Annotated in this window: 62 protein-coding genes (1 of these 62 running past the window's edge); 22 read left to right on the top strand and 40 right to left on the bottom strand. The window is 71.0% G+C overall.

Annotated features, from left to right (window positions below; genetic code table 11):
* Positions 1 to 189: 189 nt before the first annotated feature.
* The 21 genes from KF708C_RS02725 to nifH all read right to left on the bottom strand — a co-directional run bounded on the left by KF708C_RS02725 (position 190) and on the right by nifH (position 19888).
* The gene (locus tag KF708C_RS02725; RefSeq protein ID WP_020202071.1) at positions 190 to 1395 is read right to left on the bottom strand and encodes a CaiB/BaiF CoA transferase family protein; all 1206 of its coding nucleotides are present in this window, start codon (positions 1393 to 1395) and stop codon (positions 190 to 192) included.
* Positions 1396 to 1403: 8 nt separating this feature from the next.
* Entirely contained in the window at positions 1404 to 1841 is a 438-nt protein-coding gene (locus tag KF708C_RS02720; protein WP_059410672.1) for a MaoC family dehydratase, read from the bottom strand.
* Positions 1842 to 1875: 34 nt separating this feature from the next.
* The gene (locus KF708C_RS02715; RefSeq protein ID WP_231586364.1) at positions 1876 to 3051 is read right to left on the bottom strand and encodes a CaiB/BaiF CoA transferase family protein; all 1176 of its coding nucleotides are present in this window, start codon (positions 3049 to 3051) and stop codon (positions 1876 to 1878) included.
* On the bottom strand, positions 3048 to 3821 hold the full coding sequence (locus KF708C_RS02710) for an enoyl-CoA hydratase/isomerase family protein (protein WP_020202074.1): 774 nt from the start codon (positions 3819 to 3821) through the stop codon (positions 3048 to 3050). The genes KF708C_RS02715 and KF708C_RS02710 overlap by 4 nt, the downstream gene beginning before the upstream one ends.
* A gap of 61 nt (positions 3822 to 3882) precedes the next feature.
* Positions 3883 to 4878 (bottom strand): Bug family tripartite tricarboxylate transporter substrate binding protein, encoded by a 996-nt coding sequence (locus KF708C_RS02705; RefSeq protein ID WP_059410670.1) that lies wholly within the window; start codon positions 4876 to 4878, stop codon positions 3883 to 3885.
* Positions 4879 to 4933: 55 nt separating this feature from the next.
* A complete protein-coding gene (locus KF708C_RS02700; protein WP_059410669.1) occupies positions 4934 to 6595 on the bottom strand; it encodes an FAD-binding protein in 1662 nt (553 codons plus the stop codon).
* A 204-nt stretch (positions 6596 to 6799) separates the two neighbouring features.
* The gene (locus KF708C_RS02695) at positions 6800 to 7840 is read right to left on the bottom strand and encodes an alpha/beta fold hydrolase (protein WP_059410668.1); all 1041 of its coding nucleotides are present in this window, start codon (positions 7838 to 7840) and stop codon (positions 6800 to 6802) included.
* Between the two features lie 238 nt (positions 7841 to 8078).
* A complete protein-coding gene (locus tag KF708C_RS36355; protein WP_020202078.1) occupies positions 8079 to 8648 on the bottom strand; it encodes a hypothetical protein in 570 nt (189 codons plus the stop codon).
* Between the two features lie 283 nt (positions 8649 to 8931).
* Positions 8932 to 9501, bottom strand: coding sequence for a nitrogen fixation protein NifQ (locus KF708C_RS02685; RefSeq protein ID WP_059410667.1), 570 nt, complete (start codon positions 9499 to 9501; stop codon positions 8932 to 8934).
* Between the two features lie 14 nt (positions 9502 to 9515).
* The gene (gene fdxB / locus KF708C_RS02680; RefSeq protein WP_059410666.1) at positions 9516 to 9824 is read right to left on the bottom strand and encodes a ferredoxin III, nif-specific; all 309 of its coding nucleotides are present in this window, start codon (positions 9822 to 9824) and stop codon (positions 9516 to 9518) included.
* A 35-nt stretch (positions 9825 to 9859) separates the two neighbouring features.
* Positions 9860 to 10051, bottom strand: coding sequence for a CCE_0567 family metalloprotein (locus KF708C_RS02675; protein WP_059410665.1), 192 nt, complete (start codon positions 10049 to 10051; stop codon positions 9860 to 9862).
* A 45-nt stretch (positions 10052 to 10096) separates the two neighbouring features.
* A complete protein-coding gene (locus tag KF708C_RS02670; RefSeq protein ID WP_059410664.1) occupies positions 10097 to 10597 on the bottom strand; it encodes a NifX-associated nitrogen fixation protein in 501 nt (166 codons plus the stop codon).
* Entirely contained in the window at positions 10590 to 11003 is a 414-nt protein-coding gene (gene nifX / locus KF708C_RS02665; RefSeq protein WP_059410663.1) for a nitrogen fixation protein NifX, read from the bottom strand. The genes KF708C_RS02670 and nifX overlap by 8 nt, the downstream gene beginning before the upstream one ends.
* Positions 11004 to 11061: 58 nt before the next feature.
* Positions 11062 to 12453, bottom strand: a complete 1392-nt coding sequence (gene nifN / locus KF708C_RS02660) for a nitrogenase iron-molybdenum cofactor biosynthesis protein NifN (protein ID WP_059410662.1) — start codon at positions 12451 to 12453, stop codon at positions 11062 to 11064.
* Positions 12454 to 12482: 29 nt separating this feature from the next.
* The gene (nifE, locus tag KF708C_RS02655) at positions 12483 to 13958 is read right to left on the bottom strand and encodes a nitrogenase iron-molybdenum cofactor biosynthesis protein NifE (protein ID WP_059410661.1); all 1476 of its coding nucleotides are present in this window, start codon (positions 13956 to 13958) and stop codon (positions 12483 to 12485) included.
* Positions 13959 to 14137: 179 nt separating this feature from the next.
* Entirely contained in the window at positions 14138 to 14989 is an 852-nt protein-coding gene (locus KF708C_RS02650) for a hypothetical protein (protein ID WP_020202086.1), read from the bottom strand.
* Between the two features lie 9 nt (positions 14990 to 14998).
* Complete coding sequence (locus tag KF708C_RS02645; RefSeq protein WP_059410660.1) at positions 14999 to 15478, bottom strand: hypothetical protein; 480 nt, start codon at positions 15476 to 15478, stop codon at positions 14999 to 15001.
* 34 nt (positions 15479 to 15512) lie between these two features.
* The gene (locus KF708C_RS02640; RefSeq protein WP_059410659.1) at positions 15513 to 15833 is read right to left on the bottom strand and encodes a hypothetical protein; all 321 of its coding nucleotides are present in this window, start codon (positions 15831 to 15833) and stop codon (positions 15513 to 15515) included.
* A 15-nt stretch (positions 15834 to 15848) separates the two neighbouring features.
* Positions 15849 to 17408 (bottom strand): nitrogenase molybdenum-iron protein subunit beta, encoded by a 1560-nt coding sequence (gene nifK, locus KF708C_RS02635; protein WP_020202089.1) that lies wholly within the window; start codon positions 17406 to 17408, stop codon positions 15849 to 15851.
* Between the two features lie 68 nt (positions 17409 to 17476).
* Positions 17477 to 18940, bottom strand: coding sequence for a nitrogenase molybdenum-iron protein alpha chain (gene nifD, locus KF708C_RS02630; protein ID WP_020202090.1), 1464 nt, complete (start codon positions 18938 to 18940; stop codon positions 17477 to 17479).
* A gap of 66 nt (positions 18941 to 19006) precedes the next feature.
* On the bottom strand, positions 19007 to 19888 hold the full coding sequence (gene nifH, locus KF708C_RS02625; protein ID WP_020202091.1) for a nitrogenase iron protein: 882 nt from the start codon (positions 19886 to 19888) through the stop codon (positions 19007 to 19009).
* A gap of 394 nt (positions 19889 to 20282) precedes the next feature.
* Here nifH and KF708C_RS02620 point away from each other — a divergent pair, with 394 nt between their 5' ends.
* The 5 genes from KF708C_RS02620 (at position 20283) to KF708C_RS02600 (ending at position 22791) form a co-directional block, all read left to right on the top strand.
* Positions 20283 to 20756 (top strand): group II truncated hemoglobin, encoded by a 474-nt coding sequence (locus tag KF708C_RS02620; RefSeq protein ID WP_059410658.1) that lies wholly within the window; start codon positions 20283 to 20285, stop codon positions 20754 to 20756.
* Between the two features lie 56 nt (positions 20757 to 20812).
* Positions 20813 to 21421, top strand: a complete 609-nt coding sequence (locus tag KF708C_RS02615) for a hypothetical protein (protein ID WP_020202093.1) — start codon at positions 20813 to 20815, stop codon at positions 21419 to 21421.
* Between the two features lie 70 nt (positions 21422 to 21491).
* The gene (locus tag KF708C_RS02610) at positions 21492 to 22052 is read left to right on the top strand and encodes an ankyrin repeat domain-containing protein (RefSeq protein WP_059410657.1); all 561 of its coding nucleotides are present in this window, start codon (positions 21492 to 21494) and stop codon (positions 22050 to 22052) included.
* Between the two features lie 12 nt (positions 22053 to 22064).
* On the top strand, positions 22065 to 22514 hold the full coding sequence (locus tag KF708C_RS02605) for an ArsC/Spx/MgsR family protein (RefSeq protein WP_059410656.1): 450 nt from the start codon (positions 22065 to 22067) through the stop codon (positions 22512 to 22514).
* Positions 22515 to 22554: 40 nt separating this feature from the next.
* Positions 22555 to 22791 carry an FmdB family zinc ribbon protein gene (locus tag KF708C_RS02600; RefSeq protein ID WP_020202096.1) on the top strand — a complete coding sequence of 79 codons (237 nt, stop codon included), beginning with the start codon at positions 22555 to 22557 and terminating at the stop codon, positions 22789 to 22791.
* On the opposite strand, the gene KF708C_RS02595 is transcribed toward KF708C_RS02600, so the two are convergent.
* From KF708C_RS02595 to nifA, 15 genes are all read right to left on the bottom strand, one after another.
* Positions 22788 to 24467 carry a flavin monoamine oxidase family protein gene (locus KF708C_RS02595; RefSeq protein WP_059410655.1) on the bottom strand — a complete coding sequence of 560 codons (1680 nt, stop codon included), beginning with the start codon at positions 24465 to 24467 and terminating at the stop codon, positions 22788 to 22790. The genes KF708C_RS02600 and KF708C_RS02595 overlap by 4 nt on opposite strands.
* Positions 24468 to 24475: 8 nt before the next feature.
* Positions 24476 to 24772: a 2Fe-2S iron-sulfur cluster-binding protein gene (locus KF708C_RS02590; protein ID WP_020202098.1), complete on the bottom strand. Its 297-nt coding sequence runs from the start codon at positions 24770 to 24772 to the stop codon at positions 24476 to 24478.
* A 52-nt stretch (positions 24773 to 24824) separates the two neighbouring features.
* Positions 24825 to 25718: an SIR2 family NAD-dependent protein deacylase gene (locus tag KF708C_RS02585; protein ID WP_059410654.1), complete on the bottom strand. Its 894-nt coding sequence runs from the start codon at positions 25716 to 25718 to the stop codon at positions 24825 to 24827.
* Positions 25719 to 25727: 9 nt separating this feature from the next.
* Complete coding sequence (locus KF708C_RS02580; RefSeq protein WP_059410653.1) at positions 25728 to 26891, bottom strand: DegT/DnrJ/EryC1/StrS family aminotransferase; 1164 nt, start codon at positions 26889 to 26891, stop codon at positions 25728 to 25730.
* Positions 26892 to 26898: 7 nt separating this feature from the next.
* Entirely contained in the window at positions 26899 to 27159 is a 261-nt protein-coding gene (locus KF708C_RS02575) for a hypothetical protein (protein ID WP_059410652.1), read from the bottom strand.
* A 1-nt stretch (position 27160) separates the two neighbouring features.
* Positions 27161 to 27379, bottom strand: coding sequence for a putative nitrogen fixation protein NifT (nifT, locus tag KF708C_RS02570; RefSeq protein ID WP_020202102.1), 219 nt, complete (start codon positions 27377 to 27379; stop codon positions 27161 to 27163).
* A gap of 2 nt (positions 27380 to 27381) precedes the next feature.
* Positions 27382 to 28563: a cysteine desulfurase family protein gene (locus KF708C_RS02565; protein WP_059410651.1), complete on the bottom strand. Its 1182-nt coding sequence runs from the start codon at positions 28561 to 28563 to the stop codon at positions 27382 to 27384.
* 91 nt (positions 28564 to 28654) lie between these two features.
* Positions 28655 to 29050: a DUF3024 domain-containing protein gene (locus KF708C_RS02560; RefSeq protein WP_059410650.1), complete on the bottom strand. Its 396-nt coding sequence runs from the start codon at positions 29048 to 29050 to the stop codon at positions 28655 to 28657.
* A complete protein-coding gene (locus KF708C_RS02555; RefSeq protein WP_020423720.1) occupies positions 29047 to 29322 on the bottom strand; it encodes a nitrogen fixation protein NifZ in 276 nt (91 codons plus the stop codon). The genes KF708C_RS02560 and KF708C_RS02555 overlap by 4 nt, the downstream gene beginning before the upstream one ends.
* Positions 29319 to 29693 carry a nitrogen fixation protein NifZ gene (locus KF708C_RS02550; protein ID WP_059410649.1) on the bottom strand — a complete coding sequence of 125 codons (375 nt, stop codon included), beginning with the start codon at positions 29691 to 29693 and terminating at the stop codon, positions 29319 to 29321. The genes KF708C_RS02555 and KF708C_RS02550 overlap by 4 nt, the downstream gene beginning before the upstream one ends.
* Positions 29686 to 30525 carry a 4Fe4S-binding leucine-rich repeat protein gene (locus KF708C_RS02545; RefSeq protein WP_059410648.1) on the bottom strand — a complete coding sequence of 280 codons (840 nt, stop codon included), beginning with the start codon at positions 30523 to 30525 and terminating at the stop codon, positions 29686 to 29688. Before KF708C_RS02545 ends, KF708C_RS02550 begins: the two co-directional genes overlap by 8 nt.
* 15 nt (positions 30526 to 30540) lie before the next feature.
* On the bottom strand, positions 30541 to 30945 hold the full coding sequence (locus KF708C_RS02540) for a HesB/IscA family protein (protein ID WP_059410647.1): 405 nt from the start codon (positions 30943 to 30945) through the stop codon (positions 30541 to 30543).
* Positions 30946 to 30982: 37 nt separating this feature from the next.
* The gene (locus KF708C_RS02535; RefSeq protein WP_020202109.1) at positions 30983 to 31177 is read right to left on the bottom strand and encodes a 4Fe-4S binding protein; all 195 of its coding nucleotides are present in this window, start codon (positions 31175 to 31177) and stop codon (positions 30983 to 30985) included.
* 48 nt (positions 31178 to 31225) lie between these two features.
* On the bottom strand, positions 31226 to 32824 hold the full coding sequence (gene nifB, locus KF708C_RS02530) for a nitrogenase cofactor biosynthesis protein NifB (RefSeq protein ID WP_059410646.1): 1599 nt from the start codon (positions 32822 to 32824) through the stop codon (positions 31226 to 31228).
* Positions 32825 to 33132: 308 nt separating this feature from the next.
* Entirely contained in the window at positions 33133 to 34824 is a 1692-nt protein-coding gene (gene nifA / locus KF708C_RS02525; protein WP_059410645.1) for a nif-specific transcriptional activator NifA, read from the bottom strand.
* Positions 34825 to 35145: 321 nt separating this feature from the next.
* Here nifA and KF708C_RS02520 point away from each other — a divergent pair, with 321 nt between their 5' ends.
* The 15 genes from KF708C_RS02520 to KF708C_RS02450 all read left to right on the top strand — a co-directional run bounded on the left by KF708C_RS02520 (position 35146) and on the right by KF708C_RS02450 (position 47482).
* The gene (locus tag KF708C_RS02520) at positions 35146 to 36390 is read left to right on the top strand and encodes an IscS subfamily cysteine desulfurase (protein WP_059410644.1); all 1245 of its coding nucleotides are present in this window, start codon (positions 35146 to 35148) and stop codon (positions 36388 to 36390) included.
* A 53-nt stretch (positions 36391 to 36443) separates the two neighbouring features.
* Complete coding sequence (iscU, locus tag KF708C_RS02515; protein ID WP_020202113.1) at positions 36444 to 36839, top strand: Fe-S cluster assembly scaffold IscU; 396 nt, start codon at positions 36444 to 36446, stop codon at positions 36837 to 36839.
* Between the two features lie 97 nt (positions 36840 to 36936).
* Entirely contained in the window at positions 36937 to 37326 is a 390-nt protein-coding gene (gene erpA / locus KF708C_RS02510; RefSeq protein ID WP_059410741.1) for an iron-sulfur cluster insertion protein ErpA, read from the top strand.
* Between the two features lie 7 nt (positions 37327 to 37333).
* Entirely contained in the window at positions 37334 to 37657 is a 324-nt protein-coding gene (iscA, locus tag KF708C_RS02505; RefSeq protein WP_020202115.1) for an iron-sulfur cluster assembly protein IscA, read from the top strand.
* 43 nt (positions 37658 to 37700) lie between these two features.
* On the top strand, positions 37701 to 39563 hold the full coding sequence (hscA, locus tag KF708C_RS02500; RefSeq protein ID WP_059410643.1) for a Fe-S protein assembly chaperone HscA: 1863 nt from the start codon (positions 37701 to 37703) through the stop codon (positions 39561 to 39563).
* A gap of 13 nt (positions 39564 to 39576) precedes the next feature.
* On the top strand, positions 39577 to 39912 hold the full coding sequence (locus KF708C_RS02495; protein WP_020202117.1) for a 2Fe-2S iron-sulfur cluster-binding protein: 336 nt from the start codon (positions 39577 to 39579) through the stop codon (positions 39910 to 39912).
* A 279-nt stretch (positions 39913 to 40191) separates the two neighbouring features.
* A complete protein-coding gene (gene nifV / locus KF708C_RS02490) occupies positions 40192 to 41328 on the top strand; it encodes a homocitrate synthase (protein WP_020202118.1) in 1137 nt (378 codons plus the stop codon).
* Positions 41325 to 42110: a serine O-acetyltransferase gene (gene cysE, locus KF708C_RS02485; protein ID WP_020202119.1), complete on the top strand. Its 786-nt coding sequence runs from the start codon at positions 41325 to 41327 to the stop codon at positions 42108 to 42110. The genes nifV and cysE overlap by 4 nt, the downstream gene beginning before the upstream one ends.
* An 11-nt stretch (positions 42111 to 42121) precedes the next feature.
* Complete coding sequence (gene nifW / locus KF708C_RS02480; protein WP_059410740.1) at positions 42122 to 42460, top strand: nitrogenase stabilizing/protective protein NifW; 339 nt, start codon at positions 42122 to 42124, stop codon at positions 42458 to 42460.
* A gap of 17 nt (positions 42461 to 42477) precedes the next feature.
* Positions 42478 to 43326: an electron transfer flavoprotein subunit beta/FixA family protein gene (locus KF708C_RS02475; RefSeq protein WP_020202121.1), complete on the top strand. Its 849-nt coding sequence runs from the start codon at positions 42478 to 42480 to the stop codon at positions 43324 to 43326.
* Positions 43323 to 44456, top strand: coding sequence for an electron transfer flavoprotein subunit alpha/FixB family protein (locus tag KF708C_RS02470; RefSeq protein ID WP_029043403.1), 1134 nt, complete (start codon positions 43323 to 43325; stop codon positions 44454 to 44456). The genes KF708C_RS02475 and KF708C_RS02470 overlap by 4 nt, the downstream gene beginning before the upstream one ends.
* 11 nt (positions 44457 to 44467) lie before the next feature.
* A complete protein-coding gene (locus KF708C_RS02465) occupies positions 44468 to 45778 on the top strand; it encodes an FAD-dependent monooxygenase (RefSeq protein WP_020202123.1) in 1311 nt (436 codons plus the stop codon).
* A complete protein-coding gene (locus KF708C_RS02460; RefSeq protein WP_059410642.1) occupies positions 45775 to 46074 on the top strand; it encodes a ferredoxin family protein in 300 nt (99 codons plus the stop codon). Before KF708C_RS02465 ends, KF708C_RS02460 begins: the two co-directional genes overlap by 4 nt.
* A 13-nt stretch (positions 46075 to 46087) precedes the next feature.
* Positions 46088 to 46873 carry an IclR family transcriptional regulator gene (locus tag KF708C_RS02455; protein ID WP_059410641.1) on the top strand — a complete coding sequence of 262 codons (786 nt, stop codon included), beginning with the start codon at positions 46088 to 46090 and terminating at the stop codon, positions 46871 to 46873.
* Positions 46874 to 46951: 78 nt separating this feature from the next.
* Positions 46952 to 47482 carry an isochorismatase family protein gene (locus KF708C_RS02450; RefSeq protein ID WP_059410640.1) on the top strand — a complete coding sequence of 177 codons (531 nt, stop codon included), beginning with the start codon at positions 46952 to 46954 and terminating at the stop codon, positions 47480 to 47482.
* Positions 47483 to 47545: 63 nt separating this feature from the next.
* On the opposite strand, the gene KF708C_RS02445 is transcribed toward KF708C_RS02450, so the two are convergent.
* The gene (locus KF708C_RS02445; protein WP_370552785.1) at positions 47546 to 48202 is read right to left on the bottom strand and encodes a hypothetical protein; all 657 of its coding nucleotides are present in this window, start codon (positions 48200 to 48202) and stop codon (positions 47546 to 47548) included.
* Positions 48203 to 48216: 14 nt separating this feature from the next.
* Positions 48217 to 49812, bottom strand: a complete 1596-nt coding sequence (locus KF708C_RS02440; protein WP_370552784.1) for a sigma-54 interaction domain-containing protein — start codon at positions 49810 to 49812, stop codon at positions 48217 to 48219.
* A gap of 298 nt (positions 49813 to 50110) precedes the next feature.
* On the opposite strand from KF708C_RS02440, the gene KF708C_RS02435 reads away from it, so the two are divergent.
* Positions 50111 to 51502 (top strand): GntP family permease, encoded by a 1392-nt coding sequence (locus KF708C_RS02435; RefSeq protein ID WP_029043404.1) that lies wholly within the window; start codon positions 50111 to 50113, stop codon positions 51500 to 51502.
* A 69-nt stretch (positions 51503 to 51571) separates the two neighbouring features.
* Positions 51572 to 52348: a 3-hydroxybutyrate dehydrogenase gene (locus tag KF708C_RS02430; protein WP_020202130.1), complete on the top strand. Its 777-nt coding sequence runs from the start codon at positions 51572 to 51574 to the stop codon at positions 52346 to 52348.
* Between the two features lie 189 nt (positions 52349 to 52537).
* On the opposite strand, the gene sodB is transcribed toward KF708C_RS02430, so the two are convergent.
* Together sodB and xseA are read right to left on the bottom strand one after the other, a co-directional pair.
* Positions 52538 to 53119 (bottom strand): superoxide dismutase [Fe], encoded by a 582-nt coding sequence (gene sodB, locus KF708C_RS02425; RefSeq protein WP_020202131.1) that lies wholly within the window; start codon positions 53117 to 53119, stop codon positions 52538 to 52540.
* Between the two features lie 168 nt (positions 53120 to 53287).
* Positions 53288 to 53517, bottom strand: the end of a protein-coding gene (xseA, locus tag KF708C_RS02420; RefSeq protein ID WP_059410638.1) for an exodeoxyribonuclease VII large subunit. Its footprint extends 1156 nt past the window's final position; the window shows 230 of its 1386 coding nt (coding positions 1157–1386); its start codon lies beyond the right edge, outside the window; its stop codon occupies positions 53288 to 53290.

The raw sequence follows: 53517 nt of genomic DNA, 5'->3' as shown, positions 1-53517 counted from the left end.
CCCTCAGTTCCTCCATGTCATCCGGTGCGGCACCGCGTGGCACTCCGGTCCTCCCCCCCAATGCGGGGCTGCCTTCACGACGACGCCAGCTCCGCCCGCGGCGCCGCGAAGGCTCGCATCCGCCGGGTCGGGCGCTGGGCCCCGGCGGGCTTCCGGATCATAGCATCGCGGGTAGCGCCGCCGGCCGGCTCATATGACGCCGCGCCGGCGCAGGCCCGCGATGTCGTCCGCGGACAGGGCCAGCCATTCGGCCAGCACGTCGGCGCTGTGCTGCCCGACCGCCGGCGGCGCGGTCCAGCCGGCGCCGACGTCGAAGGCCGAATAGGTGACTGCCGATGCGATCTGCGGCGTCACGCCGCCCGCGGGGCCCGCCGAGCCGGCCACCATGTCCCGGCGGGTGTCGCGGCAGTGCGCCAGCGCCTCCTCGATGCTGTGCACCAGCGCGTGCGGCACGCCGGCCTCGCGCAGCCCGATGGCCAGCGCCGCGAAGTCGAACTCCGCGATGCGCGCATCGAGCAAGGCATAGAGCTCCGCCTGGCGGGCGACGCGCGCCGCGGCCGACGAGAAGCGCGGGTCGCGTTGCAGGCTGGGCCGGCCGATGGCCGACACGAGCGCCATGAAGTGGTCCTCGCGCGCGGCGTCGATCACCAGCCACCGGTCGTCGCGCGTGCGAAACGCCTTGCGCGGCGCGGCGCGCGTGCTGGCCGCGCCCCGGCGCCCGGGCACCTGCCCGGTATGGAAATGATCCACGGCGGTGTCGAGCAGGAGCGCCACCTGGCTTTCCAGCAGGCTGGTCTCCACGCGCTGGCCCATGCCGGTCGCCAGCCGCTGCAGCAGCGCCGCCGCGATCGCGGCCTGGCAGTGCATGCCGGCGGCGAGGTCGATCGCCGAGGTGCCGAGCTTGATCGGGCCGGCATCCTCGTCGCCGGTCAGGCTCATGTAGCCGCCCAGTGCCTGGATGGTCAGGTCGAAGGCGCCGCTGCGGCTGTCCGGCCCCTCCGAGCCGTATCCCGAAATGGAGGCGTGGATCAGCCGCGGCGCGGCGCCCGACAGGCTCTCGTAGTCGAGCCCCAGGCGCGCCATCACGCCGGGCCGGAAGTTCTCGACCAGCACGTCCGCCTGGCCGGCGAGGCGGCGCGCCAGGGCGACGCCTTCGGCCGACTTCAGGTCCAGCGTGAGCGAGCGCTTGTTGCGGTTGCACGCCAGGAACGTCAGGCCATTGCCCGCGTGGAAAGGCGGGCCTTGGAGACGCAGCGGATCGCCGGTGCCGGGCAGCTCGACCTTGACCACGTCCGCACCGAGGTCGCCCAGCAGCATGGTGCAGTAGGGTCCGGCGAGCACGCGGGTGAAGTCGAGCACCTTCAGCCCGGCATAGGGCTTGGGCTTGTCATGCATCGGGCGACTCAATCGACGAAGGCCTTGATGTGGGTCGCCACGGCCACGACCTTGCCATGCTGGTTCAGGCATTCCACCTTGGCGGTGATGCGGCGGCTGGCCGGGTCCACGCTGTCCACGACATAGCGCGTGGTGACGGTGTCGCCGAACCTGACGCCGTCCAGGAAGCGCACCTTGTCGTAGCCGAGCGACACGGTGCGCCCTATGCGCAGCCTGGCCGACGCGGTCGACATGAAGCCCATGAGCAGCGTGCCGTGGGCGATGCGCGTGCCATACCCGCCCTTGCGCATGTATTCCTCGTCCACGTGGTTGGGCGAGAAGTCGCCGGTGATGCCCGCGTACAGATAGACGTCGGACTCGGACACGGTCTTGGTGAAGACGACGGTGGTTCCGACGACGACGTCTTCGATCTTGCCCGACGGCGATTGAAAGTATTCGAGTTCCATGAAGAAGGTCTCCGGGGTTGGCATGGTTCAGGGTTTAGGGAACTAGGGGTGCAACCTGGTCCGCGGGCGCGAGCCAGTCCTGCAATACGCTCTCGGTGTGCTCGCCGGCCACGGGCGGCGCCATCCAGTCCTCGGCGACGGCAAAGGCGGAATACCTGGCGGGAGGGCCGAGCACGGCGCGCGCGCCGGGCCGCCCGCCCGGCAGGTCGACGCGCATGCCGCGATGGCGCACCTGCCGGTGCGCAAAGACCTGCGCCAGGTCGTTGACCGGCGCGCACGGCACGCCCGAGCGCTCCAGCCGGCGCAGGAGGTCGCCGGTGCCGTGGCGCGCCGTTTCCGCATCCAGGGCGGCATATAGCGCGGCGCGGTTCTGCACCCGCCCGGACATGGTGGCGAAGCGGGCATCGGCAGCGAGGTCCGGACGGCCGAGCTCCTGCACGAACGCCGCGTACAGGTTCTGGAAGCCGGCCGCCACGACGATCCACCCGTCAGCCGTGCGAAAGGCCTTGTAGGGGACCTGCTGCGCGTGCTCCGACCCCCAGCGCGCGGGCTGCGGCCCGCCCAGCAGGCATTCCACGGCGGCGTTGGCCAGAAAGGCGATTTCCGATTCGAGCACGCTCGTCGAGACATGCTGGCCCAGCCCCGTCGCGGCGCGCTGGAACAGCGCGGCAAGGATGGCCGACTGGCAGTTGACGCCGGCCAGGGCCTCCAGGGCCGAGGTGCCAAGGCGGCTGGGCGCGCCGTCCCGCCCGCCGGTGATGCCCATGTAGCCCCCGGCGGCTTCGGCCAGCAGATCGGCGGCGTCCTGCGGCGCGGGGCCAGCGGGCATCACCGCCGGCACCACGCGCGCGTACACCAGCCGCGGCGCGGCGCGCGACAGCTCGGGCCAGCCAAGGCCCAGCCCGTCGAGCGTGGCCGCGGGCAGCGCGTCGATCAGCACGTCGGCGCGGCTGCACAGACGGCGCAGCAGTTCGCGCCCCTCGCCGGTGTGCGGGTCCGCCGACAGCGATCGCTTGTTGCGGTTGAAGGCCGCGTGGCAGGCCGCGCCCGCCGTCCACGCGCCGTCCACGCGGACCACGTCGGCGCCCAGGTCGCCCAGGCACTGCCCGCCATACTGGCCGGCGACCGAACCGGCGGAGAACTCGAGCACCCGCAGGCCCCGCAGCGCCTTGCCGGCGCCCGGCGAAGAAGAATCGGGAAGGGACATCATCTGCCTCGAAACACCGGGCGCCGTTTCTCGAAGTGCGCGCGCATGCCTTCTTCGTTGTCCTGCGTGGCATCCAGCGGGCGGCGCAGGCGCTGGTCCAGCGCCCCCGCTTCGCGCAGCGACAGGCTGGCCCCTTCGTTCAGCGAACGCTTGAGCGCCGCCAGCGCCAGGGGCGCGGTCGCCTCCATCTCCCGCGCCCAGTTCAGCGCCTCGTCGAGCAGGTGTTCCGCCGGCACGACGCGATCGACCATGCCGAACCGGTGCGCGTCCTCGGCGCCGAACCGGCGCGCGGTAAACAGCAGGTCCTTGGCGCGGGTCACGCCGACGATGCGGCTGAGCGTCACCGGCCCGCCGCTGCCGGGATAGGCGCCCAGCGTCATCTCGGGAAAGCCGAACGTGGCATTGTCCGCCGCCACGCGCAGGTCGCACGCCAGCGCCAGCTCGGCGCCGCCGCCCAGGCACCAGCCGCCGACGGCGGCAATCACCGGCATGGGCAAGTCCCAGAGCTCTTCGGAAAGCGTCAGCAGAAGCTGGCTCTGGGCCGCCTTCTGCTCACGGGACAGCGTCTGGCGCTGCTTGAGATCGGTGCCGGCGGAAAAGGCGCGCCCGGCGCCGGTCAGGATGACCGTGCGCGCCTCGGGCATGGACGTGGCGCGGCCCACCGCGTCGCGCAGCGCCTGCACCAGTTCCGACGACAGCGCGTTGAGCGCCTCCGGCCGGTTCAGCGTGAGTACCAGCGATGCGCCGCGCATCTCTTCGATCAGAATGCTCACGAGCCTTGTCTCCTTTTCTGGTTTTGCGCCGCGCCGCCGGGGCGGACCCGGCGCGGCATGGTCAGTCGCTCTTGATGTGCGTGTCGCGCACCACCTTGAGCCACAGCGCGGACTCCTTCTTTATCAGTTCGTCATACGCCGGCGCGGTGCTCGGCGCCGCTTCGGCACCCTGCGCGGCGAGCTTCTTGATCAGCTCGGGATCGGCCAGCGCCCGGTTGAGCGCCTTGTTCAGGACCGCGATCACGCTCGCCGGGGTCCCCGCGGGCGCGACCAGGCCGAACTTGCCCGACACGTCGAAGCCCGGATAGCCCGACTCCGCCACCGTCGGCAGCGCGGGAAACAGCGCCGTCCGCTTCGGACCGGTGATCGCCACGCCCCGCAGCGTGCCGGGCGTGACGAACGGCACCAGCGCCGCCACGTTCTCGAAGGTGGCCTGCACCTGGCCGGCCATCAGGTCGGTCAGCGACTGGCCGCCGCCCTTGTACGGGACATGCGTGATCGACGCCTTCGTCACCGACTTGAAGAGTTCCGCCGCCAGATGCGTGGCGCTGCCGTTGCCGGCAGAGCCATAGTTGATGGCTCCCGGCTTGGCGTTCGCCAGGTCGACGAACTCCTTGACGGTATGCACCGGCAGCTTCGGATTCACCGCCAGCATGTAGGAGACCGTGGCGATTTCGCCGATCGACACGAAGCTCTTGATGGGATCATAAGGCAGCGAGGGATACAGCCCGGCGGCCGAGGTGTGCGGCAGGGTATTGATGATCAGGATCGTGTAGCCGTCCGGCGTCGCCTGCGCGGCGTAGGTGGTGCCGATCGTGCCGCCGGCGCCGCCGCGGTTGTCGATGTAGACCTGCTGCTTCAGTTCCTCCGCCAGCTTGGGCGCGACGATGCGGGCCAGCACGTCGTTGCCGCCGCCGGGCGGATACGGCACGACCAGCCGCACCGGCCGGCTCGGAAAGGCATCGGCCGCCTGCGCCGCCGGCACCACGATGGCGAGCGATAGCGCGCACAGGAGCGAGGCTCCCGCGTGCCGCGAGTGTGTGGTTCCGAATCTCATGTTGTCTCCGTTCTATTTATGGAATGCAAAAGCCCTGCTGGCAAGCCCGCGCCGGCTAGTGGATGGGTTCGAGGCTCTGGACCAGTTCGTCGCTGCCGCCGCGGGTGAAGGCGATGTGCTGCAGCCAGCGGGTGTTGTCGGTGGCGGGAAAGTCGGTGCGCTGGTGCGCTCCGCGGCTTTCCGTCCGGCCCAGCGCCGCCTGCAGGACGGTGGTGCCGACTGCCGCCATGCGCCGCGCCTCGCGCAGCTCCACCGCGGCCTCGCGGCTGCCCGCGCGCATCCGGAAGATGTTCTCGTGCAGCGCGCCAAACGCGGCCAGGCCCGCCGTGAGGCCAGGCCCGTTGCGCCAGATGCCGGCCGCCTCCGAGAGAACCTTGCGCATGTCTTCCTTGGCCTGGCGCACGTCCTCGGCGCAAGCGCCGCCGTCGGCGTGCGCCAGGCGGGCGATGGCGCTGGCTTCGATGGCGGGCCAGTCGCGCGCCGTCGCGGGCAGCATGCCGCGCGCCGCGCCGCCGCCGGCGATGGCGCCGAAGACGAGCGTGTCGCTGCAGCCATTGCCGGCGATGCGGCTGGCGCCGTGCACGCCGCCCGCGGCTTCGCCGCCGACGTACAGGCCCGGCACGCCGGACCAGCAATCGCCGTCGACCGCCACGCCGCCCATCATGCTGTGGGCCGCGGGCGCGACGATCGGCGGGGTGGTGGCCGGATCGACTCCCGCGGCGCGCAGCCTGCGGCAATGCGATACGTAGCTTTCGCGCTGCTGCTCGCTGAGCACGGTGGCGTCGAACGCCACGCCGCCCTCGGGAAACCCGCGCCCCTCGTCGATCTCGCGCTGGATGAACAAAGCCAGGCGCGCCTTCTCGATGCCGCGTTCGCCCAGCGGCGGGTTGTAGCCGAGCATGAAGCGCTCCCCGCGGTTGTTCAGCAGGTGCGCGCCGTCGCCAAGCATCGAGGTCGGCATTTCCATGCCCCGGCATTCCTGCGGCCAGACCGTCACGACCGGCTCGAACTGGACGAACTCCATGTCGATCAGGCGCGCGCCGGCATCGAGCGCCATGCCGAGGCCGTCCGCGCCCACGTCGACCGGATAGGTGCTGTCGGCGTAGAGGCGGCCGATCCCGCCCATCGCGATGACGACGGCGCGCGCATGCACCACGGTGATCTGGTCCGAATGGGGCTTCCACAGGACGGCGCCCACCACGTCGGCGCCATCGCGCAGCAGCTCGACCGCCTTTTGCCCCGCGATCTGGTGGATGCCGAGGGAGCGCGCCCGGTTCGCCATCACCTGCAGGATGGCGCCGCCCGTGCTCTCGGGCACGAACACCGACCTGGGATAGCGGTTCCCGCTCAGGTGGCGCTGCAATACCTGGCCACCGCCGTCGGCGGAATCGGCGGCGTGGGCAAAAGGCACGCCCCAGGCGACGAGCTCGTGGAACGCATCGACCGATTTCTCCGCCAGCAGGCGCACCAGCCGCCGGTCGTTGAGAAAGTAGCCGCCCTTGAGCATGTCCTCATAGAACACGTCGGGGCTGTCCATCGGGTCCACGCTGCCGATCGGCGCATTGAAGCCGATGACGTAGGGGGACGCGCCCCGGGCACGGTAGGCCAACGTGACGTCCGCTCCCTGGGCCTGGGCCGCAAGGGCGGCGCGAAAGCCGGCCATGCCGCCTCCCAGGACCAGCACATCCGTCGATACCACCTCCACTTTCCACTGCATCCAGCCTCTCCTTGACATGCCCGCAACCAGGTTGGGGTATGGCAAGGATTCTGAATGCGCCACCGGGGAAGAGAAAGCGACGATTCCTTTCGGTTTGATGAGTAAAACGCACCAACCGGCGCCACCGCGCCGGCGCCGGCGCCGCGGCCCGCGCGCGGTGGCCGACGCGCTACGCCGCCCGGCGCGCGCCGGCGGCGGCCGGCCTCAGCGGTTCGCCGGCGGCGACGGCAGCGCGGCGAGGCCGTCGAGCAGCGCCTTGTGGAAGGCCTGCGGGTCCTGCATCTGCGGCGCGTGGCCCATCTCGGGGAATTCCACCAGCTTCGCGTTGGGCAGCGCCGCGAGCGTCTGCCGGGCCAGCTCGGGGTAGTTGCCGACCCTGGCGCGCACGTCGGGCGGCGCGGCGTCCTTGGCGATGGCGGTGGTGTCCTTGTCGCCGATCAGCAGCAGCGTCGGCGTCTTCAGCGCGCCCAGCTCGTAGACCACCGGCTGGGTGAAGATCATGTCGTAGATCAGCGCCGAATTCCACGCCACCTGCTGCTTGCCCGGACCGCGGTTCAGGCCGGCCAGCATCTGCACCCACGGCTCGTAGTCCTGGCGCCACGTGCCCGAGTAATAGGTGGCCTGCTCGTAGCTGCGGATCTTGTCGGCGCTGGTGGCCAGCTCGCGCGCGTACCACTGGTCGACCGACAGCGAGGGCACGCCCTTGGCCTTCCAGTCTTCCAGCCCGATCGGGTTGACCAGCGCGAGCTGCGCGGTCTGCTGCGGATACATCAGCGCGTAGCGTATCGCCAGCATGCCGCCGGTGGAGTGTCCGATCACCACCGCCTCCTTGACGCCGATCGATTCCAGCAGCGCGTGCGTGTTGCGCGCCAGCTGCTGGAACGTGTACTGGTAGCGCGCCGGCTTGCTGGACTTGCAGAAGCCGATCTGGTCCGGCGCCACCACGCGGTAGCCCGCGGCGCCGAGCGCCTTGATGCTGCCCTCCCAGGTCGCCGCGCAGAAGTTCTTGCCGTGCAGCAGCACCGCGGTGCGCCCGTTGGGATGCGCCGGCCGGATGTCCATGTAGGCCATGTGCATGGCCTCGCCCTGCGAGGTGAAGTCGTATTGCCGGACCGGCGCGGGGTAGTCGAAGCCCTGCAGCTCGGGGCCGTAGGCCGGGCCTTCGTCGGCGGCGAGCGCGGGCGCGGCGGCGGCGATGGCCGCCGTGCCCAGCAGGGGAAGCAGGAATTGGCGTGACAGACACATGACAGGAAATCCTGGCGAAGATAGGGGAAGAAAACGGGCAGGCAGCGGACGGGCGGTGCGGCCACCGGATCGGGCCGCGCCGCCGCGGCAACGGCATCGTAGCGGAAAGCCGCCGCGGCTGCAGCGCGGCCGGTGGCGGCTCCGCCACCTTGGAGCCGCTACCGCCCGCGGGGTTCCCCGCCGCCCGCGCGCGCGCGCATGGCGCGGCATTCCCCGCTGCGGTGCTTCGCGGCGGCCGTCAGCCGCGCCCGGGACGGGCCTCGCCGCGCGCGTCGGGCGGCGGCGCCGGGAACCAGCTGCGCACGGTGTCGTAGGGATAGCGCGTGAGGCCGGCGTGGCGCGCCTGCGGCGCCAGCAGGTGCACCGACAGCGGCTCGGCCCAGCCCCAGAAATCGGCGCGCAGCGCGGGCGGGAAACCGGCATCGTCGAAGGCGTGCCAGAGCTGCACCAGCCACAGCTCGCGCCCTTCCTCGTCGAGCAGCAGCGGCAGGCCGGCGCCGGCCTGCAGGTGCGCGTGGTGCTGGCTGTAGTACAGCGGCCCGCCGCACGACTCGACCACGAAGTCGGCCACGCGCGAGGCCACGCACTCGAAGCAGTTGCCGGCGCGCGCGAACAGCGGCGTGAGCCGCAGCCGCCGCATGTGATGCATCACCAGCTCGCGCAGGCCGCTTTCCTCGCAGATCGCCAGCAGGCGGTGCGGCGGCTGCGGCAGGACCGGCAGGCAGCCCGCCGGCGCCTCGCGCCGGCCCGGCTGCGCCTCGGAGACCGGCCAGTGCAGCGTCAGGTAGCAGGCCCGCGTGCACGGCACCCAGCGGGCGCCGGACGGCGATGATGTCGATGACGGCAATGTCGGCGATGTCGGGGAAGGCGATGCGGGCGCGGCGCGGTGGTGCGGATCCATGAGCGTGTCGGGATTGTGGTCCGGTTTGTCGGCTATGGTGCTGGCTCTTGTGTCGGTTATGGCTGGTTATATATTGCCGTATATAACGGTAGACGTGCCAATGCAATTTCCATGCCGTGGCCAGAAAAACGACGGCCTGCGCGCGCAAGCGTCGCCATCGCGGCGTGACAGGTCGGGTGAGCCGCGTCCGCTACTCGGCTCCGAAGCACATGGCGTAATCGGAACACACGCCGCAGCTCGGCGCCTTGCACAGGAAGATCTCCTCCTGCTCGCACAACTGCTTGTAGAAGAACTTCTTCCACTTCATGTCGTGCGTGTTCTTCGCCGCGAGCCGCGGGAACCAGCGGCCGATCAGCGCGGACAGCTCGCGCCGCGACGGCAGCAGCAGGTCCTGCCACAGGTGGTTGTCGCCGAGGCTGGCGCAGGCCAGCGCATGGGCCACCTGGTTGGCTTCCTCGGCGGGCTCGGCGGCGGGATCGGCATGCGCGTTGAGCAGCGCCACCAGGTCGTCGAACTCGTCCAGGCGCGCCCCGGCGCGGCTGGCGCCGGCCAGCGCGTCCCAGGCCAGCCCCAGCGCCAGGTCCGCGCCCGGAAACCAGCGCGCCAGCAGCCGGCGCGTCTGGCCGGCATCGAGCCCCGGCAGCGGCAGCAGGCCGGTGCCGCCGCGCGCGAAGCCGGCCGACAGCACGCCGGCCAGCGCCAGCGCGGTGGGATCGTCCCGGTCCGCCGCGCATGCCATCAACACCGCCCGATAGTCCATGACCGGCTCCTCGCTCACAACGCGGCGGCGGCGTGCGTGTAGCACTTCTTCGGGCAGATCTTCGCGCACGCCGTGCAGCCGATGCACAGCTCCTTGTGCGCGATGGTCATGACCTTCTTCTCGTACTCGTCGTCCTCGTCGTCGTCGCCGGCCAGCGCGATGTGCTCGCCGTCCTCGTCCAGGCCGACCAGCTCGAGCACGCCGCGCGGGCAGACCCGGAAGCAGCGGCCGCAGCCGATGCATTTCTCCTCGTCGAGCGCGGCGACGAAGGTCGGCGTCCAGATGGCGCCGCTGGGCAGGGTGACGCTGAACATGTCGCTCATGGCGGTTCTCCGTTCTCCGTGGGCGGGCGCGTGGCTCAGGCCGCCGCGGCCTTGCGCGCCGCCATCAGCGCGGCGTGGGCGTCGTGGCAGCGCTGCGCCACGGCGAGGATCTGCTCCCAGTTGGTGGGCAGCTCCTCGGACAGGTCGTGCAGGTCCATCTTGGCCTGCGTGGCCTGCGCGTTGAGTTTCTTCAGGCGCGCCTTGCGTTCGTCGGCTTCGGTGCTCATGGTGGTCTCGTTCCTCTCGTTCCTCTCGTTCCTTTCGTTCCGCCTTCAGGCGCCGTAGCGGGCCACGGCCGGATAGGCCTCGATCATGCCGATCGCCTCGTCGAGGAACCTGCCGCCGGCGTCGGCCAGCTTCTCCAGCGACGGGAAACCGAAGCGGTGCACGTCGCGCAACTGCTTGTTGACCACCACCAGCCGGCCGGCCAGCAGCACCAGGCGGCCGAAGCCCTCGTGGCTCATCTTCATCATCGGCGAGACCATCTGGCCGGTCTGGCGCTCGATGGCCACGGCGATGGCGCTGTAGAAGATTTCCAGCCGCCACAGCGTCTCGGGGTCGGGGTCGCCCATCAGCGGGATCGCGCGGCGCTCCTCGGGGGTCAGGATGTAGGGCCTGAGCAACTGCATGTCGCTCTTGCCGTCCCACGCGCCGTGGGTGTCCTGCGCGCGCAGCTGCTTGACCAGCTGCTGCACGAACGGCGTGGCGAGCAGCGCCGCGTCGTCGGTGGCGGCAGGATTGGCGGTGGGCGCTTCGATGCTGGCGTCAGCCATGAGATACCTCGTCGTCTTCGAAATCTTGGGCACGCTCGCCGTCCTTGGCCAGCGCCTTGCGCAGCCACGGCGGCGGCGTGCCCTTGAGCACCTGCTGCAGCCGGCCGAGGATGTCCTCGATGCCCTCGGGCTGCGGCACCTTGATCGGGTGGATCTTCAGCGCCACCACGCGCGCCGCGCCGGAGCCGCCGATGGCGGCCACGTAGAGGATGGCGCAGTCCTTGATGGCGTCCAGCTTGGGCGCGAGCTTGTCCTCGTCGCCGTCTTCCTCCAGCTTGCCGCCGAAGTCGAACGACTCGACGAAGCGGTAGCCGTGCGGCGTGACGTCGTAGGTGACGATGCTCTTGGCCCAGCCGAAGTGCGCATCGACGTACTGCTTGTCCTGGGTGGCGAACGCTATCTTCATGCTCAGTGCTCCTTGGTGTGGATCGGGTAGCCGTTCAGGGATCCGCTCGGGTATCCACTCACGCGCCGGCGGCGACGACCGGAATGTCCACCGCGCGCGCCGGGTCGCGCGCGGCGAGGTCGAGCGCCGCCCGCGGCAGCGGCCAGTCGCCCGGGTGATGGTGCGCGATCTGCTCGATCATCAGGTTGGCGACCTCGAAGATCAGGTTCATGGTGCCGCGGTAGCCGACCTGGCGGCGATGCGCGTTGCCGACGCGGTCGAACAGCGGAAAGCCCGCGCGCAGCAGCGGCTTGCCCAGGCGCGCGGCCATCTGCCGGCCGTGCGAATGCGTGATGAGCAGGTCGCAGCCGGCGGCGGCGCGCTCCATGTCCTCCAGGTCGCCGAGCACCACCTGCTGCGCCGGCAGCAGCGCGTGCGCCGCCGACTGCGTGGTGCTGACGCAGCAGCACAGCTCGGCGCCCATCTCGTGCAGCAGGCCGCCGAGCGCCAGCAGCAGGTCGGGCTCGGCGCCGATGGCGACCTTGATGCCGCCGGTGTAGAAATGGCCGTCGAGCATGGCGTCGAGCAACTGGCTGCGCTGGCGCCGGTACCTGGCCGGCACCGGCCGCCCCGAGAGTTGCGCGAGCCGCTCCAGCAGGCGGTCGTTGGCCTCCAGCCCGGTCAGCCGCGGGAAGATCTCGAACCCGGTGCCCGCGATCGATTGCAGCGCCTCGGCCGCCTCGCGGGTCTGCTCGCCCACGCCGATGGTGAAGGCCGAGGCGCCAGCCGCGCGGATCTGCGCGAGCGTGGTGCCGCCCAGCGTGGTGCCGCGCCAGTCGGGCGCGATGTGCCCGTCCAGCGAGCCGGAGATGTCGGGCAGCACGATGGCCTCCAGGCCGAACGCCTCGACGATCTCGCGCAGCTCGTCGATGTCGCCCGGCGACAAATGGCTGCCCGGCAGCAGCGTGACCTGCCCGGCCGCCACCGGCAGCGGCCTGACCAGCGCGCGCACCACCGCGGTGACGGCGTGCTTGTAGCCGTCCTCGAACGCGCCCACGTAGTCGGGCGTGGAGACGTAGACGATCTCGGTGTCGGCCAGCTCCGGCTTGCGCTGGCGCGCCGTGACCAGGTAGCCCTCCACGTCGTCGCCCTTGGTCTCGGTCAGGCCCGTGGAGCAGATGGCGATGATGCGCGGCGCGGCGCGCTTGCGGATGTTGAGCAGCGCCGCCTCGATGTTCTCGTAGCCGCCCAGGATGGTGGTGACTTCGTTCATCGCCGTGGTCTGCAGCGGGATCGCCTCCTTGAAATGGCGCACCAGCAGCACCAGCCCGAACGAGGTGCAGCCCTGCGAGCCGTGCATCACCGGCATGCAGGCGTCGAGCCCGAGGAAGGCGAAGCTCGCCCCGAGCGGCTGGCTCATCTTGAGCGGATTGACCGCGCAGGCTTTGCGGGATTCGACGACTTGGGCCATGCTGGCTCCTGGCGATGGCGGCGCGGCCTTCAGGCCGGCACGGCGGCGGGTTGTGGGGCAAATTGCGGGGCAGGTTGCGGGACCGGTTGAGCGCCGGGCAGCGCGCCCAGGGTCTCGCCGTCGTCGCCCCACGGCGCCGGGATGCGCACCTGCTGCCACACCGGGTTGTGGATCGCGCGGTCGATCTCGTGCACCAGCTCGACGATGCCCTCGTAGCCGGCGTAGGGATGGTGGCGCTCCTGGTTGATGTCCAGCCACGGCATGCGCGCCTTGAGCGCGACGAACTGCGAGCGCCCACCCGAGAGCATGATGTCGGCGCGCGCCTCGCGGAGCATGTTGTACATCTCGCGCGGCGTCATGTCGTCGATCATGTGCGCGTCGTCGCCCATGATCTCCTTGATCTTCTGCTTGTCCTCGGCGGTGCTCTTCTTGATGCTGGTGCCGACGATCTCCAGCCCCGCCTCCTGCAGCGCCGCCACCACCGACCACGACTTCACGCCGCCGGTGATGAGCAGCACGCGCTTGCCGGCCAGGCGCTCCCGGTACCGCGCGATGCGCTGCCAGGCGCGCGCCTCCTCCGACGCGATCAGCCGCTCGGTGCGCGCCAGCAGGTCGTCGGGCGCGCCCTGGCGCACCAGCAGCGCGGCGATCTGCCGCAGCGTGTCGCTCATGTCGCCGATGCCGTAGAACGAGCCCTCGAAGTAAGGGATGCCGTAGCGCTGCTGCATCTTGGTGGCGATGTTGATCATCGACTTCGAGCACACCATCATGTTGACCCTGGCGCGGTGCGCGCCGGCGATCTCGTTGTAGCGGCCGTCGCCCGAGATGCACGACAGGATGCGGATGCCCAGCGCGTCGAGCAGCGGCTTGGTCTGCCACAGCTCGCCGGACAGGTTGTACTCGCCGATGATGTTGATGTCGTAGGGCGTGGTGTAGTCGGGCTCGCGCGTGCCGATCACGTAGTCCAGGATGGCCTCGCCGCCGAGTTTGTTGCCGAGGTTCTTGGGCCCGGCGAAGCCCGGCGCGTTGACCGGGATCACCGGCTTGCCGAACTTCTCGCTGGCGCGCTTGCACACCGCCTCGATGTCGTCGCCGATCAGCGCGGTAACGCAGGTCTGGTAGACGAACACCGCCGGCGGGTCGTATTTCTCGATGATCTCGCGCACGCTGCGGAACAGGCGCTTCTCGCCGCCGTAGATCACGTCGAGCTCGTTGATGTCGGTGGTGAAGCCGGTGCGGTAGAGCTGCGAGCCGGACGACGCCGCGTGGCGGTTGTCCCAGGCGTTGCCCTCGCAGGCGATCGGCCCGTGCACGAGGTGGGCCACGTCCACCACCGGCTGCAGCGCGATCTTGGCGCCGTCGAACGCGCAGCCGCCCGCGGCCGCGCCGGGCGAGAGCTGCTTGGTGCAGCCCTTCTTGCGCTCCTTCTCGCTCTTGCCCTGGTTCTTGTCGCAACCGGGCTCGTCGAACACTTCGGCGATCTTGGCTTTCAGCGAAACTGACATGACGGGCTCCTTGCCGGTACGTACCCTTGCACTGGCAATTTCCGTACCACGCGCAAAGCGCCACAAAACCGACGCGGCGGCCACATGACAGTCAGGGAGACACGCGCCGGCACCGGTGTCTTGGCGCGTTTGAATGGATTGCGACAAAGCATTCGCGACACAGCGCCGGCGGCGCGCGCTCAGCGCCGGTCCGCGTTTTCGGCGCCAGTGCCCGTGCCGACCCCGGCACCGATCCCCGCCTGCGCGATGGCCCGCGCGCGCGCTTCCAGCAGCGCGTCCGGCTGTGCGGGCTCGCGCACGGCGAGATAGGCGGCCAGCGCGCGGCGCAGGCTCGGCGCGCGCTGGTAGACGGCTTCGGCGTGGCCCGGGTAGGCGGCGTAGTCGCAGCAGCACACGGCCAGCAGCTGCTCGAAGCGCTCGGGCCGCGCCTCGGCCTCCACGCGCTCGAGCAGCGCGGCGATGGCGCCGGCGCGCAGGTCGCACGCGCGATGCACGCGGTCGCACTCGGCCACCGCCAGCAGCGTCAGGTCGAGCGCGTCGGCGGGCAGCGCGATGCGCCGCGCCAGCGCGGCCAGCAGGATCATGCCGCGCGCGCCGTGCCCGGGATGGCTCGGCCACACCGCCGGCGGCGTGCGGCCCATGCCGATCTTGTGCAGCAGCGCCGCCAGGCGCACCGCCAGCGGCGCGTTGCGGCGCGCGGCCTGGGCCAGCGCGCGCAACTGGTGCTCGCCGACGTCGAGCGGCTCCGGCCCGTCGGCGCCGTGCGGCACGCCGAACAGCGCGTCGAGCTCGGGCAGCAGGCGCTTGAGCCCGGCGCAGCCGCGCATGGCCGCGAAGAAGCCCAGCGGATACGGCGCCATCAGCGCGCGCGCGAGCACCTGGCCGCGCTGCGCGGGCGTGAGCCGCTCGATGGCGTCCATCTGCACCGCGCTCACCATCAGCGCCTGCTCCGCCACGCCGAGCGTGGCGGCCTCGCTCTGCGCCGCCAGCAGCGCCAGCCGGATCAGGTCCTGCGCGGTGATGGTGGCCACGGCGCGCGCTCAGTTGTCGTCGGCCAGCACGTCGAGCGCCACCAGTTGCGCGTGCAGCGCGCGCCGCGCGCGCCAGTTCGGCGCGCCGGCCAGGCGCGGGTCGGCGCCCTCGAAGGCGCCGACCGCGTCGCGCTCGTTCCAGTAGATGCAGGCGCCGCCGCGCGCGTCCAGCGCCGCCGCCAGCGCCGCGCGCTCGCTCACCGGCTCGCGCCGGAACACGCCGCGCCCGAGCAGGTGGTCGGCGCGATAGAGCGGCGTGTCCCAGCCATGCTCGGCGCCGAGCGCGCTGATCGCCGGGTATTGCGCGCGCGCCGGCTCGCCGGGCTGGTGGCCCAGCAGCGCGAGCAGCGCGCGCGCCGTGGTCTGGTCATGGATTTCCCGGCACGACAACGGGTCGGACGCCGCCACCTTGCGGGCGAAGTCCTCGTCGTCGTAGGCAAACCAGGCCCGCGGCACGCCGCCGGCCGGCAGTTCGACCACATAGATCACGGCACGCTCCCAATGCTGTTTACCCTGCCCCGCCCTACTCCACCCCTTCGGCCGCGGTCTTGGCCCAGATCGCGCGGCGGATGCGCTGCGCGATGCCGGACGGGCTGGCGTCGAACGCGCGCTGCGCGGCCGCCAGCGCGCCCTGCGCGATGGCGGCTTCCGCGTGCGTCAGCGGCACGCGGCCGGCCATGTGCGTGGCGCCCGGCACCGCGCGGGCGATGCCCTGCCGGTTCGGGTGCTCGAGCACCGGCACCAGGCGGTCGGCCTCGCGCGCGCCGGCCAGGCAGACCCAGCCGTCGACCACCTCGACCTTGCGGCCGTCCTGCGTGAGCTTGACCAGCACCGTGTCTGCCATGACGGCCTCCCTGCCTCAGCGGATGATGTCGTAGCTGTAGTCGGTCTGCGCGGCGACGATGGTGTTGGCATCGAGCGTCTCGAAGAACTCGTCGAGCAGCGTGACCAGGATCCGCAGCGCGCCGTCGTAGCCCCAGGTGGGATAGCGGTGGTAGTGGTGGCGGTCGAAGATCGGAAACACCATGCGCACCAGCGGCGTCTTGGTGTCGCGCTCGAGGTACTTGCCGTAGGTGTTGCCGATCAGGAAATCCACCGGCTCGGTAAACAACAGCGAGCGCAGGTGCCACAGGTCGCGCTTGGGGTAGGCCTTGCAGCCGGCGCCATAGGGCGAGGCGTCGAACAGCGCCTGCACCTTGGCGGCCCAGGCCTCGTTGCCGTTGGTCGCCAGCACGTGGGCCGGCTCGGCGCCAAGCTCCAGCAGGAACTGCGTGTAGCCCAGCATCTGGTCGGGGTCGCCATACAGCGCGAAGCGCTTGCCGTGCAGGTGGGCCTGGCTGTCGGCCATCGCGTCGACCAGCTGGCCGCGCTCCTTTTCCAGCTGCGCCGGGATCGGCTTGCCGGTCACGCGCGCGATCTCCATCAGGAAATGGTCGGTGCCGGCCACGCCGACTGGCGCGTTCAGCACCACCACTTCCTGGCCGTGCTCGGCGATGAACTTGCTGGTCTTCTCGCAGCAGTATTCCTGGAACACGAAGGTGGCCTTGGCGTGCAGCGCGCGCTCGACCTCTTCCTTGGTGGTGCCGCCCTCGTACATGCGGAACTCGCCGTCGGTCGGGGTGTTCCAGGTCTCCGACGGATCGCAGATCACGTTGACCTGCACGCCGAACAGTTCGAAGATGCGGCGGATCTCCTTCATGTTGCCGACCACGTAGCCGTCGAAGCCGCCGATGAAGTTGACGCTCTCGTCGGGCACGCGCGCGAGCGGCGCGGTGGTGCCCGCCTTGCCGTCCCAGAAATGCTTGAGGATGCCGAGCAGCGCGTTGTCGTAGCCGGTGACGTGGCTGCCGACGAAGGCCGGCGTATGCGCGAACGGCACGTCGTAGTCCTCCGGCACGCTGCCCTTCTGCTTGCTGTTCTTGATGAAGGCGTCGAGGTCGTCGCCGATCACCTCGGCCATGCAGGTGGTGGAGACCGCGATCATCTCGGGCTTGTACAGGCTGTAGGCGTTGGCCAGGCCGTCGATCATGTTGTTCATGCCGCCGAACACGGCGGCGTCCTCGGTCATCGAGGAGCTCACGCACGAGGTGGGCTCCTTGAAATGGCGCGAGAAATGCGAGCGGTAGTAGGCCACGCAGCCCTGCGAGCCGTGCACGAAGCTCAGCGTCTTGTGAAAGCCGTTGGCCACGTAGACCGCGCCGAGCGGCTGGCAGGCCTTGGCGGGATTGACGGTGAGCGAGTCGCGCGCGAAATTCTTCTGCTTGTAGTCCTCGGTCTTGGTCCACTCGACGATCTGCTTGACGGTCTCGTCGGCGTGGTTGAACTCGAAGTTTTCCTTCTTGGTGCGGAAGATCTCCTGGTATTCCGGCTCGCGGAACAGCAGTTCGTGGTCGAGGATCTTGTCTGCGGATTGCGGCATGGGGTACTCCTGATATGCGGTTGCAGTGGATGCGGCGCGCGCGGCCGGCAGGCGCCGGCCGCGCAGGCTCAGGCGGCTTTTTTCCATGGCGCCTTGGCCAGGCCCCACACCGGGCTGGAGATCGCCATGTCCATGTCGCGCGCGAAGATGGCGAAGCCGTCGTAGCCGTGGTACGGGCCCGAGTAGTCCCAGCTGTGCATCTGGCGGAACGGCACGCCCATCTTCTGGAACACGTACTTTTCCTTGATGCCCGAGCCGACCAGGTCGGGCTGGACCTGCTCGACGAACTTCTCGAACTCGTAGCCGGTCACGTCGTCGTAGATCAGCGTGCCGTCCTTCACGTAGTGCGTGGTGCGCTGGTAGTCGTCGTTGTGGCCGAATTCGTAGCCGGTGCCGACCACCTCCATGCCGAGGTCCTCGTAGGCCCCGATCACGTGGCGCGGGCGCAGCCCGCCGACGAACAGCATCACCTTCTTGCCCTGCAGGCGCGGCTTGAACTTGGCGAGCACCGCGTCCATCAGCGGCCGGTACTTGGCGATCACCTTCTCGGCATTGGCCTTGATGGTGTCGTCGAAGTGGCTGGCGATCTCGCGCAGGCTCTTCTCGATCATGGTCGGGCCGAAGAAGTTGTATTCCACCCAGGGAATGCCGTACTTCTCCTCCATGTGCCGGCTGATGTAGTTCATCGAGCGGTAGCAGTGCAGCACGTTGAGCTTGGCCCGCGGCGTGTTCTCCAGCTCGGCGATCGAGCCGTCGCCCGACCACTGCGCGATCACGCGCAGGCCGATCTCCTCGAGCAGGATGCGGCTGGACCAGGCGTCGCCGCCGATGTTGTAGTCGCCGATGATGGCCACGTCGTAGGGCGTGGAGACGAAGTCCGGGCGCTTGTCGGGGTCGGCCTTGTCGAACACCCAGTCGCGGATGGCGTCGTTGGCCAGGTGGTGGCCCAGCGACTGGCTCACGCCGCGGAAGCCCTCGCAGCGCACCGGCACGATGGTGTGGCCTTCGTACTGCTTGCTCTTGCGCTTGGAGACCGCCTCGATGTCGTCGCCGATCAGGCCGATCGGGCATTCGCTCTGGATCGAGATGCCCTTGTTCAGCGGGAACAGTTCCTGGATCTCGTCGATGATCTTGTCGAGCTTCTTGTCGCCGCCGAAGACGATGTCCTTTTCCTGGAAGTCCGAGGTGAACTGCATCGTCACGAAGGTGTCGATGCCGGTGGTGCCGATGTAGTAGTTGCGGCGCGCGGCCCACGAATACTGGCCGCAGCCCACCGGGCCGTGGCTGATGTGGATCATGTCCTTGATCGGGCCCCACACCACGCCCTTGGAGCCGGCATAGGCGCAGCCGCGGATGGTCATCACGCCGGGCAGCGACTTGATGTTGGATTTGACGCCACAGTCGGGCTTGCCGTCCTCGAAGGTGCCCAAATGCTTGGCGCGCCGCTTGGCCATCTTTTCGGGATAGGCCTTCAGCACTTCGTCGATCAGGGCCTTGTTCGCGGCCTTGCGCTCTTCAACGGTGGCGCTCATGGAAATACTCCGTAAGTAGATTGAGATTGCCGGGCGGGCCGCCTGCGCGGCCCGCCGCGCGGGTCGTTACGCGACCAGTTCCTGGGCCGACTTGCCGACCTGCGATTCGTCGACGGCCTTCATGATCCCGTGCTCCATCAGCAGGTCTTCGAGCTGGTCCATCGTGATCGGGGTCGGGATGGTGCCGTTGCCGGCGTTGTTGTGGATCTTGGTGGCGAGCTGGCGGTACTCGCCGGCCTGCTTGGAGTCCGGCGCGAACTCGAGCACCGTCATGCGGCGCAGCTCGGCGTGCTGCACGATGTTGTCGCGCGGCACGAAGTGGATCAGCCTGGAGCCCAGCATCTTCGCCAGCGCCTCGGCCAGCTCGAGCTCCTTGTCGGTCTGGCGCTCGTTGCACACCAGCCCGCCCAGGCGCACGCCGCCGCTGTTGGCGTACTTCAGGATGCCCTTCGAGATATTGTTGGCCGCGTACATGGCCATCATCTCGCCCGACATCACGATGTAGATCTCCTGCGCCTTGTTCTCGCGGATCGGCATGGCGAAGCCGCCGCACACCACGTCGCCGAGCACGTCGTACGAGACGTAGTCCACGCCGTCGTAGGCGCCGTTCTCCTCGAGGAAGTTGATCGAGGTGATGACGCCGCGCCCGGCGCAGCCGACGCCCGGCTCCGGACCGCCGGACTCCACGCAGCGGATGTCCTTGTAGCCGATCTTCATCACGTCCTCGAGCTCGAGGTCTTCCACCGAGCCGGCCTCGGCGGCCAGCGAGAGGATGGTGTCCTGCGCCTTCGCGTGCAGGATCAGGCGGGTCGAGTCCGCCTTGGGATCGCAGCCGACGATCAGGATCTTCTGGCCGAGATCGGTCAGCGCCGCCAGCGTGTTCTGCGAGGTGGTCGACTTGCCGATGCCGCCTTTGCCGTAGAAGGCGATTTGCCGAAGTTGAGACATTGCAGTTCTCCAATCAGGAAGAAGGATTGATACCAAGGTTGCGTAGCCGCGACCATGTCAGCCTGTCGTGCCTGTATGGGTCTTATTCTGTCGAGTCACGCCCCGGCCGGACCAGTGTCCGCGCAAGCCCTCAACAGCAGCTTCCATGCCATGCGCGCGCGGCGCCCCGCCGGATGCGCCCCGAATGTCCGCGAACGGCGCGGCAGCGCGGCTTTGCGGGATGCCGCGCGCGGCCGGCGCCGGCGCGCGCGGGCTTGTCGGGAACCCGACAAAGCGTGCGAACTTCGTCGCGAACGGCACTGCCCGGACGCGCCGCGCGCGCGGCCGCATGCGCCAATGCGTGCCGCATTCGCGGTTTCCCGGGCTGGTACGGTTATTGCGGAAATGCCGTGCCATGAACACACCAGCAACCCGACCCGATCCCGCCGCGCAGCCCGCGCAACCGACGCAGGCCACGCAGCCGACGCAGCCCGCGGCGCAACGCGCGCGGCCGACGCACTACGAGCGCCTCGGCGGCGACGCCGCGGTCGCGCGGCTGGTCGACGCCTTCTACCGCCACATGGACACGCGCGCCGACGCGCGCGGCATCCGCGCCATGCACGAGCCCGACCTGTCGCCGACCAAGGCGGTGCTGGTGAGCTACCTGTGCGAATGGCTCGGCGGCCCGCCGCGCTATTCCACGCAGCGCGGCCATCCGCGCCTGCGCATGCGCCACGCCGGCTTCGCCATCGGCGCGGCCGAGCGCGACGCATGGCTGGCCTGCATGCGCGCCGCGCTCGACGAGACCGGCGCCGATGCCGCGCTGCGCGACGAACTGATGCCCGCCTTCTTCAAGATCGCGGACTGGATGCGCAACCCCCGAACCTGATTCCGCCCCGACCCACGCCACCCGCCCATCACGCTTTCCACCGACAAGGACCCGCCATGCCCGCCACGCTTGCCCGCAAGGAGATCGACGACACCGCGTTCGCCCGTCTCGAACACGAAGGCCGCCTGCTCAACCCGCTGCTCAAGGCCCCCACCGGCAAGTCCGGCCGCTTCGGTTTTCGCGGCGAGCTCGCGCTGCGCTTCGCGCCCAGGCTCGCCGACGAGGCCCGCCCGCCCGAGCTGACCTGCGACCAGGTGATGGCCGTGGCCACCATCGGCGAGAAGCAGCTGCCGTTCTTCGCCGGCTACCTGCTGAGCTTCGAATACCTGAAGGACGTGGCCGAGGTGCTCGGCGACACGCTGACGGCCGGCGGCAAGTACTTCCTGTTCTGCGACAACATCGACCTGAGCAGGAAATACCAGGTGCCGTACAAGGGCGCGATGTTCTACGTGCTGCCCATCTTCGAGTCCACCGTCTACAACGAGATGCTCGAACTGCTGTACCTGGAGAAGAACGACCTGAAGAAGCGCGACACCGCCGGCAAGCTCGACGCGGTGGCCGACGCCGCGCTCCGCTTCGACGTGACCTTCGACACCATCACCTACGCCGAAGGGCTGGAGCTGATGGGCCCGGTGCGCAACCCCAACGAGAACCGCCCGGTCTGATCCCCCGCGGGCGCCAGCCGCCTTCGCCCGGCGGCGCCTTCCGACCCACGCCAGACAGCGAGACGCCACCATGATCCCGTCCACCGACACCGCGCTGGCCGTCGCCGGCCGCGTCATCGAGGCCACCGCCGAAGCGGCCGGCGCCGGCGCGCCACCGGTCATCCCCGCGGCGCTCGCCACGTGGCTGGCCTATCACGACTTCCCGGACCTGCACGCGCGCGCCGCCAACGGCGACACGCCGCTGATGCGCGCGGCCTGGCGCGGCGAGGACGCGGTGGCCGCGGCGCTGCTGGCCTACGGGGCCGCGCCCGGCGCGGTCAACGACGACGGCAACGGCGCGCTCTGGTTCGCCTGCCTGCACGGCAACCCCGTGACCATCGTGCGCCTGATCCAGGCCGGCGCGCCGGTCGACCACGCCAACGACGACGACATCACCTGCCTGATGCAGGCCGCGGCCAGCGGCCGCCTGGAGGTGCTGCAGATCCTGCTGGCGCACGGCGCCTCGGCCAACCTGTACGCGCCCGACGGCCGCAGCGCGCTCGACATGGCCGCCGAGCGCGGCCTGCAGCTGCTGCGCGCGGCGCGCCGCATGGCCATGCCCGCGCTCGACGCCGCGCTGCGGGAAGCCTGAGAGAAACCGCCCATGAGCCATATCGTCTTCTATGAAAAACCCGGCTGCGGCGGCAACGCGCGGCAAAAGGCGCTGCTGCGCGCGGCCGGCCACACGCTGGAAGTGCGCGACCTGCTGCGCTGGCCCTGGACCGGCGAGGCGCTGCTGGCCTACCTGGCGCCGCTGCCGGTCGGCGCGTGGTTCAACCGCGCGGCGCCGCGCGTCAAGTCCGGCGAGGTGGTGCCCGAGAAACTCGACGCCGGCACCGCGCTGGCCCTGCTGCTGGCCGAGCCGCTGCTGATCCGGCGCCCGCTGATGGCGCACGGCGAGCGGCGCATGGCGGGCTTCGACGTCGCCGCCGTGCACGCATGGGTCGGGCTCGGCGCCGACACCCCCGCCGCGGACCGGCCGCTGGAGGGCTGCGCGGCGGCCGCAGGCCACTGCGCCGCGCGGCCCGATGCCGGACCGAAGCGACCCGAATGAATCGCATGAATCCCATGAATCGCGTTGAACGGAGTTGACGATGCCGCTGTACGACTATCTTTGCCAGGCCTGCGGGCACCGCTTCGAGACGCTGGTGCGCGCCGGCGCCACGCCGGCCTGCCCGCAATGCGGCGGCACCGCGCTGGACAAGCAGGTCAGCGCGCCGGCCGCGCCCGGCAAGAGCAAGGCCATCGTCGCCGCCGCGCGCCGGCAGGCCGCGCGCGAAGGCCACTTCAGCCAGTACAGCGCGGCCGAGCGCAACAAGCTGCTGCGCTAGGCCGGCCGCCGTGCGATCTCCGCGTGGCTGCCCGGCCCGTCGCTGCCCGGCCGCGCGCCGGCCGCCAGCAGCCGCGCGTTCAGCGCCAGCGCGAACTCGCGCCACGCCGCCGCCAGGTCGAGCACGATGGCGCGCTGCAAGGCCGCGTCCGGCCGATGCTCCTCGGGAAAACTGGACAGCGCGCACGCGCTGCCGTTGAAGGCCAGCGCCGCGTCCATGAGCTGCCGGTTCCAGCCGTCGAAGACGGCCAGCAGCACCGGCGTCAGTGCATGCCGGCCGGCCTGCGCCGGACCCGCGCGGCCGGCGCCGAGCCCGGGCAGCAGCGTGTCGAGCGCGTCCAGCGCCTCGCTGTAGACCTGCTCCGCGGTGGCCAGCAGCGCGCGCTGCGTCGGCTGCTGCGGCTGCTGGCTCGACAGCAGCCGCTCCAGGTGCTGGCGATAGCGCGAGGGCGCCTGCTCGCGGCGCGCCGACACGCAGGCGGCAAACGCCGCGCGCGCCTCGGCCGCACTGTCCTCATTGCCGTCATTGCCCGCATCGTCGCCGGCGCCGTCCGCCGCCGGCGCCAGCGCCCGCGCGATGCGCGCCGCCGCTTCCAGCGCGCCTTCGAGGTGGCCGGCACCATGCGCGGCGCTCTCGCTGCCGCCGAAATGCAGCCGTCCCGACCAGTGCGCCAGGCGCAGCCCGGGATCGGCCTGGGGCAGCGCCGCCGGGCCGGCGCGGTCGGCGCGGCTGCAGGTCCACGGCTCGTCGGCCCAGTCGAGCAGATGCTGGCGGCCGCCGTGCTGCGCCTCGGCGCCGTACAACTGGGCCAGCTGGCTCTCCACCAGCAGCGCGGTGCCGCGCCGGAACTCGGCGCGCTGCGCCGCGCCGAGCGCGACGAAGCCGCCCAGCGCGCCGGCCTCGGTGGCGTCGTCGCTGGCATCGAAGACCTCGCCCAGCATGGCCTGGGCATGGCGCACGAAGGCATTGCCCGAATGCCCCGCCTGGCGCCAGAACGGGCGGGCGTAGGTGGTCACCACCTTGGCCTGCGCCGCCATCCAGGTCGGCGTGGCGGCGAGCATGCCGGCCAGCGCCGCGGGCAGCGGCGGCTCGAAGGCGATGCGCTCGTGCGCCAGGCGCGGCGGCAAGGCCAGCACCACGTGGCGCGCGCGCAGCAGGCGCGTGCCGCCGCCTTCTCCACCTTCGGGCCCCAGTTCGAGTTCCAGTTCGACGTGGGTGCCGCGGTCGCGCAGCCGGCGCAGCGCGCTGCCGGTGCGCAGGCTGCCCGCCGGCAGCGCGTCGGCCAGCGCCGCCACCAGGCGCTGCGCGCCGCCGGCGATGCGGCGCGCGCCGGCATGCACGCCGCCGGGCGCCATGCGCCGCTCGGGCGCGCGGTCCGGGTCGGTGAGCCAGAGCGCGTCGCCGGGGTCGTGCTGGGGCCGGCTGGCCAGCCCGAGCTCGTCGAGCAGCGCGGCGACGCGCGGCTCGGTCTCGGGCCAGAACCACGCCGGGCCGAGGTCCAGCATCTGTCCGGTGGCTTCGCAGCGCCGCGACAGCGCGCGGCCGCCGAGCCGCGCGCGCGCCTCGACCAGCACCAGCGAGCGCCCCCGCGCGTGCAGCGCGCGCGCCAGCGCGAGGCCGCACACCCCGGCGCCGACGATGGCCACGTCGGCCAGCAGCGCTTCGACCCCGGCCACGGCGCGGCTCAGACGAAGCTCAGCAGCTCGACCGTCACCGGCTCTTCGCCCAGCACCGCCTGGCAGGCCAGGCGCGACTTGGCGCCGACGCCGACGATGGTGTCCAGCTTCTCGTTCTCGCCGCGCTGGATCTTCGACAGGCTCTTGCGCCCCTCCTGCACGAAGACGTGGCAGGCGCCGCATTCGGCCTTGCCGTCGCACTTGTGCGCGATGGGCTCGCCGCTGGCGAGCAGCGCCTGCAGCAGCGTGGCGCCGGCGGCCACGTCATAGGTCTTGCCGGCGGGCAGTACGGTCAGTGCGGTCATGATTTCGGTTTCTCCGGTTGGTTTGCGATGCATGAAAAAGCGCCGGGCGCCGCTACGCGGCCAGGGCGGGCCGCAGCGCGGCCACCAGCGCGTCGGCGAACGCCGGCAGCGGCATGGCGATGCGGGCGATGCCCTGCTCTTCCAGGAAGCGCGCCTCCATGCGCGTGGGCGCGTCGGGCAGCACCGCCCAGTGCGCGCCGGACGAGCGCTTCATGATCTGGCGCGCGAAGCTGCGCGTGAGCTGGTCGTCGAAGCGGCAGCCCAGGAACAGGAAGCCGCGCCCGCCGCGCCAGGCCTGCACGGCCGGCGGGATCGGGGTCTGGATGTCGATCTCGGTCAGCACCTCGACGTAGTCGCTGTCGGACACCAGGTAGTTGGCGGCCGGCGCGTGGCCGCCGATCGGCTTGTACAGCAGCGCGCCGGCGGCGGGCACGTCCGGCAGCGGCTCGCCGTGCGGGCCGTAGGCGCCGAACCACGTGCCGAAATGCTCGGCCTGCGACAGGCCCTGCACCTGCGCCCAGCCGCCGCGCGGGCGCGCCTGGGCCAGCGCGGCGGAGAAGGTGTCGTCGTACCAGGTGTCGACCCACAGCCCCGCGCCGCTGGCGGCCAGCGCCAGGTGCAGCGGCGACGGCGACGGCGACGGCGTGGCGGCGAAAGCCTCGTTCAGCAGGTTGACCACCGACTTGCGGTGCTTGAAGTTCTCGATGAACTGCGCGGCCTGGGTGAGCCGCTTGCGGATCTTGTGCGGCACGCTGATGCGCGCGGTCAGAAGCTCCGCCAGCGCCACCGGCGTGGCCGGCACGGCGGCGTCGGCGCACAACGCCAGCAGCCCCGGGCCGAGGTAGGGAATGATGGCGCCGGCGTTCAGCTGGCGGGCTATCTGGTCGATGTCGGCGGGGTCGATGTCGGTTGGGTCGATATCGGTTGGGTCAATGTCGGCGGGCATGTCCGGACCTCAGAGATAGATGGCGGCGCCGGCACCGACGTTGGTCGCGGTGTCCTTGAGCGTCTTGACGATGTACTTGACCTGGCTGGCGTCGAGCTGCGCGTGCAGCGGCAGCGCCAGCGCGCGGTCGCCGATGCGCTCGGTGTCGGGCAGCAGGCCGCGCTTGTGCGCGGCCGCGCCGCCGGTGTTCATGTAGTGGAACTGCTGGTGCAGCGGATGGCTGTAGGGCGCGGTCTCGATGCCGCAGGACCGCATGTCGTCGATCATCTGCGCGCGCGCGCTCTGCGTGAAGCGCTTGCCCAGGTGCACCACGTAGAGCATCCAGTGGACGTCCTCCACGTCCTCGGCGAGGTACGGCGGCTTGATGCCCTCGAAGCTCTGCATCTGCTCCTGGTACCAGGCCTCGACCTGCTTGCGCCGCGCCAGCCGCTCGTCGAGCCCGGCGAGCTGCGCCAGCCCGAGCGCCGCGGTCAGCTCGCTCATGGCGCCCTGCAGCGGCACCCGCGCGCCGACCGAGACCGAGGCGCGGTCGGCCACGCGGCGCTGGCGCAGGTAGCGCAGCTCGTGCGCGAGCCGCTCGTCGTCCGTGACCAGCATGCCGCCCTCGCCGGTGCACAGCGCCGACGGCGCCGAGAAATCGAACACCGACACGTCGCCGAAGGCGCCCACGCCGCGCCCCCTGTAGCGCGAGCCGAGCGCCTCGGTGCTGTCCTCGATCAGCGCCACGCCGTGCGCGTCGGCCAGTTCGCGCAGCGGGCCCCAGGCGGCCGGATGGCCGTTGGTGTTGCCGGCCAGGATGGCGCGCGTGCGCGGGCCGATCCTGCGCGCGGCCTTCTCGGCGCTGAGGCAGCCGCTCCAGTAGTCGATGTCGGCGAACACCGGCGCGGCGCCGGCCAGCGTGACGGCGTGCGCGACCTGATGCCAGGTGTGCGCGGCGCACACCACTTCGTCGCCGGGGCCGATACCCAGCGCGCGCAGCGCGATCCAGGTGCCGGCGGTGCCGCTCGCCACCGCCACCGCGTGGGCGCGGCCGGTCCAGCCGGCGAAGGCGCGCTCGAACGATTCGCGCATGGGCCCGTCGCTCCAGCGCGCGGATTGCAGCACCGCGCCGACCAGCTCGGCTTCGCGCGCGCCGCAGTCGGGCTCGCTGAGGGAAATGGCGTCGATTTCCATGTGCGGCCTAGTCCTGCGTCAGGATCAGCGCGTCGGCCTCGTCGGGCCGCTGCGTGACGGACCAGCAGTGCCCGTTCGACGCCGCCAGGTAGACGCTGCGCGCGCCCAGGCGCAGCGCGGCGGTCTCGTCGCGCATGTCGAGCGCGTCGACCAGCAGCGCGCGCACGCCGGGATGGCGCGCGCGCCACAGGGCGGCGGCGTCGCGCAGCGTGGGCGCCGCGCCCACCAGCTCGGCGGCGGCGCGCAGTTGTTCGGTGCTCAGGCCCATCTCATTCCTCCTTGCCGGCGATGCGCCTGGCCTCGACGGTGATCGGCAGCGGCGTGTCGGCCGCCATGACCGGCAGCTCGAGCTGCCAGCCGTTGGCCAGCGTGACCAGGCCGCCCCACATGCCGGGCTGCGCCATCGCCACGATGGGCTCCTCCAGGTCCTTCTTCGGCACGTAGGCGCTGAGCGCGCCTTTGCTGTCCTTGCGGATCATCACTTTCATGGTCAGGGCTCCAGCGTTGCGTCATGGGTTCGGTGGGCGGGCATGTCGTCTTCGAGCAGCGGCGCCAGCAGCGGCGGCAGCCCGGCCACCACGTGCCCGATGTTCTGCGCCGTGGTGGTCTCGCCGAGCGACAGGCGCACGGCCGCCAGCGCCTCGTCGCGCGGCACGCCCATCGCCGCCAGCACGTGCGACAGCTCGCTGCCGCCGGACGAGCAGGCGGCGCCCGAGGAAGCGGCCACGCCCAGCTGCCCGAGCCGCTGCAGCACCACCTCGGCCGGCAGCCGGCCGAAGCGCAGGTAGCTGGTGCCGGGCAGGCGCGGCGCCTGTGCCGAGAACACGTGCACGGCCGGCAGCGCGCGCCGCAGGCCCTGCTCCAGCATGTCGCGCAGCGCGGCCTGCCGCGCCGCCTCGCGCGCCACGTCGTGCTGCGCATCGCCCAGGCGCGCCAGCGCCGCGGCGAAGCCGGCGATGGCGGGCAGGTTCTCGGTGCCGCCGCGGCGGTGCCGCTCCTGGCTGCCGAACAACTGCGGCACGATCGCGCAACCCTGGCGCAGCAGCAGCGCGCCGGCGCCCTTGGGCCCGCGCAGCTTGTGCGCGGAAAGCGAGACCGCGTCGACGCCGAGCGCGGTGAAATCGAAAGGCAGCTTGCCGACCAGTTGCGTGGCGTCGACGTGCATGCGCGCGCCGGCGGCGCGGGCCAGCTCGCGCACCGCGGCCACCGGCATCAGCACGCCGGTTTCGTTGTTGGCGGCCATCAGCGAGACCAGCGCCACGCCGGGGCCGATCAGCCGGGCCGCGCTGTCGAGGTCGAGCGTGCCGTCGGCGTGCACGGCGATGAAGTCCACCGCGATGCCGCGCGCGGCCAGCGCGTGCGCCAGGCGCAGCTGGCCGGCGTGCTCCACCGCGCCGAACACCAGCCGCCCGCGCCCGCCGGCGGCCGCGTGCAGCCCCAGCACGGCGAGGTGGCCGGCCTCGGTGGCGCCGCTGGTGAAGATCAGCTCGGCCGGCTTGCAGCCGAGCGCGCGCGCGGCGGTGGCGCGCGCCGCCGCCAGCGCGCGCCGGGCTTCCTCGCCGGGCGCGTGCTGCGACGACGGGTTGGCCCAGGCGCCGCTCAGCGCGGACAGCATGGCCTGCGCCACGGCAGGCGCCGGCGGCGTGGTCGCGTTGTGGTCGAGGTAGATCATCGGGCTCCGCCTGTTTCGCGTTTTTCGCTGCTTGCGCTCGTTCCGTTCCGTGCGCCGGTTCCGTGCCGCCGGCGGTGGCCGCTGCGCCGTTTCATGGCCAGTACACGCGCTCGGCATCGACGCACAGCGCGTCCAGCAGCGGGGCCAGCTCGACGCTGCGCTGGCGCAGCACCCAGCACCGCGCCGCGTGGTCGCGCGCGTGCAGGCACCACTGCCCCTCGCCATCGCGCGCCAGCCAGGCGATGTCGATCAGCCCGCCCGTGGCATCCACGTTGCGCGAGCAGCACGGGCTTTCGATGCGCAGGCCCTGCGCCTCGCGCAGCACGCGCGGCCGCACGTAGCGGTAGCGCGCGCGCTGGCGCAGGGCGCGCTCGACGCGGTAGCGGGTCAGGTCCAGCACGCCGCCCTCGCCGCCCTCGCCGCTGTCACTGCCGACGCCGCGGCCTCCCGCGCCGGCGTCCCGCGGCGCGCGCCCGGCGGACGTCATGCCGCCGCTCCGCCCTGGGGCAGCAGCCCGGCGGGCGCGGGCGCGATCTCGTCCTCGGTGCAGCCGACCACGCAGCCGCCGAACTCCACCAGGTAGACCGGCTCGCCGCTTTCCACCACCTGCCCGACGTTGACGATCTCGCCCACGCTGCCGGCCTCGGCCAGGCATTCGCCGTCGGCGCGGCCCGGGTAGCTGCCGTCGTTGCGGAGGTCGTCGAGCGCGATCACGCGCATACCCCATGAGTAGGCCGCGGGGGCCGCCAGCATGTTCATGATGTCCGCTCCCGCGCCGCGCCGGCGCCGGTATCCGCGCCCATCGCGCGCAGCGCCCCGGCGCGCTCGCCCAGGCGCGCCAGCACGTCCTCGGGCAGGTTGTCGAGCGTGCACAGCTCCTTGGCGCGCATGCCGACGCGGTGGCCGCTCTCGACGAAGTCCACCGCGTAGATGTAGAACTGCTGCAGGAAGGTGTTGATGGCGGTGACGTAGCCGATCTCGCCGCGCGCCACCAGCACCTCGCCGATGTCCTTGCCGTTGTAGGTGCCGTCGTTGCGGATCACCGAGCGCGCGATCACGCGCTCGCCGTAGTGGAAACGCGGCGGGAAGGCGACCTCGATCAGGTCGTCGTCGCGGTTGATGTCAGACATGGAGTGCTCCTTGCCGGCTGCCGGCGGCGGGAACGGACGCCGGGACGGACGCGGGCGCCGCCATGCGGCGCTCCCGCACCGCGCGGCGCACCTCGGGATCGGGATCGTCGGCCAGCGCCGCGAGCGCGGCGCGTTCGGCGCGCTGCGCCACTTCCCAGCGCACGCGCCAGTCGGCGTCGCCCGCCATGCCGGCCAGCAGCGCCGGCGGCAGGCGCTGCGCCACGATGCGCCTGACCTCGGCTTCCGGGTCGCGCGCCAGGCGCCACAGCGCCGGCATTTCCAGGCGCTGGGCCACGCGCATGCGCACGCTGCGCTCGGCGTCGGCGGCCATCGTCGGCAGCAGGGCCGGCGGCAGGCGCCGCGCCACCAGCTCGCGCACGCCGTAGTCGGGGTCGTAGCGCAGCGCCGCGAGGTCGGGCGGCGCCAGGCGCAGCGCCACGCGCATGCGCACCTCGCGGTGCGGGTCCGCGGCAAGCCGGCGCAGCTGCGCCAGCGGCAGCCGCAGCGCCGCCTGCAGGCGCACGGTCTCGTCGGGATCGGCGGCCAGCGCCGGCAGGCGGAAGACGTCGGCGTGGCGCGCGGCGATGGCGCGCACCTCGAAGTACGGGTGCGCGAGCTGCGCGTTGCCCTGCTCGGGATGCCAGCGGAAGAAGCGGTCGATGCGGCGCGCGTAGGCGTCCTGCATGCAGGCGTGGCCCGGCTCGCAGCCGCGCTGGTCCGGCAGGCCGCGCAGCGCGGCGTATTCGCAGCCGGCGCAGTCCACCGGGCCGCCCCGCCAGTGCCGCGCGGGAATGTCCCCGGCGGGCGGGCGCACCGCATCGATGGCATCCATGTCCGCGCTCCGCGTTCAGGACGCCCGCGGCGGTGCGGGCGGCCGGCCGCGGCCGATCGCGCCGACCTCGATGCGCGCCACGCCGGGCTCCGCCGCCGCCGAGCTGCCGCAGCCGCACGCGCCCTGCGCGGGATTGAAGAAGGTCAGCCCCGACTGCGTGGGCGTGTCGGCGAAGTCGATGGTCACGCCGTCGAGCATCAGCCGGCTGGCCGCCGGCAGGAACAGGCGCAGGCCGTCGGCCTCCAGCACCTGCTCGCCGGGCTGCGGCGCCGGCTCCGCGCTGAATTCCGCGTTGTAGCCCGAGCAGCCGCCCGCGCTCACGAGCAGGCGGAAGCCGGCACCGGCCGGCAGCCCCGAGAAACGCACGATGCGGCGCATGAACTTGTCCGCGGCGGAGGTGATGGTGAGGTTGGGCAGCATGGTTCGGCTTCTCTCCTGGGTAGTGGGCGGCCCGGCTTCAGGCCGGGACGATGCAGCCGTCCACCGGGCACACCGCGACGCATTGCGGATCGTCGTAGTGCCCCTCGCATTCGGTGCATTTCTTGGGGTCGATGACAAAGATGCCGCCCTTCTCGCGGATGGCGACGTTGGGGCATTCGGGCTCGCAGGCCGAGCAGCCGGTGCAGGTCGAAGCGATGATCTTGAGGGACATGATGACTCTCTTCTGTGTTTTCTCTTGTGTGGGGAATGGCTGGCGGCGTCAGGCCACCTCGGCGGCGCCCGCGGTGTAGGCGCCCTGCCGGATCGCGGCGTCGCCGCGGTCCCGGTGCGCGACCGCGCCGCTGGCCACGCGGCCGCGGTAGTCGTCGAACCAGGCCAGCGCCGCCTTCTCGATGAACTCGCCGACGTACTGGTCCACCGGCTCGATGCCGGCCTGGGCCAGCTCGTCCTTCGGGCAGGCGCCGATCTTGGCCACCAGCACCGCGTGGCAGTCGTTGATGGCGCGCACCACCGAGGGCAGCTGCTCGTCGTCGCCGTAGCCGCCCTGGCAGTACAGGTCCACGCGCCGGTGGCCGACGAACAGCGCCTCGCTGGCCGACACCTCGAAGATCTGGAATTCCGTGACGTGGCCGAAATGCTCGTTGACGCGGCCGCCGCCCTTGGTGGCCACCGCCACCAGCACCTTGAGCGGATCGGTGGCATCGAGCGCCCGCGCCGCGGCCAGCGCCTCTTCCTTGGCGGCGTGCTGGGCCTGGCGCTCGGCCTCGACCCGGCTCTGGTACTCGCGCCGGCGGTCGAGGTCGTAGACCACTTCCATCTGCTCGATCTTGTCGAGCGTGAATTCCTCGCTGCGGTCCTCGCCCAGCAGGCCGACCGCGTCGGCGCGGCACTGGCGGCAGTGGCGCATCAGGTTGGCGCCGCCCATGCAGGCGTCCTGCACCGCCTTGAGCTCCTGCGCGCTCGGCCCGCGCTGGCCGTTGAGGCCGAAGTAGGTGCCGTGCTCGGGCTCGGAGATCAGCGGCATGATGTTGTGCAGGAACGCGCCGCGCTTCTTGACCTCGCGGTTCACCTCGATCAGGTGCTCGTCGTTGATGCCGGGGATCAGCACCGAGTTGATCTTGGTCAGCACGCCGCGCGCGGTCAGCATCTCGAGGCCCTTCATCTGCTGCTCGTGCAGGATGCGGGCCGCCTCGTAGCCGGTGACGCGCTTGTGCTCCCAGAAAATCCACGGGTAGATCTTCTCGCCCACGGCGGGATCGACCATGTTGATGGTGATGGTGACGTGGTCGATGTTGTACGTGCAGATCTCGTCCACCAGCTCGGGCAGCGCCAGGCCGTTGGTGGAGATGCACAGCTTGATGTCGGGCGCCTGCTCCTGCAGCATGCGGAAGGTGTCGAAGGTCTTCTTCGGGTTGGCCAGCGAGTCGCCGGGGCCGGCGATGCCGAGCACCGTCATCTGCGGGATCTCGCTCGCCACCGCGACCACCTTCTTGACGGCCTGCTCGGGCGTGAGCTTCTGCGAGACCACGCCCGGGCGCGATTCGTTGGAGCAGTCGTACTTGCGGTTGCAGTAGTTGCACTGGATGTTGCAGGCGGGCGCCACCGCGACGTGCATGCGCGCGTAGTGGTGATGCGCTTCCTCGGAGTAGCACGGGTGGTTCTTCACCTTTTCCCAGATCTCCGCCGGCATGTCGTCGGGGCCGCCCGAGGAACCGCAACTGGCCTTGCCCTCGCCGCCCTGCGTGCCGCAGCCGCCGCCGGCGGCGGGCACGTCGGCCTTGGCGCCGAGGGGGCGGATCTGGCCGATGCCGATGTAGGTGGTGGCGGGCATGGCGCCGGCATTCGAGCTCGCTTGCATGGAAATCTCTCCTCGCCACCGACCACGGTCGCGTGCAAGCGTTAAAGCCAAATCCATGCCACCCGGCAAGATGCTTGCCGATCAAGGACTTAGCGGCATCCGCGGGGATTTTGTCGCAACCCCGCGGGTGCCGCGCACCGACAGTCCGGCCCGATTCTGTCGGTCTTGCGACAAAGCGCACACGGCGACGCCGGCCATTGTGGTGGCGTCGATGGTGGCGCAAGCGGGGAAGAAGAGAAGGGGGAGGACGGAACGCGGGGAAGCGGAAAAAAACGGGAGAGCGGCGCGCCGCGCGCGCGCCGCCCTGGTCAGAACCTGCGCACCTCGATGCCGTATTTCTGCAGCGCGTAGCCCATCTGCCGCGGCGTGATCTTGAGCAGCCGCGCAGCCTTGGCCTGCACCCAGCCGCAGCGTTCCATCGCCCACATCAGCCGCTCGCGCTCGCCTTCCGGCTTGCCGTCGCAGGGCGCCGCCGCCTGCGGGTCGGGCGGGCTCTCGCCGGGCACGCCGGCGGGCCAGCCCGGCGGCATGGCGGCGCCGTCGGCGCCCGCGTGCTGCGGCTCCGCCATCGGCACCTCGGTGATGGGGATGCCGGCCAGGCTGCCGGGGCGCACCGCGTCCTCGCGCTCGAGGTGGTGTAGCACCTTGGTCAGGCAGCGGTCCTCCTGGCACAGGAACGCCAGGCGGTTGATCACGCCGTCGTGCGTCATGGTGGCGGTGCGCTCGACGCAGTTCTCCAGCTCGCGCACGTTGCCGGGCCAGTAGCAGCTGGTCAGCACGCGCATGGCCTCGGCGCTGAAGCGGATCGCGCGCCCGTTGTCGCGGTTGAAGCGGTCGAGGAAGTGCTGCGCCATCGCCGGGATGTCCTCGCGGCGCTCGCGCAGCGGCGGCAACTGGATGCTGACCACGTTGATGCGGTAATAGAGATCGGCGCGGAACTCGCCGGACTTGACCATGCGCTCGAGGTTGCGGTTGGTGGCGAGGATCAGGCGCACGTCGACCTTCACCGCGGTGCCGCCGCCGACGCGCTCGAACTCGCGCTCCTGCAGCACGCGCAGCAGCTTGGCCTGGAACGAGGCCGAGATGTCGCCGATCTCGTCGAGGAACAGCGTGCCGCCGTGCGCCAGTTCGAACCGTCCCTTGCGCTGTCCCTGCGCGCCGGTGAACGCCCCCTTCTCGTGGCCGAACAGCTCGCTCTCCAGCAGCGACTCGGTCAGCGCGGCGCAGTTCACGCAGACGAAGGCCTCGCCGCTGCGCGGCGACAGGTTGTGGATGGCGCGCGCGATGACTTCCTTGCCGGTGCCGCTCTCGCCGCGCAGCAGCACCGTGGTGCGTGCCGGCGCCACCTGCCGCACCTGGCCGAACACCTCCTGCATCGGCGCCGACACGCCCACCACCTGGTCGAGCTGGTGGCGCGGCTTGATGACCTTCTGCATGCGCCGCACCTCGGCCTGCATGTTGTCGTGCGCCGCGCTCACGCTGCGGTGGAGCAGTAGCGCCTGTCCCATCAGCGTGGCGACGATCTTCATCAGGTGGAGGTCGTCGGTGAAGGCGCGCAGGCCGCCGGGATTGAGGCAGTCGACGGCGAGCACGCCGAGCATGCGCCGGTCGGCCTGGATCGGCATCGCCAGCATGGCGATGCAGGCGCCCGGCATCAGGTCGGCGCCGCCGGTGCGGTTGAGAAACAGCGGCTCGTCGCGCACATCGCGCACGATGGCCGGCACGCCGCTGCCGTAGACCCGCCCGACGATGCCCTCGCCCACCTTGAAGCGCAGGCGCTGCTGCTCGTCGTAGGACATGCCGGCGGCGCACAGGCCGCGCAGCTGCCCTTCGGGCTCGCCAAGCACCACGAAGGCGCGCCGCCAGTCCACCGCGTGCAAAAGATAATTCAGCGCCTCGCGGAAGGTCTTGGTGACGTCCAGCGACGAAACCAGCGTCTTGCTGACCTCGTAGACGGCATCCAGCTCGCGGCGAGCTTCTGTTGCCTGTGTTTTCAGCATGGTTCCCCCCGTTGCGGGCGATGCCACGCTCGTTCGAGCCAGCGGCACAGCGTGAGGACGGACTATTGGAATGCGAAAAATCACGCAAGATTCATGCCGCGATTTCGTCCCCAACACGGAGCACGCGCGCCCCGCGCGCCACCCGCACAAATCCGACAAACGGGACAACCGCCGCCGCGCGGCAGCGGCCGCGCTCCGACAAAAACAACAGCCGCCGCCGCCGGGCCGGCCCATGCGGCGCAAAAAGCCAGTGGCATGGAAGTTGCGGAAATGCCGCTGCCTGGCAGCCACTGCCACCCCCACACATTCCAGGAGCCAGCCATGCCGGACCTCCACCGCGACCGCGCCTTCCCCCGTCATGGCCGGCCCGTCTATCTCGACTACGCGGCCACCACGCCGGTGGACCCGCGCGTGGCGCGGCGCATGATCCCGTACCTGACCGAGCTGTACGGCAACGCCGCCAGCCGCTCGCACGCCTACGGGTGGGCGGCCGAGGAAGCGGTGGAGCTGGCGCGCGAGCAGGTGTGCGCGCTGATCAATGCCGATCCGCGCGAGATCGCCTGGACCTCCGGCGCCACCGAATCCAACAACCTCGCCATCAAGGGCGCGGCGCGCTTCCACCGCGCCCGCGGCAACCACCTGGTGACGCTGGCCACCGAGCACAAGGCGGTGCTCGACACCATGCGCGAACTCGAGCGCGAGGGCTTCGCGGTCACGGTGCTGCCGGTGCTGGCGAGCGGCCTGGTGGACCCGGACGTGTTCGCGGCCGCGCTCACGCCCGGCACCGTGCTGGCGTCCGTGATGCTGGTCAACAACGAGACCGGCGTCATCCAGGACATCGCCGCGCTGGGCGCGCTGTGCCGCGCGCGCGGCGTGCTGCTCCACGTCGACGCGGCGCAGGCGGCGGGCAAGGTGCCGATCGACCTGGCCGAGCTGCCGGTCGACCTGATGTCGCTGTCGGCGCACAAGCTGTACGGGCCGAAGGGCATCGGCGCGCTGTACGTGCGGCGCCGCCCGCGCGTGCGCATCGAATGCCAGATGCACGGCGGCGGCCACGAGCGCGGCCTGCGCTCCGGCACGCTGCCCACGCACCAGATCGTGGGCATGGGCGAGGCGTTCTGGCTGGCGCGCGAGAGCATGGCGTCCGACAACGCGCGCATCCGCGCGCTGCGCGAGCGGCTGTGGGCCGGCCTGTCGCGCATGGAGGCGGTGGCGCTCAACGGCGACGCCGAACGGCGCGCGCCGCACTATCTCAACGCCAGCTTCAGCTACGTCGAGGGCGAGTCGCTGCTGATGGGCATCAAGGACGTGGCGGTCTCGTCGGGATCGGCCTGCACCTCGGCCAGCCTGGAGCCCAGCTACGTGCTGCGCGCGATGGGCCGCAGCGACGAGCTGGCGCACAGCTCGGTGCGCTTCTCGCTCGGGCGCTTCACCACCGCCGAGGAGATCGACTTCACCATCGCGCGCATCGCGCAGGTGGTGGCCCGGCTGCGCGACATGAGCCCGCTGTGGGACATGGCGCGCGCCGGCGTGGACCTGAGCACGATCCAGTGGGCCGCGCACTGATTTCCCGGCCTTCCCGGCTTTCCCCATCCTTCACCAACCACGCGGAGCACCTCATGGCATACGGCGACAAGGTCATGGACCACTACGAGAATCCCCGCAACGTCGGCGCCTTCGACGCCGATGCCGAAGGCGTCGGCACCGGCATGGTCGGCGCGCCGGCCTGCGGCGACGTGATGCGGCTGCAGATCCGCGTCAACAGCGCGGGCGTCATCGAGGACGCGAAGTTCAAGACCTACGGCTGCGGCTCGGCGATCGCCTCGAGCTCGCTCGTGACCGAATGGGTGCGCGGGCGCACGCTGGACGAGGCGCTGGCCATCAAGAACACGCAGATCGCCGAGGAACTGGCGCTGCCGCCGGTCAAGATCCACTGCTCGATCCTGGCCGAGGACGCCATCAAGGCGGCGGTGGCGGACTTCCGCGCGCGCCACGCCGCGGCCGACCCCGCCTGAATCCCCGAATCCCTGGACTCCCCGCCCCCTGAACCCGCGCTTCGCCCCGGCCGGCACGCAACCGACTCCGGCAAAGGAACTGGAAATGGAAACCGACATGGAAACGCAAACCTCGACCCACGCACTCCCCGCTGCGCCCGAAGCGCCCGACGCGATGCCCGGCCTGCTGGACTTCACCCCGCAGGCGGCCGCCAAGGTGGCCGCGCTGATCGAGGAGGAAGGCAATCCCGGCCTCAAGCTGCGGCTGTACGTCACCGGCGGCGGCTGCTCGGGCTTCCAGTACGGCTTCGCCTTCGACGACCAGGTCGGCGACGACGACACGCAGATCGTCACCGCGGGCGTGGCGCTGCTGGTCGACGCGATGAGCCAGCAATACCTGCTCGGCGCGCGCGTCGACTACGAGGACGGGCTGGAAGGCTCGCGCTTCGTCATCCACAACCCCAACGCCCAGAGCACCTGTGGCTGCGGCAGCTCGTTCTCGGTGTGAGGCGGCCATGACGATCTCGCTCACCCCCGCCGCCGCCCGCCACGTCGAGAAGTCGCTGCGCAAGCGCGGCAGCGGCATCGGGCTGCGCCTCGCGGTCAAGACCAGCGGCTGCTCGGGCTTCGCCTACGCGCTGGAGTTCGTCGATGCCGCCAATGCCGAGGACCAGTGCTTCGAGAGCCTCGGTGTAACGGTGGTGGTCGACCCGCGCAGCCTGGTCATGCTGGACGGCACCGAGCTCGACTTCGTGCGCGAGGGCCTCAACGAGGGCTTCAAGTTCCACAACCCGAACGCCACCGCGAACTGCGGCTGCGGCGAGAGCTTCGCGGTCTGACGCGAAGCGGCGCCAAGGCTCACTGGACAAGGAATACCGGCTCATGGCTCTACTGCAGATCGCCGAACCCGGCCAGAGCACGGCGCCCCACCAGCGCCGGCTTGCCGCGGGCATCGACCTGGGCACCACCAACTCGCTGGTGGCCACGGTGCGCAGCGCGCAGGCGCTGGTGCTGCCGGACGAGCACGGCGAATGCCTGCTGCCGTCGGTGGCGCGCTACCTGCCGGACGGCGGCGTGGAGGTCGGCCGGCAGGCGCAGGCGCGCGCGGCCGACGACCCGCTCAACACCATCGTCTCGGTCAAGCGCTTCATGGGCCGCTGCCTGGCGGACCTCGGGGATGCCGCCGCGCTGCCGTTCCGGCTGGTCGACCAGCCCGGCATGGTGGGACTGGCCACCGCGGCCGGCGAGCGCTCGCCGGTGCAGGTCAGCGCCGACATCCTGCGCGTGCTGCGCGGGCGCGCCGAGCAGTCGCTGGGCGGCGAGCTCGCCGGCGTGGTGATCACCGTGCCGGCCTACTTCGACGACGCGCAGCGCCAGGCCACCAAGGACGCCGCGCGCATCGCCGGCCTGCCGGTGCTGCGGCTGCTCAACGAGCCGACCGCGGCGGCCATCGCCTACGGGCTGGACCGCGCGGCCGAGGGCACCTTCGCGGTCTACGACCTCGGTGGCGGCACCTTCGACATTTCCGTGCTGCGCCTGTCCCGGGGCGTGTTCGAGGTGCTGGCCACCGGCGGCGACGCCGCGCTCGGCGGCGACGACTACGACGCCGCGCTGACCGGCTGGTTCCTGCGCAAGACCGGCCGCGCGGCGCAGTCCGCGGCCGACAAGGCCGCGCTGCGGCGCGCCGCGCGCGCCTGCAAGGAGGCGCTGTCGGCGCGCGCCGCCGCGCCGTTCCGGGTCAGCCTGGGCGGCGCGGAGCTGCATCTCGACGTCGACCGCGGCGACTTCGAGGCGGCCACCGCCGCGCTGACCGCGCGCACCGTCGCCGCCGCGCGGCGCGCGCTGCGCGACGCCGGGCTGGCGGCGCAGGACGTCGATGGCGTCGTGCTGGTCGGCGGCTCGACGCGGATGCCGCAGATCCGCGCGGCCGTGACCGCGTTCTTCGGCCGCGAGCCGCTCACCGACCTCGACCCCGACCAGGTGGTGGCGCTCGGCGCGGCGATGCAGGCCAACGTGCTGGCCGGCAACGGCGGCGCCGACGAGTGGCTGCTGCTCGACGTCTGCCCGCTGTCGCTCGGCATCGAGACCGTGGGCGGGCTGGTCGAGAAGATCATCCCGCGCAACTCCACGCTGCCCACCGCGCGCGCGCAGGAGTTCACCACCTTCAAGGACGGCCAGACCGCGATGTCGATCCACGTGGTGCAGGGCGAGCGCGAGACCATCGCCGACTGCCGCTCGCTGGCGCGCTTCGAGCTGCGCGGCATCCCGCCGGCGATGGCCGGCGCCGCGCGCATCCGCGTCGGCTTCCAGATCGACGCCGACGGCCTGCTGGCGGTGACGGCGCGCGAGCAGGCCAGCGGCGTGCAGGCGCACGTCGAGATCAAGCCGTCGTACGGGCTCACCGACCTGCAGGTCGCCGACATGCTGCGCGAAGCCATCGGCAGCGCGCAGGCGGACATGCAGCTGCGCATGCTGCGCGAGGCGCAGGTCGACGCGCGGCGCGTGCTGGACGCCACCGAGTCGGCGCTCAAGGCCGATGGCGCGCTGCTGTCGCCGGCCGAGCACGGCGAGGTCAGGCGCGCGCTGTTCGCGGTCGCGGAGGCGCTCGAAACGCAGGCGCCGGCCGCGGACCTCAAGCGCCTCGCCGCCGCGCTCGGCACCGCCACCGAAGCGTTCGCCGCGCGCCGCATGAACGCCTCGATCCGCAAGGCGCTCGCCGGGCGCACCGTGGACAGTCTGGACTGAACAGGTGGCGCCCATGCCCCGCGTGCACGTACTGCCTCATCCCGAACTCTGCCCCGACGGGCTGGACATCCAGGCCCGGCGCGGCGCCTCGCTGTGCGAAAGCCTGCTGGCCTCGGGCATCGCGCTCGAGCATGCCTGCGAGATGGTGGGCGCGTGCGCCACCTGCCACGTCCACGTGCGCGCCGGCGGCGCCGGCCTGCCGCCGCCCGACGACGAGGAGAGCGACCAGCTCGACCACGCCTGGGGCCTGGACGCGCAGTCGCGCCTGGCCTGCTGCGTGAAACTGCGCGACGCGGACCTCACCGTGGAACTGCCGCTGCATACGCGCAATCACGCGCGGGAGCGCTGACGGACCCGAACGGCTGGTGGTTTGCTCCTCTCTCCCATGTGCACAGACCGGAGACATGGGAGAGGGAAGCAGACCACCAGTCACTGAAACGCGCGGGCAATCCGAACGCCAACACCCGCCCCAACCACCCCGCTGTCAGAAACGGAACATTCGCGACACGCGCCGCGCGTGCCGCGCCGCCGGCTGGCCGGCAACGTTCGCCGGCACCGTTTTTTTGTCGCGTTTGCGCATGGCACACCCCTTGCAAAGAAGAGCGGGAACGGACCAAGGACCCCTGCCATGTCGAACCCCATCATCAACGACACCACGCTGCGCGACGGCGAGCAGACCGCCGGCGTGGCCTTCACGGTTGACGAGAAATGCGCGATCGCCGCGGCGCTGTCGCGGGCCGGCGTGCCCGAGATGGAGATCGGCATCCCGGCGATGGGCGAGGAGGAGATCGCCTGCATCCAGGCCATCACCGACCTGCAGCTCGATGCCGAGCTGATGGTCTGGGGCCGCCTGACCGACACCGACCTCGCGGCGGCGCTGCGCTGCCGGCCCGACATCGTCCACCTGTCGATCCCGGTCTCCGACATCCACCTGCAATACAAGCTGCGCCAGCCGCGCGCGTGGGTGCTGGCGCAGATCACGCGCGTGCTCGGCGCGGCGGTGAAAAGCGGGCGCAAGGTGTCGCTGGGCGCGGAGGACGCGTCGCGCGCCGACCCGGCCTTCCTCGCCGACGTGGCGCGCCACGCGCAGCAGTGCGGCGCGCAGCGCATCCGCTTCGCCGACACGCTGGGCGTGCTCGATCCCTTCTCCACCTACGAGGCCATCGCGCGGCTGCGCGACGCGGTCGACATGGAAATCGAGATCCACGCGCACAACGACCTCGGCATGGCCACCGCCAACACGCTGTCCGCGCTGCGCGCCGGCGCGACCCACGCGAACACCACCGTCAACGGCCTGGGCGAGCGCGCCGGCAATGCCGCGCTGGAGGAAGTGGTGATGGCGGTGCGCCACCTGCACGGCCGCGACACCGGCGTGGACACCACCGCGCTGCTGGGCATCTCCCGGCTGGTGGCGCTGGCCTCGGGCCGGCCGGTGGCGCTCAACAAGAGCATCGTCGGCGGCGGGGTGTTTACGCACGAGTCCGGCATCCACACCGACGGGCTGGCCAAGAACGCCTCCACCTACGAGAGCTTCGACCCCGCCGAGCTCGGCCGCCAGCGCAGCGTGGTGCTGGGCAAGCATTCGGGCTCGCAGGGCGTGCGCCAGGCCTACGAGGCGCTCGGCGTGGTGCTCGACGACGCGCTGGTGGGCCCGCTGCTGACCCGCATCCGCAACCACGCGATGCAGTACAAGCAGACCCCCAGCGCCGCCGACCTGCGCCGCTTCCTGTTCGAGGCGGTCGAGACCGCGGGGGAGCTGCCGTGAGCGGCGGGGACTGCGCCGTGGCCATCGCGCCGGACGCCGCCGTGCCCCCGCCGCCGTGGCACCGGCTGCTGCGCGCCGACGCGCGCTGCGTGCTGGAGCGCGACCCGGCCGCGCGCAGCCTGGTGGAGGTCTGGACCATCTACCCCGGCGTGCAGGCGCTCGCGCTGCACCGCGTGGCGCACGCGCTGTGGCGGCGCGGCTGGCGCTACCTGCCGCGCTGGCTGTCGTTCGTGGCGCGCCTGTTCACGCATATCGACATCCATCCGGCGGCGCGCATCGGCGAGCGCTTCTTCATCGACCACGGCGTGGGCGTGGTGATCGGCGAGACCGCGGAGATCGGCAACGACGTCACGCTCTATCACGGCGTCACGCTGGGCGGCACGAGCTGGCACCCGGGCAAGCGCCACCCGACCCTGGGCGACCACGTGGTGGTCGGCGCCGGCGCCTCGGTGCTGGGGCCGATCACGGTCGGCAGCCATGCGCGCATCGCGGCCAACTCGGTGGTGATCGACGCGGTGCCGGAGCACGCCACGGTGGTCGGCATTCCCGGGCGCGTGGTGGCGCGGCGGCGCCAGCGCGCCGCCCACGGCTTCGACCTCGACCACCACCTGATTCCCGATCCGGTGGGCAAGGCCATCGCCTGCCTGCTGGAGCGCGTCGCGGTGCTGGAGCAGCAGGCCGGCGCGGCGCCGCGGGCGGACCCCGGCAAGGGCTGCGAGGCCTGCGAAGACCGCTGTGCCGAACCGGCGTTCGACCAGCCCCGTTCCGAAACCCTCAACTGAGGATGCGCATCATGGAAAACCTGACCCAGCAGCTCAAGGCCCTGTCCTCGGCCGAAGACTTCCTGCAGTTCTTCGGGGTGTCGTTCGACCAGAAGATCGTCAACGTCAGCCGGCTTCACATCCTGAAGCGGTTCTTCCAGTACATCCGCCAGCAGGCCGAGCTGCCCGCCGACGACGAGCTGGCGCTGTTCACCTCGTACCGCGCGCTGCTGGAAAAGGCCTACGGCGACTTCGTGGTCTCCACGCCGGCGCGCGAGAAGGTGTTCAAGGTGTTCCAGGACGTCGACGGGCAGCAGCACGTCTCGCTCGACAGCGTGCGCGCCGCGCTGCCCGCGCGCGCCGTGGCCTGACGCGAAGGAGCATCGCCATGCATATCGTCGTCTGTATCAAGCAGGTGCCGGACTCCGCGCAGATCCGCGTCCACCCCGTCACCAACACCATCATGCGCCAGGGCGTGCCGGCCATCGTCAACCCGTACGACCTGTTCTCGCTGGAAGAGGCGCTGCGGCTCAAGGACCGCTTCGGCGGCAAGGTGACCATGCTGTGCATGGGCCCGCCGCAGGCCGAGGACGCGCTGCGCAAGTGCATCGGCTATGGCGCGGACGATGCCGTGCTGGTCACCGACCGCGCCTTCGCCGGCGCCGACACGCTGGCCACCTCCTACGCGCTGGCCGCCGGCGTGCGGCAGATCGCGCGCGAGCAGGCGGTGGACATCGTCTTCACCGGCAAGCAGACCATCGACGGCGACACCGCGCAGGTCGGCCCCGGCATCGCCAAGCGCATGGGGCTGCAGTTGCTGACCTACGTGTCGCGCATCGTCGAGACCGACCTGGAGCAGCGCACCATCACCGTCGAGCGGCGCGCCGAGGGCGGCGTGCAGGTGCTCAAGACCGCGCTGCCGTGCCTGATCACCATGCTGGAGAACACCAACGAGCTGCGCTTCGCCACGCTGCCGGCGATGATCCACGCGGCCGGCTATCCGGTGCGCAAGTGGAACAAGGAGCAGGCCGGCATCGAGGACCTGGGCAAGATCGGCCTGAAGGGCTCGCCCACGGTGGTCAGCAAGGTGTTCGGCCCGACCCCGCGCAGCGAGAAGGCCGAGATGCTGGCGCTGGAAACCTCCAGCCTGCGCGACGTGTCGCTCAACCTGCTGCAGAAGATCTTCACCCGCCATCCGACCCTGGAGGCGGACCTGCTGATGAAGGAGGCACCATGAACGCCCCGACTCCCGCCGCCACCCCCGCTACTCCCGCTACTCCCGCCGTGAAGAAGCCGGCCGGCCGCGCCGGCCGCAACCTGGAGCTGCCCGAGCACCTGAAGGCCTACAAGGGCGTGTGGGTCTTCCTCGAGCACGAGCGCGGACAGGTGCACACGGTCTCGTGGGAACTGCTGGGCGAGGCGCGCAAGCTGGCCGACACGCTCGGCAGCGCGGTCAGCGTGGTGGTGCTCGGCGGCCCCGCCGAGCCGCTCGAGCAGTTCGCCGCGCAGGCCTTCACCTACGGCGCCGACAAGGCCTACGTGGTGCACGACGCGGTGCTGCAGGGCTACCGCAACGAGCCCTTCACCAAGGGCCTGACCGACCTCGTCAACAAGTACCAGCCCGAGATCCTGCTGCTGGGCGCGACCTCGATGGGCCGCGACCTCGCGGGCTCGGTGGCCACCACGCTGCTCACCGGGCTGACCGCGGACTGCACCGAGCTCAACATCGACCCGGTCTCGCGCGCGCTGGCGGCGACGCGGCCGACCTTCGGCGGCTCGCTGCTGTGCACGATCATGACGCTGGCCTACCGCCCGCAGATGGCGACCGTGCGCCCGCGCGTGATGGCGATGCCGCAGGCCCAGGCCGGGCGCGGCGGCGAGATCGTGCAGGAAACGCTGGGCATGGTGGAGAGCGCCATCGTCACCAAGCTGCTCGACTTCATCGCCGACGCCAGCAGCAACAAGATCAACCTGCCCTACGCCGACGTCATCGTCAGCGGCGGCAAGGGCCTGAAAAACCCGGAGAACTTCAAGCTGGTGTTCGAGCTGGCGCGCGTGCTGGGCGGCGAGGTGGGCGCGACGCGGCCCTGCGTGCAGGCCGGCTGGGTCGAGGCCGAGCGCCAGGTCGGGCAGACCGGCAAGACGGTGCGGCCCAAGCTCTACATCGCCGCCGGCATCTCCGGCGCCATCCAGCACCGCGTGGGCATGGAGAGCGCGGACGTGATCGTGGCGATCAACACCGACCCCAACGCGCCGATCTTCGACTTCGCCCACTACGGCATCGTCGGCAACGCGCTGCAGGTGCTGCCGGCGCTGACGCAGGCGTTCGCCGAGCACCTGTCGCGCGGCGGCCGGCACGCCGCCTGAGGAGAGACATCATGAAGAAACCGTCCCAGTTCGACGCCATCGTGGTCGGCGCCGGGCCTTCCGGCAACGCCGCCGCCTACCTGATGGCCAAGGCCGGCCTGAAGGTGCTGCAGATCGAGCGCGGCGAATATCCGGGCAGCAAGAACGTGCAGGGCGCGATTCTCTACGCCCAGGCGCTGGAAGAGATCATTCCCGACTTCCGCGAGGACGCGCCGCTGGAGCGCCACATCATCGAGCAGCGGCTGTGGATGCTCGACGACAGCTCGTTCGTCGGCACCCACGTGCGCAGCGAGGACTACAACAAGCCGCCCTACAACCGCTACACCATCATCCGCGCGCAGTTCGACAAGTGGTTCAGCGGCAAGGTACGCGAAGCCGGCGCGCTGCTGATCTGCGAGACCACGGTCAGGCACCTGATCCTGGACGGCGACCAGGTGGTCGGCGTGCAGTGCGACCGCGAGCAGGGCGACGTCTACGCCGACGTGGTGATCCTGGCCGACGGCGTGAACTCCACGCTCGCGCGCAAGGCCGGCTTCCACGGCGAGATCGAGGCCGGCAACGTGGCGCTGGCGGTCAAGGAAATCCTGTTCATGCCGGAGGAGACCATCCGCCAGCGCTTCAACGTCGGCGAGGAGGAAGGCGTGGTCATCGAGATGGTGGGCAAGATCACCGACGGCATGATGGGCACGGGCTTTCTCTACACCAACAAGGAGTCGCTCACCATCGGCGTGGGCTGCATGCTCGGCGACTTCAAGGCCAACCCGAACCGCACCAGCCCCTACGTGCTGCTCGAGCAGATGAAGCGCCACCCGTCGATCGCGCCGCTGATCGCCGGCGGCGAGATGAAGGAATACTGCGCGCACCTGATCCCGGAGGGCGGCTTCCATGCCATCCCGCAGGTCTACGGCCACGGCTGGATGATCGTGGGCGACTCGGGCGGCTTCGTCAACGCCGCGCACCGCGAAGGCTCGAACCTCGCCATGACCACCGGCCGCCTGGCCGCGCAGACGGTGATCCGGGCCAAGGCCGCGGGCAGCGGCTACCGCGCCGGCGCGCTGCGGGCCTACAAGGCGGCGCTGGACGACAGCTTCGTCATGAAGGACCTGCGCAAGTACCGCGACATGCCGCGCGTGCTGCACCAGAACCCGCAGTTCTTCACCACCTACCCCGAACTGCTGGGGCGCGCCGCGCGCACCATGATCACGGTCGACGGCGTGGACAAGAAAACCAAGGAGCGCGAGATCCTGTCGAGCTTTCGCCGCACCCGTTCCCTCACCGGCCTGGTGGGCGACGCCTACAAACTCTGGAGGGCCTTCCGATGAGCGCAATCCCCGTCAACGTCGAGGAAAAACTGTTCCAGAACCGCTACCGCGTGGATGCGGGGCGGCCGCACATCCGCATCAGGGACGCGGACGTGTGCCTGAACGAGTGCGGCAGCAAGAGCTGCACCTTCGTCTGCCCCGCGTCCTGCTACAAGGCCGAGGGCAACGGCGCGGTGACGCTGATCACCGACGGCTGCCTCGAATGCGGCAGCTGCCGCATCCTCTGCACCGACCACCAGAACATCGAGTGGGACTACCCGCGCGGCGGCCACGGCATCCTGTTCAAGTTCGGCTGAAGGCGCGCGCACCATGCCCCGGCGCGCCGCCGTCGCGTCGCTGGCCGACGAGCACGCCGCGGCCGGCGGGGTGGCGGCGGTCGACCGCGCGCTGTGCCTGCTGTCGGCCTTCGGCGCCGACACGCCGGCGCTGACGCTGAGCGCGCTCGCGCAGCGCACGCGCCTGTACAAGAGCACCGCCCTGCGGCTGCTGGCCTCGCTGGAGCACGCGCAGCTCGTCACGCGGCTGGCCGACGGCCGCTACGCGCTGGGGCCCGGCGTGGCCAGGCTGCACACGGTCTACACGCAGTCGTTCTCCTACGAGCCGCTGGTGATGCCGGTGCTGCGCCAGCTGGGCGCGGCAACGCGGGAAAGCGCGGCCTTCCACGTGCGCCAGGGGATGTACCGGCTGTGCCTGCACCGCGTCGACTCGCCGCAGCCGGTGCGGGACCACATCCGCGTGGGAGACCTGCTGCCGCTGGACCGCGGCGCGGGCGGGCGCGTGCTGCAGGCCTACGGCGGCGAGGACAGCGAGAACGACGCTGCGCTCGGCCGGCGCATCCGCCAGCGGCGGGTCGTCGTGCTCTGCGGCGACCGCGAGCCGGAACTCGCCGGCATCGCCGCGCCCGTCTTCGGCCCCGCCGGGCAGCTTGCCGGCACCATCACGCTGACCATGCCGCGCGAGCGGCTGCGCCCGGCCTGGGCGCTGGCGGTCAGGAGCGCGGCGCGCGCGCTTACCGGGCGGCTTGGCGGCAGGTTTCCGGCGCCGGGCGCCACCGCCGCGGGAAACGCGCTTGTGGACAGCGGCCGCGGCGTTTAAATTGGCAGGCGCGGGCCCGCGGGCGGCCATGACGGCCGGACCGCGCCGAAGCCAACGCTGCAAACCGAGGAGACCAACGTGCTGCTGAACGCCGAAGATTCCGTGCTGGTGCTGGTGGACCTGCAGGCGCGGCTGATGCCGGCCATCCATGACGGCGAGCGCGTGCTGCGGGAATGCGCGCGGCTCGCCCGCATCGCCGGCATGCTCGGCGTGCCGGTGATCGGCACCGAGCAGAGCCCGGCCAGCCTGGGCGAGAATCTCGCGGAGATCCGGCAACTGTGCGGGCTGACCGTGGCCAAGGATCATTTCGACGGCTGCGAGGACGGCCTCGCCGAGGCCCTGCCCGCCGGGCGCAAGACCGTGGCGATCGCCGGCTGCGAAGCCCATGTGTGCGTGCTGCAGACCGCGATGGGCCTGCTGCGGCGCGGCTACGGCGTGAGCCTCGTCACCGACGCGGCCGGCTCGCGCCAGCCGGCCAGCCACGCCGCCGCGGCCGAGCGCCTGCGGCAGGCCGGCGCGGCCGTGGTGACGGTGGAGATGGCGGCCTTCGAGTGGATGCGCAGCAGCCGGCACGCGCGCTTTCGCGACGTGCTGGCGCTGGTCAGGTAGGCGCGGCCGCCCGGCGCCGGGTCAGGCCTTGGGCGGCCGGCGTCGGGCGGCCAGCGTCGAGAATCAGGCCTTGGCGGGACGCCCGGTCTTGACCGCTTCCAGGCCCGCGACCGCGGCCAGCAGTTGCTGGTCGTCGAGGCCGGCGAGCAGGATCAGGCCCGCGCGCAGCAGCTCGCTCTTCTTGGCGGCGACGCCGGCGCCGAGGCAGCGCTCCTTGAGCGCGTCGAGCTGGCCGTATTCCGACTTCGGCATGGTGAAGCTGTCGCGCACCACTTTTTCCTTCTTCGCGCGGCGGGCCTTTTCTTCCGGCCTGGCCGCCACCGGGGCCGGGGCCTTGGCGGCTTCGGCGGGCTTGGCCGGGCTGTCGACCTTGGGTGCCTTGGCGGGCTTGGCCGCCTTCGGCGCCTTGGCCGGCTTCACGGCTTTTTCCGCTTTCTCCACCTTGGCGGCCTTCGCTGCCTTCGGCGCTTTTGCCGCGGCCTGCGCGGCCTCGGCCGGAGCCGCCTTGGCGGAGGTCTTGCGGGCCTTGCGGGGGGACGTTGCTGCCTGCTTGCCGGGAGTATCCATGCTCATGGGGAAGTAGAAGGTTGTGTCGGTCGGCGCCTTGATGATGGGGGAATGCATCCAGATTCTTTCACGAAACGAAAACGATATAAACAGTATATACGGTTTAAGCGCCGGCGCGAACGATTCCGCAAGGCGGCGGCGGGCGGCCGGCACCAGCCCCGATCGCGCTAGCCTTCCCGGCCGCCGGCCGCGGGCGCGGCGGCGGCCTCGGGCGGCAGCAGCCCGGCCTGCCGGTGCGCGGTCAGCTTCTTGTAGAAAGCGGCGCGGCTCAGGCCGATGCTGCCGGCGGCGCTGGCCACGTGGCCGCCATGCGCGGCCAGCGCCTGCATCAGGTAGTCCGCCTCGAAGCGCGCCATCGCGGCGGCGTAACCGGCCGGCGCGGCTGCCGGCGGCGCGGCCGGCAAGCCCCGCGCGGCCGGGGAAGCCGGCAATGCGAGCGATGCGGACGATGTGGACGATGCTGCCGGCGACGGTTCCGCCGGGACCGGCGCGGCGGGCGGCGCCGGCTCGCGGCCGAGCAGCGAGGCGAGCACCTGCGCGTCGGCATCGTCGGCGTCGTGCATCATCACCAGCCGCTCCAGCGCGTTGCGCAGCTCGCGCACGTTGCCCGGCCAGTCATGCCCGGCCAGCAGCGCCAGCGCCGCGTCGGACAGCACCGGCGCGTCGCGCCCGGCGCGCGCGCAGATTTCCTCGAGCAGCGCGTAGGTCAGCGGCACCAGGTCCGGCTGGCGCCGGCGCAGCGGCGGCAGGTAGACCGGCAGCACGTTGAGCCGGTAATACAGGTCCGCGCGGAACTTGCCCGCGGCCACCAGCGCCGGCAGGTCGGCCGAGGTGGCGGCGATGATGCGCACGTCGGAGCGGATGATGCGGTTGGAGCCGAGCGGCTCGAACTCCTTGTCCTGCAGCGCGCGCAGCAGCTTGCTCTGCAGCATCAGCGGCATGTCCCCGACCTCGTCGAGCAGCAGCGTGCCGCCGTCGGCCAGCTCGAACTTGCCCATGCGGCCCTTGCGGTCGACGCCGGTATAGGCGCCCGGCGCGGCGCCGAAGAACTCCACTTCCAGCAGCGCTTCCGGGATGGCCGCCACGTTGACCGTGACCAGCGGCCGCTCGGCGCGCGCCGAGGCGGCGTGGATGGCATGCGCCAGCAGTTCCTTGCCGGTGCCGGTCTCGCCCAGCAGCAGCACCGGCGCGTCGGCCAGCGCGGCGCGGCGCGCCTGCCGCTTGACCTCCAGCGTGGCCGCGCAGGTGCCGACGAAGCTGGCGAAGGTGTACTTGGCGCGGCGCGCCTGTTCCAGCGTGCGGCGCGTGGCGACCAGCTCCTCGCGCACGCGCGAGTAGTGCAGGAACAGCGGCGTGAGCGACTTGAGCTCGTCGAACAGCGCGAAGCCGACCGCGCCCACGGTGTTGCCGTCGCCGTCCTTGATCGGCAGGCGCATCACGATCATCGGCTCGCGCCCGGTCTCGAGGATGTCGAGCAGGATCGGCTTGCCGGTCGCCACCACCTCGCGCATCAGGCTGTTGGGGATGACGCGCTCGCAATCCAGGCCGATGGCGTCGCGCGGGTCGGCGAAACCGAAGCGCGCGGCATAGCGCTTGTTGATCCACACCACGCGGCCCTGCGCGTCCACCACGATCGTGCCTTCGCTGAAATTCTCGAAGGTGCGGAACAGCGACTCCATCGCGCGGCGGGCCACGGAATCGTAGTTGCCCAGCGCGCTGTCGCCGATCTCGCTCAGTGTTTCCATCGTCTCCGTCGTTGCCATCGTCTTTGCTTTTTGTCTCCACATTGAGACAAAGTTTCTCATATCCGAGACTGCGGCGCGGCGTGGCACGGACATCCGCCCTCCGGATTCTACGATTCGAGACTTCGTTATGCCTTTCCGTCCACCTTCTCCGCGGATTTATGGCTCGTCAGCCACTTCCAGCACTGGCATGGTCCGTGCAAAGGCATGCGGCGCCCGCCGCGCGGCCCTTGCCGCGGGCGGGACCGTCGCCGTGCGCGCGCCCGGTTTCCCGGCCGTGGGCGCGCGCTCAAATCAATAAGATCCTCGCGGAGACCTCATGTCGTTTGTCGTAGTCATTGCAGCCCTTGCATTCCTGATGTTCGCCGCTTACCGGGGCTACAGCGTCATCCTGTTCGCGCCGCTGGCCGCCCTCGGCGCCGTGCTGCTCACCGATCCGTCCGCGGTCGCGCCCGCCTTCACCGGCATCTTCATGGAAAAGATGGTGGGCTTCGTCAAGCTGTACTTCCCCGTGTTCCTGCTCGGCGCGGTGTTCGGCAAGGTCATCGAGCTGTCCGGATACTCGCGCTCGATCGTCGCCGCCGCGATCCGCTACATCGGCAGCGCGCGCGCCAACGCCGTGATCGTGGCGGTGTGCGCGCTGCTGACCTACGGCGGGGTGTCGCTGTTCGTGGTGGTGTTCGCGGTCTATCCGTTCGCCGCCGAGCTCTATCGCCAGAGCAACATTCCCAAGCGGCTGATGCCCGGCGCGATCGCGCTCGGCGCGTTCTCGTTCACGATGGATTCGCTGCCCGGCACGCCGCAGATCCAGAACATCATCCCGACCACGTTCTTCAAGACCACCGCGTGGGCCGCGCCCGCGCTCGGCGTGCTCGGCGCGCTGTTCATCATCGCGGTGGGCCTGGCGTACCTCGAATGGCGCCGCCGCGCGGCGGTGGCGCGCGGCGAAGGCTACGGCACCTCGCTGGTGAACGAGCCGGAGCCGGTGGCCACCACGCACCTGCCCAACCCCGTGCTGGCCATCGCGCCGCTGGTGCTGGTGGGCGTGGCGAACTTCGCGCTGACCCGCCTGATTCCGCAATGGTACGGCGCCACCAGCTCGCTCTCGCTGCCGGGGCTGGCCAAGCCGGTCTCGATCCCGACCGCCTCGGTCACGGCCATCTGGGCCGTCGAAGGCGCCCTGCTGCTGGGCATCGTGGTCGTGGTGCTGACCGCGTTCGGCACCGTGCGCCAGCGCTTCGCCGAAGGCAGCAAGGCCGCCGTCGCCGGCGCGCTGCTGGCCTCGCTCAACACCGCCTCGGAATACGGCTTCGGCGGCGTGATCGCCGCGCTGCCGGGCTTCCTGGTGGTCAGCGACGCGCTCAAGAGCATCCCCAACCCGCTGGTCAACGCCGCGGTCTCGGTCAGCACGCTGGCCGGCATCACCGGCTCGGCCTCGGGCGGCATGAGCATCGCGCTGGCCGCCATGTCCGACACCTTCATCCAGGGCGCGCAGGCCGCCGGCATCCCGCTCGACGTGCTGCACCGCGTGGTGGCGATGGCCAGCGGCGGCATGGACACGCTGCCGCACAACGGCGCCGTCATCACCCTGCTGGCCGTGACCGGACTGACCCACCGCGAGTCGTACCGCGACATCTTCGCCGTCACCGTCATCAAGACGCTCGCGGTATTCTTCGTCATCGCGGTCTTTTATCTCACCGGCCTGGTCTGAGTCCGGCACGAAAGCCGCCCGCGCGGACATGACGCGCGGGCGAAATCCCCACGCATACACGCAAATCCCATGACAGACCTGAAAGGAAAGACGGCGCTGATCACCGGCTCGACGAGCGGCATCGGCCTGGGCATTGCCGAGGTGCTGGCGCAGGCCGGCGCCAACATCATGCTCAACGGCTTCGGCGACATCGACGCGGCCCTGGCCGCCATCCGCGCCACCGGCGCGCAGGCCGAGCACCACCCGGCCGACATGCGCAAGGCCGACGAGATCGAGGCGATGTTCGCCGCGGCCGGCGCGCGCTTCGGCGCCGTGGACATTCTCGTCAACAACGCCGGCATCCAGCACGTCGCGCCGGTCGAGGCCTTCCCGCCGCAGAAGTGGGACGACATCATCGCCATCAACCTGACCTCGGGCTTCCACACCACGCGCTGCGCGCTGCCCGGCATGCGCGCGCGCGACTGGGGCCGCATCATCAACATCGCCTCGGTGCACGGCCTGGTCGGCTCGGCCGGCAAGTCCGCCTACGTGGCGGCCAAGCACGGCCTGGTCGGCCTGACCAAGGTCACTGCGCTCGAGACCGCGCGCACCGGCGTGACCTGCAACGCGATCTGCCCGGGCTTCGTGCTGACGCCGCTGGTGCAGAAGCAGATCGACGACCTCGCCGCGCGCGAGGGCCTGACGCCGGCCGCGGCGCAGGCGCGCCTGCTCGATGAAAAGCAGCCGTCGGGCCAGTTCGTCACGCCCGCGCAGCTCGGCAACCTCGCGCTGATGCTGTGCTCGCCGTTCGGCAGCGAGATCCGCGGCGCGGCCTGGGTGGCCGACGGGGGCTGGACGGCGCAGTAAGGCGGCGATGCGCGCGGATGCAAGGCCCTCGGAATCGAGGGCCTTTTTTGTCCCCGGCGCGCAGGCAAAAAGAAAGCCCTCACGACTGGAGGGCTTTCTTTCGAAGCATGGCGGCACCCGGGCTTCGGGCGGCGCGGCCGGGCTTTCCCGGCGCGGCGCCGCTGTCCGGATTCACGCCACGGCAGGCGCTCAGCCCGCGAAGTTCTTGCCGGCGAAGTCCCAGTTCACCACGTTCCAGAATGCCTCGACGTACTTCGGGCGGGCATTGCGGTAGTCGATGTAGTAGGCGTGTTCCCACACGTCGCAGGTCAGCAGCGGCTTGGCGTCGGTGGTCAGCGGGGTGGCGGCGTTGGAGGTCGAGACCAGGTCCAGCGAGCCGTCGGCCTTCTTGACCAGCCAGGCCCAGCCCGAGCCGAAGGTGCCGACCGCGGTCTTGGTGAATTCTTCCTTGAACTTGTCGAACGAGCCCCACTTGGCGTTGATGGCAGCCGCCAGCGCGCCGGTCGGCTGGCCGCCGCCGTTGGGCTTGAGCGAGTCCCAGTAGAAGGTGTGGTTCCACACCTGGGCGGCGTTGTTGAAGATGCCGCCGGAGGACTTCTTGACGATTTCCTCGAGGGTCGAGTTCTCGAACTCGGTGCCCTTGATCAGGTTGTTCAGGTTGGTGACGTAGGTCTGGTGGTGCTTGTCGTGATGGAACTCCAGGGTCTCCTTGGAGATGTGCGGAGCGAGCGCATCATGCGCGTAGGGCAGCGGGGGGAGAGTATGTTCCATTGTTTTGTCTCTGTGGGGTTGAAGGACGGGAGATGTCGATTGTAGGGGACTTGCCAGACCCGCGCAAACGCGGGAAACAAAGCCCCCTCGAACATATTAGGTTCATCGATATGCGTTCGCTGTCGGTGGGCCGCCGACGCCCGCGAAGGCCGCCGCGGCCCGCCCGCGCTACACCTCGCCCAGGCGCGGCTGGACGCTGGCGATGCCGGCGTCGGCCACGCCTTCGGCCAGGTGGATCTCGATGGTGGTGCCGGCGCGCAGCTCGGCCGGCGAGCGCAGCGCGTGGCCGCGCTGGTCGAGCAGCACGGCGTAGCCGCGCTCGAGCGTGCGCTGCGGCGCCAGCAGTTCCAGCGCGCCGGCGGCGCGCTGCCAGCGCTGCCCGGCGCGCTCGTGCTGGC

The sequence above is a fragment of the Cupriavidus basilensis genome, from assembly GCF_000876015.1.
GTDB lineage: Bacteria > Pseudomonadota > Gammaproteobacteria > Burkholderiales > Burkholderiaceae > Cupriavidus > Cupriavidus basilensis_B.
This window is presented reverse-complemented; position numbering and strand designations above follow the sequence as displayed.

Bases quoted from the DNA above. Each gene is read 5' to 3' on its own strand.
- KF708C_RS02725 (WP_020202071.1), bottom strand. From the start codon at position 1,395: ATGCATGACAAGCCCAAGCCCTATGCCGGGCTGAAGGTGCTCGACTTC.
- KF708C_RS02720 (WP_059410672.1), bottom strand. From the start codon at position 1,841: ATGGAACTCGAATACTTTCAATCGCCGTCGGGCAAGATCGAAGACGTC.
- KF708C_RS02715 (WP_231586364.1), bottom strand. From the start codon at position 3,051: ATGATGTCCCTTCCCGATTCTTCTTCGCCGGGCGCCGGCAAGGCGCTG.
- KF708C_RS02705 (WP_059410670.1), bottom strand. From the start codon at position 4,878: ATGAGATTCGGAACCACACACTCGCGGCACGCGGGAGCCTCGCTCCTG.
- KF708C_RS02700 (WP_059410669.1), bottom strand. From the start codon at position 6,595: ATGCAGTGGAAAGTGGAGGTGGTATCGACGGATGTGCTGGTCCTGGGA.
- KF708C_RS02695 (WP_059410668.1), bottom strand. From the start codon at position 7,840: ATGTGTCTGTCACGCCAATTCCTGCTTCCCCTGCTGGGCACGGCGGCC.
- KF708C_RS02685 (WP_059410667.1), bottom strand. From the start codon at position 9,501: ATGGACTATCGGGCGGTGTTGATGGCATGCGCGGCGGACCGGGACGAT.
- fdxB (WP_059410666.1), bottom strand. From the start codon at position 9,824: ATGAGCGACATGTTCAGCGTCACCCTGCCCAGCGGCGCCATCTGGACG.
- KF708C_RS02675 (WP_059410665.1), bottom strand. From the start codon at position 10,051: ATGAGCACCGAAGCCGACGAACGCAAGGCGCGCCTGAAGAAACTCAAC.
- KF708C_RS02670 (WP_059410664.1), bottom strand. From the start codon at position 10,597: ATGGCTGACGCCAGCATCGAAGCGCCCACCGCCAATCCTGCCGCCACC.
- nifX (WP_059410663.1), bottom strand. From the start codon at position 11,003: ATGAAGATAGCGTTCGCCACCCAGGACAAGCAGTACGTCGATGCGCAC.
- nifN (WP_059410662.1), bottom strand. From the start codon at position 12,453: ATGGCCCAAGTCGTCGAATCCCGCAAAGCCTGCGCGGTCAATCCGCTC.
- nifE (WP_059410661.1), bottom strand. From the start codon at position 13,958: ATGTCAGTTTCGCTGAAAGCCAAGATCGCCGAAGTGTTCGACGAGCCC.
- KF708C_RS02640 (WP_059410659.1), bottom strand. From the start codon at position 15,833: ATGGCAGACACGGTGCTGGTCAAGCTCACGCAGGACGGCCGCAAGGTC.
- nifK (WP_020202089.1), bottom strand. From the start codon at position 17,408: ATGCCGCAATCCGCAGACAAGATCCTCGACCACGAACTGCTGTTCCGC.
- nifD (WP_020202090.1), bottom strand. From the start codon at position 18,940: ATGAGCGCCACCGTTGAAGAGCGCAAGGCCGCGAACAAGGCCCTGATC.
- nifH (WP_020202091.1), bottom strand. From the start codon at position 19,888: ATGTCTCAACTTCGGCAAATCGCCTTCTACGGCAAAGGCGGCATCGGC.
- KF708C_RS02620 (WP_059410658.1), top strand. From the start codon at position 20,283: ATGAACACACCAGCAACCCGACCCGATCCCGCCGCGCAGCCCGCGCAA.
- KF708C_RS02615 (WP_020202093.1), top strand. From the start codon at position 20,813: ATGCCCGCCACGCTTGCCCGCAAGGAGATCGACGACACCGCGTTCGCC.
- KF708C_RS02610 (WP_059410657.1), top strand. From the start codon at position 21,492: ATGATCCCGTCCACCGACACCGCGCTGGCCGTCGCCGGCCGCGTCATC.
- KF708C_RS02605 (WP_059410656.1), top strand. From the start codon at position 22,065: ATGAGCCATATCGTCTTCTATGAAAAACCCGGCTGCGGCGGCAACGCG.
- KF708C_RS02600 (WP_020202096.1), top strand. From the start codon at position 22,555: ATGCCGCTGTACGACTATCTTTGCCAGGCCTGCGGGCACCGCTTCGAG.
- KF708C_RS02590 (WP_020202098.1), bottom strand. From the start codon at position 24,772: ATGACCGCACTGACCGTACTGCCCGCCGGCAAGACCTATGACGTGGCC.
- KF708C_RS02585 (WP_059410654.1), bottom strand. From the start codon at position 25,718: ATGCCCGCCGACATTGACCCAACCGATATCGACCCAACCGACATCGAC.
- KF708C_RS02580 (WP_059410653.1), bottom strand. From the start codon at position 26,891: ATGGAAATCGACGCCATTTCCCTCAGCGAGCCCGACTGCGGCGCGCGC.
- KF708C_RS02575 (WP_059410652.1), bottom strand. From the start codon at position 27,159: ATGGGCCTGAGCACCGAACAACTGCGCGCCGCCGCCGAGCTGGTGGGC.
- nifT (WP_020202102.1), bottom strand. From the start codon at position 27,379: ATGAAAGTGATGATCCGCAAGGACAGCAAAGGCGCGCTCAGCGCCTAC.
- KF708C_RS02565 (WP_059410651.1), bottom strand. From the start codon at position 28,563: ATGATCTACCTCGACCACAACGCGACCACGCCGCCGGCGCCTGCCGTG.
- KF708C_RS02560 (WP_059410650.1), bottom strand. From the start codon at position 29,050: ATGACGTCCGCCGGGCGCGCGCCGCGGGACGCCGGCGCGGGAGGCCGC.
- KF708C_RS02555 (WP_020423720.1), bottom strand. From the start codon at position 29,322: ATGAACATGCTGGCGGCCCCCGCGGCCTACTCATGGGGTATGCGCGTG.
- KF708C_RS02550 (WP_059410649.1), bottom strand. From the start codon at position 29,693: ATGTCTGACATCAACCGCGACGACGACCTGATCGAGGTCGCCTTCCCG.
- KF708C_RS02545 (WP_059410648.1), bottom strand. From the start codon at position 30,525: ATGGATGCCATCGATGCGGTGCGCCCGCCCGCCGGGGACATTCCCGCG.
- KF708C_RS02540 (WP_059410647.1), bottom strand. From the start codon at position 30,945: ATGCTGCCCAACCTCACCATCACCTCCGCCGCGGACAAGTTCATGCGC.
- KF708C_RS02535 (WP_020202109.1), bottom strand. From the start codon at position 31,177: ATGTCCCTCAAGATCATCGCTTCGACCTGCACCGGCTGCTCGGCCTGC.
- nifB (WP_059410646.1), bottom strand. From the start codon at position 32,824: ATGCAAGCGAGCTCGAATGCCGGCGCCATGCCCGCCACCACCTACATC.
- nifA (WP_059410645.1), bottom strand. From the start codon at position 34,824: ATGCTGAAAACACAGGCAACAGAAGCTCGCCGCGAGCTGGATGCCGTC.
- KF708C_RS02520 (WP_059410644.1), top strand. From the start codon at position 35,146: ATGCCGGACCTCCACCGCGACCGCGCCTTCCCCCGTCATGGCCGGCCC.
- iscU (WP_020202113.1), top strand. From the start codon at position 36,444: ATGGCATACGGCGACAAGGTCATGGACCACTACGAGAATCCCCGCAAC.
- erpA (WP_059410741.1), top strand. From the start codon at position 36,937: ATGGAAACGCAAACCTCGACCCACGCACTCCCCGCTGCGCCCGAAGCG.
- iscA (WP_020202115.1), top strand. From the start codon at position 37,334: ATGACGATCTCGCTCACCCCCGCCGCCGCCCGCCACGTCGAGAAGTCG.
- hscA (WP_059410643.1), top strand. From the start codon at position 37,701: ATGGCTCTACTGCAGATCGCCGAACCCGGCCAGAGCACGGCGCCCCAC.
- KF708C_RS02495 (WP_020202117.1), top strand. From the start codon at position 39,577: ATGCCCCGCGTGCACGTACTGCCTCATCCCGAACTCTGCCCCGACGGG.
- nifV (WP_020202118.1), top strand. From the start codon at position 40,192: ATGTCGAACCCCATCATCAACGACACCACGCTGCGCGACGGCGAGCAG.
- nifW (WP_059410740.1), top strand. From the start codon at position 42,122: ATGGAAAACCTGACCCAGCAGCTCAAGGCCCTGTCCTCGGCCGAAGAC.
- KF708C_RS02475 (WP_020202121.1), top strand. From the start codon at position 42,478: ATGCATATCGTCGTCTGTATCAAGCAGGTGCCGGACTCCGCGCAGATC.
- KF708C_RS02470 (WP_029043403.1), top strand. From the start codon at position 43,323: ATGAACGCCCCGACTCCCGCCGCCACCCCCGCTACTCCCGCTACTCCC.
- KF708C_RS02465 (WP_020202123.1), top strand. From the start codon at position 44,468: ATGAAGAAACCGTCCCAGTTCGACGCCATCGTGGTCGGCGCCGGGCCT.
- KF708C_RS02460 (WP_059410642.1), top strand. From the start codon at position 45,775: ATGAGCGCAATCCCCGTCAACGTCGAGGAAAAACTGTTCCAGAACCGC.
- KF708C_RS02455 (WP_059410641.1), top strand. From the start codon at position 46,088: ATGCCCCGGCGCGCCGCCGTCGCGTCGCTGGCCGACGAGCACGCCGCG.
- KF708C_RS02440 (WP_370552784.1), bottom strand. From the start codon at position 49,812: ATGGCAACGACGGAGACGATGGAAACACTGAGCGAGATCGGCGACAGC.
- KF708C_RS02435 (WP_029043404.1), top strand. From the start codon at position 50,111: ATGTCGTTTGTCGTAGTCATTGCAGCCCTTGCATTCCTGATGTTCGCC.
- KF708C_RS02430 (WP_020202130.1), top strand. From the start codon at position 51,572: ATGACAGACCTGAAAGGAAAGACGGCGCTGATCACCGGCTCGACGAGC.
- sodB (WP_020202131.1), bottom strand. From the start codon at position 53,119: ATGGAACATACTCTCCCCCCGCTGCCCTACGCGCATGATGCGCTCGCT.